The 57,671-nt window shown below is 62.6% G+C and carries 41 protein-coding genes (2 of these 41 only partly in view); 15 read left to right on the top strand and 26 right to left on the bottom strand.

What is annotated here, in order from left to right:
* From AC1RTB_RS21770 to AC1RTB_RS21745, 6 genes are all read right to left on the bottom strand, one after another.
* Positions 1-9,874 carry the 5' portion of a DUF5801 repeats-in-toxin domain-containing protein gene (locus AC1RTB_RS21770; protein ID WP_492879587.1) on the bottom strand. The gene continues 104 nt to the left of window position 1, outside the view, so only the first 9,874 of its 9,978 coding nucleotides appear in the window; its start codon is at positions 9,872-9,874; the stop codon falls past the left edge of the window.
* 288 nt (positions 9,875-10,162) lie between these two features.
* Positions 10,163-10,792, bottom strand: a complete 630-nt coding sequence (locus AC1RTB_RS21765; protein ID WP_492879586.1) for a ribbon-helix-helix domain-containing protein — start codon at positions 10,790-10,792, stop codon at positions 10,163-10,165.
* Positions 10,782-12,071 carry an HlyD family type I secretion periplasmic adaptor subunit gene (locus AC1RTB_RS21760; RefSeq protein ID WP_492879585.1) on the bottom strand — a complete coding sequence of 430 codons (1,290 nt, stop codon included), beginning with the start codon at positions 12,069-12,071 and terminating at the stop codon, positions 10,782-10,784. The genes AC1RTB_RS21765 and AC1RTB_RS21760 overlap by 11 nt, the downstream gene beginning before the upstream one ends.
* A gap of 56 nt (positions 12,072-12,127) precedes the next feature.
* Positions 12,128-14,263, bottom strand: coding sequence for a type I secretion system permease/ATPase (locus AC1RTB_RS21755; RefSeq protein WP_492879584.1), 2,136 nt, complete (start codon positions 14,261-14,263; stop codon positions 12,128-12,130).
* 31 nt (positions 14,264-14,294) lie between these two features.
* Positions 14,295-15,740 (bottom strand): TolC family outer membrane protein, encoded by a 1,446-nt coding sequence (locus AC1RTB_RS21750; RefSeq protein ID WP_492879583.1) that lies wholly within the window; start codon positions 15,738-15,740, stop codon positions 14,295-14,297.
* 335 nt (positions 15,741-16,075) lie between these two features.
* A complete protein-coding gene (locus AC1RTB_RS21745; RefSeq protein ID WP_492879582.1) occupies positions 16,076-16,999 on the bottom strand; it encodes a transglutaminase-like cysteine peptidase in 924 nt (307 codons plus the stop codon).
* 246 nt (positions 17,000-17,245) lie between these two features.
* On the opposite strand from AC1RTB_RS21745, the gene AC1RTB_RS21740 reads away from it, so the two are divergent.
* The 3 genes from AC1RTB_RS21740 to AC1RTB_RS21730 all read left to right on the top strand — a co-directional run bounded on the left by AC1RTB_RS21740 (position 17,246) and on the right by AC1RTB_RS21730 (position 21,264).
* Entirely contained in the window at positions 17,246-17,956 is a 711-nt protein-coding gene (locus AC1RTB_RS21740) for a thermonuclease family protein (RefSeq protein WP_492879581.1), read from the top strand.
* Between the two features lie 157 nt (positions 17,957-18,113).
* Complete coding sequence (locus AC1RTB_RS21735; RefSeq protein WP_492879580.1) at positions 18,114-18,902, top strand: GGDEF domain-containing protein; 789 nt, start codon at positions 18,114-18,116, stop codon at positions 18,900-18,902.
* Positions 18,903-19,068: 166 nt separating this feature from the next.
* Entirely contained in the window at positions 19,069-21,264 is a 2,196-nt protein-coding gene (locus tag AC1RTB_RS21730; protein WP_492879579.1) for an esterase-like activity of phytase family protein, read from the top strand.
* A 71-nt stretch (positions 21,265-21,335) separates the two neighbouring features.
* On the opposite strand, the gene AC1RTB_RS21725 is transcribed toward AC1RTB_RS21730, so the two are convergent.
* From AC1RTB_RS21725 to AC1RTB_RS21660, 14 genes are all read right to left on the bottom strand, one after another.
* Positions 21,336-22,136 carry a maleate cis-trans isomerase family protein gene (locus AC1RTB_RS21725; protein ID WP_492879578.1) on the bottom strand — a complete coding sequence of 267 codons (801 nt, stop codon included), beginning with the start codon at positions 22,134-22,136 and terminating at the stop codon, positions 21,336-21,338.
* A 33-nt stretch (positions 22,137-22,169) separates the two neighbouring features.
* Positions 22,170-22,925, bottom strand: coding sequence for an ABC transporter ATP-binding protein (locus tag AC1RTB_RS21720; protein ID WP_492879577.1), 756 nt, complete (start codon positions 22,923-22,925; stop codon positions 22,170-22,172).
* Positions 22,922-23,683, bottom strand: a complete 762-nt coding sequence (locus AC1RTB_RS21715) for an ABC transporter ATP-binding protein (protein ID WP_492879576.1) — start codon at positions 23,681-23,683, stop codon at positions 22,922-22,924. The genes AC1RTB_RS21720 and AC1RTB_RS21715 overlap by 4 nt, the downstream gene beginning before the upstream one ends.
* The gene (locus AC1RTB_RS21710) at positions 23,676-24,569 is read right to left on the bottom strand and encodes a branched-chain amino acid ABC transporter permease (RefSeq protein WP_492879575.1); all 894 of its coding nucleotides are present in this window, start codon (positions 24,567-24,569) and stop codon (positions 23,676-23,678) included. The genes AC1RTB_RS21715 and AC1RTB_RS21710 overlap by 8 nt, the downstream gene beginning before the upstream one ends.
* Positions 24,562-25,455, bottom strand: coding sequence for a branched-chain amino acid ABC transporter permease (locus tag AC1RTB_RS21705; RefSeq protein WP_492879574.1), 894 nt, complete (start codon positions 25,453-25,455; stop codon positions 24,562-24,564). Before AC1RTB_RS21705 ends, AC1RTB_RS21710 begins: the two co-directional genes overlap by 8 nt.
* Positions 25,456-25,558: 103 nt before the next feature.
* On the bottom strand, positions 25,559-26,650 hold the full coding sequence (locus tag AC1RTB_RS21700) for an ABC transporter substrate-binding protein (protein ID WP_492879573.1): 1,092 nt from the start codon (positions 26,648-26,650) through the stop codon (positions 25,559-25,561).
* A gap of 290 nt (positions 26,651-26,940) precedes the next feature.
* Positions 26,941-30,420: an indolepyruvate ferredoxin oxidoreductase family protein gene (locus AC1RTB_RS21695; RefSeq protein ID WP_492879572.1), complete on the bottom strand. Its 3,480-nt coding sequence runs from the start codon at positions 30,418-30,420 to the stop codon at positions 26,941-26,943.
* A gap of 221 nt (positions 30,421-30,641) precedes the next feature.
* The gene (locus AC1RTB_RS21690; RefSeq protein ID WP_492879571.1) at positions 30,642-31,445 is read right to left on the bottom strand and encodes an amino acid ABC transporter ATP-binding protein; all 804 of its coding nucleotides are present in this window, start codon (positions 31,443-31,445) and stop codon (positions 30,642-30,644) included.
* Positions 31,442-32,365 carry an amino acid ABC transporter permease gene (locus AC1RTB_RS21685; RefSeq protein ID WP_476788851.1) on the bottom strand — a complete coding sequence of 308 codons (924 nt, stop codon included), beginning with the start codon at positions 32,363-32,365 and terminating at the stop codon, positions 31,442-31,444. The genes AC1RTB_RS21690 and AC1RTB_RS21685 overlap by 4 nt, the downstream gene beginning before the upstream one ends.
* Positions 32,366-32,433: 68 nt before the next feature.
* The gene (locus AC1RTB_RS21680) at positions 32,434-33,315 is read right to left on the bottom strand and encodes an ABC transporter substrate-binding protein (protein ID WP_492879602.1); all 882 of its coding nucleotides are present in this window, start codon (positions 33,313-33,315) and stop codon (positions 32,434-32,436) included.
* Positions 33,316-33,547: 232 nt separating this feature from the next.
* Positions 33,548-34,363 carry an ABC transporter permease gene (locus AC1RTB_RS21675; protein WP_492879570.1) on the bottom strand — a complete coding sequence of 272 codons (816 nt, stop codon included), beginning with the start codon at positions 34,361-34,363 and terminating at the stop codon, positions 33,548-33,550.
* Positions 34,360-35,262 carry an ABC transporter permease gene (locus AC1RTB_RS21670; protein ID WP_492879569.1) on the bottom strand — a complete coding sequence of 301 codons (903 nt, stop codon included), beginning with the start codon at positions 35,260-35,262 and terminating at the stop codon, positions 34,360-34,362. The genes AC1RTB_RS21675 and AC1RTB_RS21670 overlap by 4 nt, the downstream gene beginning before the upstream one ends.
* Positions 35,244-36,320, bottom strand: a complete 1,077-nt coding sequence (locus tag AC1RTB_RS21665) for an ABC transporter ATP-binding protein (RefSeq protein ID WP_492879568.1) — start codon at positions 36,318-36,320, stop codon at positions 35,244-35,246. The genes AC1RTB_RS21670 and AC1RTB_RS21665 overlap by 19 nt, the downstream gene beginning before the upstream one ends.
* 84 nt (positions 36,321-36,404) lie before the next feature.
* Complete coding sequence (locus AC1RTB_RS21660; RefSeq protein WP_492879567.1) at positions 36,405-37,439, bottom strand: ABC transporter substrate-binding protein; 1,035 nt, start codon at positions 37,437-37,439, stop codon at positions 36,405-36,407.
* 171 nt (positions 37,440-37,610) lie between these two features.
* On the opposite strand from AC1RTB_RS21660, the gene AC1RTB_RS21655 reads away from it, so the two are divergent.
* Together AC1RTB_RS21655 and AC1RTB_RS21650 are read left to right on the top strand one after the other, a co-directional pair.
* Entirely contained in the window at positions 37,611-38,372 is a 762-nt protein-coding gene (locus AC1RTB_RS21655) for a FadR/GntR family transcriptional regulator (protein WP_492879566.1), read from the top strand.
* The gene (locus AC1RTB_RS21650; RefSeq protein ID WP_492879565.1) at positions 38,369-40,066 is read left to right on the top strand and encodes an AMP-binding protein; all 1,698 of its coding nucleotides are present in this window, start codon (positions 38,369-38,371) and stop codon (positions 40,064-40,066) included. The genes AC1RTB_RS21655 and AC1RTB_RS21650 overlap by 4 nt, the downstream gene beginning before the upstream one ends.
* Before the next feature lie 13 nt (positions 40,067-40,079).
* Here the strand turns inward: AC1RTB_RS21650 and AC1RTB_RS21645 are convergent, their stop codons facing one another.
* Genes AC1RTB_RS21645 through AC1RTB_RS21635 form a run of 3 tightly spaced genes read right to left on the bottom strand, consistent with a single transcriptional unit; the run spans position 40,080 to position 42,687 of the window.
* Positions 40,080-40,889 (bottom strand): enoyl-CoA hydratase/isomerase family protein, encoded by an 810-nt coding sequence (locus tag AC1RTB_RS21645; protein WP_492879564.1) that lies wholly within the window; start codon positions 40,887-40,889, stop codon positions 40,080-40,082.
* A gap of 17 nt (positions 40,890-40,906) precedes the next feature.
* The gene (locus tag AC1RTB_RS21640; protein ID WP_492879563.1) at positions 40,907-41,899 is read right to left on the bottom strand and encodes an MDR family oxidoreductase; all 993 of its coding nucleotides are present in this window, start codon (positions 41,897-41,899) and stop codon (positions 40,907-40,909) included.
* 38 nt (positions 41,900-41,937) lie between these two features.
* Positions 41,938-42,687 (bottom strand): FadR/GntR family transcriptional regulator, encoded by a 750-nt coding sequence (locus tag AC1RTB_RS21635; protein WP_492879562.1) that lies wholly within the window; start codon positions 42,685-42,687, stop codon positions 41,938-41,940.
* Positions 42,688-42,831: 144 nt separating this feature from the next.
* Between AC1RTB_RS21635 and AC1RTB_RS21630 the strand changes: the two genes are divergently transcribed.
* The 8 genes from AC1RTB_RS21630 (at position 42,832) to AC1RTB_RS21595 (ending at position 53,303) form a co-directional block, all read left to right on the top strand.
* Positions 42,832-44,235, top strand: coding sequence for an FAD-binding oxidoreductase (locus AC1RTB_RS21630; protein ID WP_492879561.1), 1,404 nt, complete (start codon positions 42,832-42,834; stop codon positions 44,233-44,235).
* A 9-nt stretch (positions 44,236-44,244) separates the two neighbouring features.
* On the top strand, positions 44,245-47,727 hold the full coding sequence (locus tag AC1RTB_RS21625; protein ID WP_492879560.1) for an indolepyruvate ferredoxin oxidoreductase family protein: 3,483 nt from the start codon (positions 44,245-44,247) through the stop codon (positions 47,725-47,727).
* Positions 47,728-47,979: 252 nt separating this feature from the next.
* Positions 47,980-48,225: a WGR domain-containing protein gene (locus AC1RTB_RS21620; RefSeq protein WP_492879559.1), complete on the top strand. Its 246-nt coding sequence runs from the start codon at positions 47,980-47,982 to the stop codon at positions 48,223-48,225.
* 375 nt (positions 48,226-48,600) lie between these two features.
* The gene (gene repA, locus AC1RTB_RS21615; protein ID WP_492879558.1) at positions 48,601-49,794 is read left to right on the top strand and encodes a plasmid partitioning protein RepA; all 1,194 of its coding nucleotides are present in this window, start codon (positions 48,601-48,603) and stop codon (positions 49,792-49,794) included.
* 11 nt (positions 49,795-49,805) lie between these two features.
* Positions 49,806-50,861, top strand: coding sequence for a plasmid partitioning protein RepB (gene repB, locus AC1RTB_RS21610; protein WP_492879557.1), 1,056 nt, complete (start codon positions 49,806-49,808; stop codon positions 50,859-50,861).
* Positions 50,862-51,119: 258 nt separating this feature from the next.
* Complete coding sequence (gene repC, locus AC1RTB_RS21605) at positions 51,120-52,328, top strand: plasmid replication protein RepC (RefSeq protein ID WP_492879556.1); 1,209 nt, start codon at positions 51,120-51,122, stop codon at positions 52,326-52,328.
* 92 nt (positions 52,329-52,420) lie between these two features.
* The gene (locus AC1RTB_RS21600; protein WP_492879555.1) at positions 52,421-52,792 is read left to right on the top strand and encodes an antitoxin Xre/MbcA/ParS toxin-binding domain-containing protein; all 372 of its coding nucleotides are present in this window, start codon (positions 52,421-52,423) and stop codon (positions 52,790-52,792) included.
* Positions 52,785-53,303 (top strand): RES family NAD+ phosphorylase, encoded by a 519-nt coding sequence (locus AC1RTB_RS21595; protein ID WP_492879554.1) that lies wholly within the window; start codon positions 52,785-52,787, stop codon positions 53,301-53,303. Before AC1RTB_RS21600 ends, AC1RTB_RS21595 begins: the two co-directional genes overlap by 8 nt.
* 21 nt (positions 53,304-53,324) lie before the next feature.
* On the opposite strand, the gene AC1RTB_RS21590 is transcribed toward AC1RTB_RS21595, so the two are convergent.
* The gene (locus AC1RTB_RS21590; protein WP_492879553.1) at positions 53,325-54,506 is read right to left on the bottom strand and encodes a tyrosine-type recombinase/integrase; all 1,182 of its coding nucleotides are present in this window, start codon (positions 54,504-54,506) and stop codon (positions 53,325-53,327) included.
* Between the two features lie 503 nt (positions 54,507-55,009).
* Here AC1RTB_RS21590 and AC1RTB_RS21585 point away from each other — a divergent pair.
* Positions 55,010-55,252: a type II toxin-antitoxin system Phd/YefM family antitoxin gene (locus tag AC1RTB_RS21585; RefSeq protein WP_492879552.1), complete on the top strand. Its 243-nt coding sequence runs from the start codon at positions 55,010-55,012 to the stop codon at positions 55,250-55,252.
* Positions 55,252-55,689: a type II toxin-antitoxin system VapC family toxin gene (locus AC1RTB_RS21580; RefSeq protein ID WP_492879551.1), complete on the top strand. Its 438-nt coding sequence runs from the start codon at positions 55,252-55,254 to the stop codon at positions 55,687-55,689. The genes AC1RTB_RS21585 and AC1RTB_RS21580 overlap by 1 nt, the downstream gene beginning before the upstream one ends.
* A 313-nt stretch (positions 55,690-56,002) precedes the next feature.
* Here the strand turns inward: AC1RTB_RS21580 and AC1RTB_RS21575 are convergent, their stop codons facing one another.
* Together AC1RTB_RS21575 and AC1RTB_RS21570 are read right to left on the bottom strand one after the other, a co-directional pair.
* Positions 56,003-56,602, bottom strand: a complete 600-nt coding sequence (locus AC1RTB_RS21575; protein WP_492879550.1) for a helix-turn-helix domain-containing protein — start codon at positions 56,600-56,602, stop codon at positions 56,003-56,005.
* A 101-nt stretch (positions 56,603-56,703) separates the two neighbouring features.
* Positions 56,704-57,671 carry the 3' portion of a purine-cytosine permease family protein gene (locus AC1RTB_RS21570; RefSeq protein WP_492879549.1) on the bottom strand. It continues 445 nt past the right edge of the window, so only the last 968 of its 1,413 coding nucleotides appear in the window; its start codon lies off the right edge, out of view; its stop codon occupies positions 56,704-56,706.

Here is a 57,671-nt window from a genome sequence, read left to right as displayed (position 1 = left end):
AGCCGTTTCCGCTCACATCGACCTGGACAGTCACGTCAGTGCCATTCGAACTCAACTTAACAAAGCTCGACACATCGCCGCCCGGATTGAAGTTCGCATCGAGCAAAGCGGAAAGGTCGATCTTGTCGCCCTCCATGTAGGAGTAGTCGACGATCTTGTCGACATTTGCAGCACCGGCCGCCGCAAAGAAGAACGTGTCTGCTCCCGCACCACCCGAAAGGATGTCATTGCCGATACCGCCATGCAGCAAGTCGTTGCCGTCGCCGCCAAGCAGCAGGTCGCTGCCACCACCACCCCAAAGCGTGTCGTTGCCGCCGCGGCCCACGAGGATGTCGTTACCGTTGTTGGCAGTATCGTTGTTACCGCCGCCGCCGTTTAGCGTATCTCCCCCGGTCGTGCCGAGCACAGTGTCGCCATTCGTGTCGTTATCAGGGGTATTGTCGAACGTCGGTAAGTCGGCATCGGTTGCCCCGATTGCAGAATAGACAACATGCTGATTGTGCCCAGCGGCAACTGCAAGAACCGCATTCTCGAAATTGGTCGCCTCGGCGTTCCAGCTTGTGCCCCCAAGGTCCAAGTTCGAGTTGATGTTGCCATCAAGGAAGTTATCGAGAGCAGAACCGGCTACCAGCAACTCCTCCAGCTGGGCAGGCGTGAACACCAGCGTGATGGTATCGGTGCCGTCGCCACCATCGTAAACCACGTCATTGGTCGAAGGCCCGTGCGCCCAAGAGGTGATGACCGTGTCGTTCCCACCATCAAAGTCCGGGTCAGCTCTGTTGATGTTCAGGCCGACGTAATTGTGGCTGCTGCCACTATCCGAATTCTGTGCCGAATGAACAACATTAAACGAGGTAGAAGAACTCGCCCCGAGATTGTCGGTGATCGTCACATTGATCTGACGGCTGACAACCTGATTGTTACTGCCCGAAGGATTCCACGACAATCCATTGTTTGCCAAAAACGCATTGATGGCCGCCATCGAACCGGTAAGCGTAAGGCTTGCTCCAGAACCCGACACCGTGACGCCATTGCCATTGGTTGCAATCAGAGTGTCGCCAGCATTGGTTGAGGTGAAAAGCGCTGACACCGTGCTTGTACCTGCATCGCCGTCGAAGAAGCTAACACGATTGACATATGTTTGAGCGTTGTTGCTGTTATCAGTCGTCCAAAAATATGTTGTGTCTGCGAAAATCTGCGGCGCAGCATTCTCCGGCACGTCGTTGACGTTGACCGTCAGCGTATAGGCCGAAGCACTAAACGTCGTTCCGTCGCCGACCTTGAAGCCGATCGTAGCGTAAGCCGTACCGAATTCGTTGGCATCAGGCACAAAGCGCAGACGGCCAGCGTCGATATGGGCGGCGCTGATTTCCTGGCCTGACGTAACCGTAACCCAGGTCGAGCCACCGGTGTTGTATTGCAGCGCTCCGTTGCCGGGAAGCGTTGTAATCTTCACTGCCGCCAGCGCATTGCCGTCAACATCGGCGAACGTACCAAAATCGGTCCGCGTCAGCAGATAGGTAGTGTCCTCATTGATCGTCACGGCGTCGTTCGTCGACGTTGGCGCATCGTTGACCGCCGCAAGGTTGATCGTCAGCGTGTTCGGCGACGTATCGGTGTTTTGGCCGCCATTGGCCGTGCCGCCATTGTCGACCACCTGGAATTTCAGATCGACCGAGCCGTTGGCATTCGCCGCAGGAACATAGGTTAGCTGGCCGGCGGCAATAGCGGTTGCCGAGATCGTCGCTCCCGCAGCTACGGTGATACCGTTGAGCAGCAGCTGCCCGCTCGCCGGCAGTGTTGTGATGATCACCGACTGGAGCGCGTTGTTTTCGTTGTCCGTGAAACTGAAGTTGGCTGTCGTCAGTTGGACTGCCGTATCTTCCGTGCCGTTGATGGCAGCGTCGATGCCGGCGGGCGCCTGGTTGATGTTCTTGACCGTGATGTCCAGGTTGGCAGTTGCCGTATCGCCGTCGCCGTCCCGAACGACATAGGTGAAGTGCTCGACCTGGTCCTGGGCTACGCTGGTTGGCGCCTTGTAGCTCCAGTCGCCGGCGTTCTTTCCGCCGCCGGTTGCAAATTGGAAAGTGAAGGTTCCGCCGTTGGCGGTGTTCACGGTGAACGATGTCCCGGTGATCGTACCTCCGGTGGACTTCTCGATCGCGTTGGCCCCGTTCCAAGTGTAGGTCACGTCGCCGACCTTGATCGACAGAATACGGCCACCATCGGCGCCGAAGCCACCGTCATTGGAGAGCACATTGCCGGTAGTCGAGCCTGGCAGTGTACCCGTCAGGGTTGAGTTGAGTTGCGTCGCATCCGTAATGACGATCGGCGGGAAGTTGGCGTTACCCGGCGTCCAGGCAACTGGCTCGAGCGCGCTGGTGCTTACGCCCGAACCGATGCCGACGGCATAGACATGGTCAATGGCGTCGTTGGTCGCGGCATTGTTGTCGGGGTTGACAAGGAAGCTTTCCCATACTCCGCGCTCCGTCGCATCGAGCCCCGCCGAACTCGGATCGGGATCGCCGTCCGAGAGGAAGTAGACGTTAGTGAGATCGGCAGCCGTCGGCCCAGTACCCCAGCTGGCACGTACCGCCCCTGTCGCGGCATCGTAATCGGTACCGCCGCCGGTGATCCTGCTGTCGATAAATGCTTCGATATCAGCCCTATCAGCTGGATCGCTCCAATTGGCCCATTTGGGGGTGTTCACCTGAGTCTTATCGTAGAACTCAACGACCATCACCTGATTGATGGTAACGCCGCTCGAGTTGAGCAAGTTCAGCGCCGCCGCCTTGGCGAGGTCCAACCGCGACTGTACGCCTGGGGTGTTGGGGTCGCCGTCCTCTGCCATGCTGCCGGACGTGTCGATGACCAGAACGACATTCATGCTCGGCTTGGAGCCTTCGACAACAGCCGCCGCGTCGTCTTGAGCCACAGGCACGTCGTCGATGATGTTCACGGAGACGTTATGGTATGTGAGCGTCTCGCCATCCGCGGAATCTGTGACGGTCAGCTTGCCGGACAGGTCGAGCGCCTTGATACCTTCGACATTGTCGGCGCTAGCGATCGGATGGTGGTCGATATTATCGAGCAAGGTGAACTTGATGGCACCAGTTGCCGAATCCAGCTCCAGCTTGAACACTGGGCGATCGCTGCCTGGGTCGTAGCTGTTGGTGGCGCCACCATTGTTGGCATAGCCCCACATCGTGTTGCCCTGAACGTCCAGCAGGACATTTTGACCTTGCGAGGTCACGTTAGCCCCGCCGACCAGGGTCGCATTTGCCCCATCCGTAACCGAGAAGGCAAAGGTTGCCGTGCCGTCTATGCCGGATACGAGACCGTTCAGATTGCCGCTCGTAACGTCTGTGGTGACGCCGAGATTGCCCGCGACATCGTCGTCGCCGTCTGGCGTAGCCGGGTTGTTGTCACCATCGGGCGCGGACGTAACATCATCGATGCCATGCGCCTGCGCCGAATTGAGGTGCTCTTCTTCGACAATACCGGTGAACCCGGCAGTTTGATCGAGGGGCGTGTTAGCATTCGTCACTGTGATCGGCTGCTTGGCCGTATCGGTATCGCCATCGCGATCTGTGATTTTGTAGTGGAACGTACCGTCCTGGTTCAACAGGCTTGCATTCGAACTCGGATCGAAAGTCCAGCTGCCATCCGCCTTGAACGTATAGGTACCGACGCCGGTTACCGTCGCAGTGTGAACTCCCGAACCTGGAGCCGTCTCCGAAAGATCGGCGAGTGCCACATACGCACCGCCCGGCAACTGCACGTGGGTGAGCACAGCTCCATCCGCACCCTTGGCATCGTTTGTCAGCACGTTGCCGTTAATCGTGTCCGAGGCATTCTCGGCAATTGATCTTGCCGCATCGTCGACTGCCTCAGGCACATCATCGGCCACTTTGACGGCGAACGAACCTGTTGCGACGCTGTTGTCCTTATCCTTGACCGTGAAGCCGATGTTGTTCAGCGTCACGAAGTCCTCGCCCGGGTTGACCGGATGGGTAACAGGCTGCAGCAGCGTTGCGGTATAGCTGTAGGTCACCTGGCCGCCGCCATTCGGTGTCGCCATGGTGATTTCGATCGTCATCACCGGCGTGTTCCCAACCGAACCGGTCAGCGTCCGGCTGTCGTTCGACAGCACCCATGTCACGTCACCGCCCAGCGCATCGAGCTGGCCGTTCAGGCCCGAAGCCGACAGTCCGATCGCCCCGAGAAGGTTAGCCGGCTGGTCGACACCATATTGCACAACGATCGTGCCCGACTGCGTCGCGCTCCCGGTCGACGTCGTCTCCGTAGCAAGGCCGTTGTCGACATTGGCGCCGCCAAGACCATCCTCGTCGACGACAAGCGTGGGTGCCGTTACCGAAATCGTCGGGGCCGTATCACCCAGCGATATGTCGAAAGCGTCGGAAACGGTATCGCCGTCACCGTCCTTGCCGGTGACCTCGAAGTTCAGCTTGTCGATCAGCGCGTCGCCTTGCGTTTGTCCGCCCACGCTATCGAGCTTGAAGTGCGGGTTTTCCTTGGCGACGTCCTTGTCAACCGTGACTTCAAGCCTCACGAACGGTGCGCCGGCAACGATCTTGATAGTGCCATCGCCTTCGAAGCTGGCCGTGCTGCCAGAAGCAACGACACCGCCGTTGGCATCCTTTGCAACCCAGTCGAGATGCATCTTGCCGGTGCCGTTGTGGTTCACTCCAAGCGTCGCTGACGTCATTGCGACATCGTACACGACAGCAAACTTGTCGCCGGCATCCATGTTGTTGTCGCCGACGCCGATGCCAGCACCGGAGCCACTAAGTTTGCCGCTGATGCCTTCGAGGGTGAACCCTTCATAGTCCTTGATCGCGGTCGGCCCGAAGCCGCCGCCGAAATTGACTGCCGGCATGGTGTTGCCGCCGCCCGGCAGCGAATTCACTTGGGTGAACGCGTAAGTGCCGTCGTTGTTCAGATGAAGCGTATAAAGGGTCGGACCATTCTGGCCGATCGTCGCGGTCAAAGTCCTGCCGTCACCGGAGAGTGTGGTCGTCACGCCTTCAAGCTCAGGCCAACCGCTGATGCGGAGCCCGTTCGTGGCATGCTGACCGTCTTCGCCGAAAGCAAGGTTCAGATGGCCGGTGACTGCCGTATTCAGGACGGAGACGGCACCGTTTTCAATGCCACCATTGACGAATTCTGGGCTGTCGTCGTCGACATCGACCTTGATCGTACCGGTTGCCCTGTCGCCGTCGCCATCGGTGATCGTGAAGCCGAAATTGAGCGACAGATTGTCTTCGAAAGACGCTTCCTGTTCGTCCGTCGTGGGATTGTCCGTCAGCGGATGAACCAATGGCTGCAGCACGGTCAGAGTATAATTGCCCGAGGCATCGATGGTCAGCGTGTAGACCGTGACGGTGCCGACGCCCGGCACTTCCATAGTGCCGGTCAGCGTTCCGCCAGCACCATTCTCTGCCCAGGGCCGGGTTTCCACCGCATATTGCCTACCGACGCCGTCCGCGCCGACGTAAATCGCCTTGAGGCCGGCGATGCCCTCCGCAACGATCGACTTGAGACCGTCGGAGCCGGCATCGAAAAGGATCTTGCCCTGGGCAACACTGCCAGAGCCGTCGTCGCCGGGGCCGCCCTGGTTGCCAAGGACCTGGCCGAGCGCATCCTCGTCATCGAGATTGGAGCTGTAGACAGCCTTGAGGCTGACGCTGTCGAGCAGCGCACCAAGCTCGTTTTCGCTGCCAGTGCCAACGAATTTGAGCACCGCGCCGGGGCCGCTTGCAGTCACATTGATGGTGAAGTGCTGCCAGGTGTTGGCAGGATAGGTGTTATTCGCAGGGATCTCATAGATCAGCTTGCCCTCGAACCAGACCTGCATGCCGCTGGAGCCTACGCCCTCGCCGCCACGCGGCGAATAGGCGAAGCTCAGCTGATAGGTCTGGCCAGCCTCGGTGCCTGCAATCGTCTGCTGAATGGTGGCGTTGGTGTGATCAGCATTTGGAATAACACCCTGATTGCCGTTACTATGGGTGTCGCCGTCCAGCTCCACGATGGCGTTGCCGCTGTCGGCGCCACGGCCGCCAGACCCGCCCGTCTGAATCTCGAACGGAACATTGTTCGAACCCATGGTCCAGCCGGAGATGGCGCCGAAAATCTCCCAGGTGGAACCTGTAAGATTGTGGCCCTGCTCGAAGCTGCCATTGGCGATTAGGTCCGGTCCCATCGCAGGCACCGGGGCCTCGACCGAGATGATCTTCGGACCATCGTCCTGGAACTTGACGCTGTTGGTGATGTCGACCCTCTTGGTATCGGTGTCGCCATCGCCATCCTTGACCGTCAGCTGCACCTCGATGCCCTGGCCCTGGCCAAGCGTGAAGCCGACCTCGTCATCGGGGTTGGTCTGGTTGGCGTGCATGAGCGACAGGTACTGCACCAGCGACACATCGCCGTCATCCGTATCGATGCCGATCGCAAACGCCGCCTTGCCGTTGAACGCACCGCCGTCAACACGACCAACGATCAGGCCGCCTTCAAGATAGAGGCGGATCATCTGACCTTCAGTCGTGCGCAGCCCGGAATCCTGGCCGTTGCCGCCCTTCAGCGTCAGCGAAAACACCTTGGAGTCTTGCGCCGCTGCGCCATCCGAACCGAAGACGACATCGGCATTGATCAGGCCGTTCTGCTTGGCAAAGCCGATCGGGCCGCTGCCGGCAACATCCGGGTCATCGCCCTTGTTGGTGATGCCGTTGAACAGCGACAGGGAGCCGGAGATATCGTCCGCGTCGGGCTGTGCGCCCGGCGTCTCGTCGTGCACGAGCAAACGACCCGTTGCCGTCAGTTCGACCTCGGGAACGTCGTCGCGAACAGTGACATTGACCTTGCCCTGACCAAGCGTGACGGAATCGCCGTCGCGGTCGGTCGCTTGGATAACCGAACCAAAATCGATCGAGGGAACTGAGCCGTTTGCAGTCTTGAGTGCGGTATTCTCGTCAGCACCGGACTGCGGCGCCACATGGTCGAGTTGATCGAACTGGCGGAAGGTGAAACTGCCATCCGCTGCGAGCGTCAGCTTGAAGATTGTCCGATCTAAAAGGGCGTTGTAGCTGCCATTTCCATTGTCAGCAAAGGCGACCAACTCACCACCGACGAAGGTATAGCTCAGAGCAACACCCTTGGACATCAGGCCGATATTGGCCATGTCGGTCAACGCGGTCGACGTGAAGCCAAATCCGCCGCCGGGTGCGGCGCCGTCAGCACCAAAATTGACCAGACCTGCTACCGAGCCGCTTGCACTTGCAGCCCAGCCAAAGGGGAGTTCGAAATCGCTGCTCGAGCCATCGCCTGTGCCATCTTTCGGTGATGTGCCGACCGAAAGCCATGTCGCGATGTCATCCTCGTCGACGATGACCGCTGCACCCTCGCCGACAACCGTCGGACCATCGTCCTTGAACACCAGGTTGTCACCGATGTTCAGCGAGGCCGACTGGCTGTCGCCGTCCTTGTCGGTGATCGTCGCCGTCAGCTTGATCAGATCGTCCGCGACACTGCGTGGCTCATCCGGGTTGGCGGCGTCTGGATGCTTGATGGCGCGGAGTTGATCGAGCGTGACGTTGCCCGAACCATCCACCGTTACCGTGAACACGAGCAGGCCGCCGGCCGTCTTGCCCTCAACCACGCCATTGTTCATGCTCAGGATGACTGCCTGGCCGGTGGCTGTGTCGACCAGTCCTGAGTTTCCGGCAACGACACTCAGCGCGTAGCCGATCGAGCCTGCGCCGTCAGCGCCATAGGAACTGGTGAAGTTCGATGCGAAGGATGCGCTGGCGTTGGTGTTGAGGTTGGTCTCATCGACCGTCAGCACAGGTTCCTTGCCGGACGTTTCGATCGTCGGCGTGTCGTCGTCGACGTTGATCTGCAGCGTCCCGTTGGCGGTGTCGCCGTCATTGTCCTTGACCTGATAGGTCAGGTTGAAGACCTGGTTGTTCTCATTGCCGCCGGCCTCGTGCATGATCGGCGCGTTCTGCGTCACCTGGTAGGCGCCAGTCGCGCTGTCCAGCGTGATCGTCAGCACCTTCGTCGCACCCTGGTAAACTTCCAGCGCGCCGCTGTCGTTCACCTTGTATTCGAACCCCTCCGGGGCGCCGCCCATCAACCAGCCGATCGAGCCACCATCAGCGCCGAAGCTGTGACCAAGCGTGCCCGCCAAATTGGCGCCGTCAATGTCGTCGCCAACGGCAGGGGTGCCGGGATTGCCGCCGTTCAGCGCATCATCGTCAAGAAGGACCATGGCATTTTCCGAAACGCTCGGACCGTCGTCTTTGAAGATGATCGCGCCGCCGATCTGGGCACCGCCGGACACGCTGTCATTGTCGAAGTCGGTGACGACGACATGCGCGTTCACAAGGCCAGCGAGGTCCAGCGAGTCGTTGTGCTTCTCGCCGGCACCATCGAGCAGGTGCTCGAGCGGGACGTTCTGCGTGAGCGTCAGCGAACCGTCGGCGTTGATCTTGATCGTGAAGGCTGTCTGCGTGCCTTCATTCTCGAACGTGCCGGTGATGGTGGTCGCGTTGGTCTGGACCAGCGTGATCGGAAAATCGCCAACCGCCGTCATGAGACCGGAGGCGAGCGATGCGGCAGCGCCGGTGAGGGACAACGAATAGGCAATGCCGCCACTGGCAGCAGCACCATCCGCGCCGAATTTCGAAGAGAAGTCGAGGATCGGGCCGGAGCTGTTGACGCTGATCGGGAAGCCGCTTGGCGACCCCGCGGTCGTTTCGTCGAGAATGGCAGTTGCGCCGAGACGGACCCCGGAAATTTCGGGGCTGTCGTCTTCAACCTGCAACGTCACATTGGCCGTGGCCGAGCCGCCGAACGGATCCTTGACCGTCACGGGAATGACAATGCCGAGAACGTCCTCGATGCCCGCCCTGGGGTGATCGACAGGGCCCAGGATCTCGACCTTGTATGCGCCGGTGCTCGGATTGGTGATGGAGAAGCGAACCACGACCACATCGCCCACCCTGCCCTCAAGCAGATTGGGGTTGACCAGGTCCCAGACGATTTCGGCGCCATGGGACTTGATGCCGGCATTGACCACCGGGTCCGGCAGGCCAAGGCTGTAGGTCAGCGGATCACCGTTTGAATCGGTCGCGCCGAAGCTGCCGGTGTAGATGGTCTCGTTGGTGGTGTCGAACGGGTTCGGCCCGTTGTCGGCATTGGCTCCGTTCAGCCCCTCTTCGGACAGGCGGATGGAGAAGCTCAGGAATTCGGGATCGGCATTGCGGCCCGCATCAAGCTCACGTCCGCCATATTGCGGGAACATCAGCGCGGTCGGCGGCAGCAGATCGGAAAGGTCGAACCCGTCGCCGATGCCGCCCGCCTGGATCTCGAAGTTGCCGCCGGAGCCTTGCGGCGAGCCGGCGCCGGCCGCGATGGAACCGTCGGCACCGAAAGCGACATTGATGCCGCCGGCTTCAAGGGCCGCGATCAGGGCAACGCGCGGCACCTCGACATCGCCGAGCAGGAAGGTCGGCACATTGGCGGCGGCGTCCTTGATGATGATGAGGGTGCCGTCGGCCTGTTCGAGAACCAGGTTGTTGCCGTCGACCTTGATATTGTCGATGGAGATGCTGGCGGGCAGGTGAACGACGTTTGAAGCGTCCGCGACAAATTCCGAAGGCATCGCCTGCACGGGTGCCGCAGCCGTGGGCTGCGCTGCCTGTACCGGCTCGCCGGAACCGGCATCGACGGGAACGGGATCGGCCTGGGCCACGATTTGGTCTTCAACCGTAGGCTGGGCTACGGCGCCCTCTGGCAGGGCTGCATTTTCAGCCACGGAAGCAGACAGATTTTCAAAATCAACAGAGGTCGCCATTGCCCATCCCCAAATCGTAATTTAGCGACACTGAAACAATGGCCAGTCGACAAACACAACTGTGACGAGAACCTGAATGCATATCCGGATATGCCGCTCCCTCGAAAAGTTTTCGATTGGTTAATCGGCAGAGAAATCGCGACAAAAATTTGCAAGTAAATTCTGACGAATTCTTAAGGGCAAAAGGTCTGCCTGTGAAAAGTTTCCACATGCGCTGAACTGCCCGCCAGCGGGCCGAAGATCAGGCAAGACGATGGTGAGGCTCAAGCACGTCTGCGCGCGTGTTTATCAGGCGACCACGAACGAAAGCAGCAGCTCCGGTGCCCTGATCGGCGCGCGGACCATGTTGAGCTGGCCGCGGTAACGCCGCTCGCCGGCACCGATGACGAAACCGCTGGCGATCGGCACGCCGCCATTGGCATCGAGCCTGGCGAAGATGTCGGCGACATTGAGATCGAGCGAAAGCCTGAGGTCGCGATTGGTATCGTCGCCGAAGCCGACGGGCAGCTGCCGCTTGACCAGATGCTGGAATGCCGAATTGAGCGACAGGATCTTCTTCGTCGACGACAACGCGAAGGCTGGTGCCGGGCAGGCGCCCAAAATGGCGTTGATGGTGCGCAGCGATGCCAGCTTGCCAAGTGACGCATTCTGGTCGGCTATCCAGCGCAGGCACGCCACGCGGATCGCCGAAGCGAGGTTGCTAGTGTCGCCATTGGCGCGCGCGATCTCTTCGACCATCTCGCCGATGGTCAGGTGGTTGTGTTCGGCCAGTTGCTTCAGCGTCGCCCAGAACAGGCGCTCCAGCCTGATGCCGCGCCGCGAGCCCTGACGGACGACGACGCGGAAATCGGTCGTCAGATCGTCGGCCGAAAAGACGTTGATCCCAAGGCCATCTGGCAAGGCGGCGCTATCGTTCACGAAGCGCCTCGTTGCGCGCTTTGTTGATGGGCTTGAGCAGGTAGGCCAGGATGGTCTTGCGTCCGGTGATGATCTCCACGGTACTGATCATGCCGGGTATGATGGAGTAGGACATGCCGTCCCTTTCCAGCGCCGAACGGTCGGTCGACACGCGGACCTGATAATAGGGTTCGCCGGTGTTCTGGTCGACCAGGGAGTCGGCGGTGATGTTCTGGACCTTGCCGTTGAGGCCGCCGAAAATCGAAAAATCATAGGCCGAAACCTTGATCAGAGCCTTTTGGCCGGGGCGGATGAAGGCAACGTCGCGCGGCGAAACGCGTGCCTCGACCAGCAAGGTCTCGGAGGTCGGCACGATACCTGCGATCACCGCGCCGGGCTGCACAAAGGCGCCCGGCGTGTTGACGTCGAGCGTATTGACGATGCCGTCAACCGGGGAACGGATGTCGGTGCGCGCGACCCGGTCGGTCGCCCCGCGAATGGTCTCGTCGACAACCGAAAGCTCCGACAGCGCCTGGGTCAGTTCGTCCAGCGCTTCCTGCTGGAGCTGGAGGCCGAATTCGTCGACCTGGAGCTTGGCCTCGACGATCGCGCCCTCGGTCCTCTTGATGGTTTCTTCGGCAAGGTTGAGCTGGCCCCTGAGTTCGGTCTGCTCGCGATCGACGCGCATCTGCTCGGTCTGAGCCATCAGCTTGCGCTTGACCATGGAGGTGATGAGTTCGGCCTCCTTGTCGCTGACGGCTCGGCTTTCGGTCAGCCGCTGCACATTGACCTTGGCTTCGTTCAGTTCCTTTTCGCGCTGGTCGAGCCGCGACTTCAGCACATTGAGCTTGGTGTCGAAATTCTGCCGCCGCGCGACCAGCAGCTTCTGTTCGTTCTCGCAGATCTCGGGGGCGATCTGGATCAGGGTCTCGGGGCACGTGAGAGGCTCGCCGATCCTGCCTTCCTGTTCTTGCTTGAGGCGGGCGATGCGGGCGCCAAGCGTACGCGCCTTGGCTTGCTGCTCGCCCAGGCTGGAGGTGCTGACCGTGTTGTCGAGCCGGACGATGAGGTCGTTCTTCTTGACCACCTGGCCGATCTTGACGGCGATCTCCTGGACGACGCCTGCCTCGCTTGCCTGCACGATCTGGGTCTTGGAGGCGGGGATGACCTTGCCTTCGCCGCGTGCGATCTCATCGACCTCGGCAAACGACGCCCACAGGACGAACGCCGCGAACAACGCGGCGATGATCAACACCGCAGCCGACGCAAAAAATGGCGGTCTGTCTTCTCTTGATATCATGAATGCCCCATTATATTGAACGAATCCAATATAATTAATGCCTCAGGCCTCTGCTCTTAGCCGGCCGGCTTCTGCAGTGCCTGAATGACTTTTTCCTTTGGCCCATCCGCAACGATACGCCCCTGTTCGACCACGATGAGGCGGTCGACAATTTCAAGCATACTGTAACGATGGGTCGATATGATCAGTGTGGTCTTGTCGTCAAAAGCTATCTTGAGCTGCTTGATGAGCTGACGCTCGGAGGCCAGGTCCATCGAGCCTGACGGCTCGTCGAGGAACACGATCTTGGGCCTGGTCATCAGCAATCGGGCAATCGCCACCGCTTGCCTTTGCCCGCCCGACAGGTTGGTCCCGCGCTCGCCGACATTCATGTCGTAGCCACGCGGATGGCGCGAGACGAATTCATCGACGCCCGCCGCCTTGGCCGCGGCGATGATCTCCTCGTCGGTCGCCTCCGGCCGCGCCATCAAAAGGTTTTCCTTGATCGTGCCGGAAAACAGGTCGCCTGCCTGGGCGACGATGCCGACGGCGGCGCGAACCTCGGAGGGGTGATACTGGCGCACGTCGATGCCGTCGAGCAGCAGCTCGCCCGTGGTTGGCAAAAACAGCCGTCCGACCAGCCGGCCGAAGGTGGTCTTGCCCGAGCCGATGCGGCCGATGATGCCGACGCGCTCGCCCGGATTGATCGACAGGTTGATAGCAGTCAGCACCTCGGTTTCGGTGCCTGGATAGACAAAGCCGACATTGCGCAGCGTCAGTGCGCCGACGCGAATGGGGCGGTTGACGAAGCCGACGGTGTCCGGACGGTCCTCGGGTTGGTCCATGATGGAGTTGAGGACCCTGAGCGACAACGTCGCCTGGCGGAAGCGCGAAATGGTCATGGCAAGCTGGCCAAGTGGTGCCACTGCACGTCCCGAAAGCATCACGGCGGCGATGATGGCGCCGGTCGAGACCGCGCCGCTGTCGAAGGCATAGGCGCCGGCCACCACCAGCGCGACGGTGACCAGCTGCTGCACGAACTGCGTCATGTTGGCGGCGGCCGACGACAGCTGCTTGATCTTTTCGGAGGTGTTGGCGGCGTTCTTGGAATGCTCGCGCCACTTGCGCAGCAGATAGGCCTCGGCGCGCAGCGACTTGATCGTCTCGACCGTCGAGATCGACTCGACCAACAGCGCCTGACGCTGGGAGGCCTCGTTCATCGACGCCGCCACGCGCTTGCCGATACGGTGCTGTGCCACCAGCCCGATGATGACCGCGGCGATGAAGGCGATGATCGGCACGACGACCAGCCAGCCCGCAATCGCGTAGATCACCAACAGGAAGATGAAGACGAACGCCGTGTCGATGAAGGTGCTGACGGTGTTTGAGGTGAAGAATTCGCGGACGAATTCATATTGCGAGACGCGGTTGGCGTATTCGCCCGTCGATGCGGGTCGCGCGCTGAGCGAGGTGTTCAGCACCTTTTCGAACAGCATGTAGGAGATGCGCAGATCCGCCTTGCGCCCGGCATGGTCGATGAGTGCCGCACGCGCGGTCTTGAGCAGCAGGTCGAACAGGATCGCTGTCGACACACCGATCGCCAGAACCCAAAGCGACGAGATCGACTTGTTGGGCAAGATGCGGTCGTAGACGTTCATCGTGAAGATCGGCGAGGCGATCGCCAGCAGGTTGATGAAGATCGCCGCCAGCGCCACGCGCGAATAGGACCGCCAGAACATGCCCAGCGTGCCGTACAGCCAGTGCGGCCGTTCGATCCTGGCGGCATTGCCGACATTCATGCCCTCGGCGCTATTGGCATAGGTGATCGAGAAGCCGACGCCTCCGGCAATCGGTGTGGCCATCAGTTCGGCACGCGAGATTGACGTGCGCCCGTCTTCCTGGGGTCCGGTCAGAAATTCCGCCCCGTCCGCCTGCTCCGCCAGAATGGCGATGGGCAAGCGGTTGGGACGGAATATGATCGCCGGCAGATCGAAGCGGCCACGGATGAAGTCGCGATGCTCGAACTCGGCTGTTTCCAGGCCGATGCGCTCGGCGAGATGCCTGATTTCCTGCACCTCGATCCGCGTCGCCGAGATCGGCACGCCGGAAAACAGCACGGTTTCAGCGCTCGGACGGCCAAGATAGGCCGCGACCGCTGAAAAGCAGGACTTGAACGCTTCGACTGGCGTCTGGATATGAATCTGCTGGTTCATGACGGGCGGGGGCTGCCGTCAGGCAGACACCCTATTTCTTTCTGACCGGGGCCAGGAGGTCGAACGGCATATTGTTTGCCTGCTCCGAAGGCGTCCGCGCATAGGTGTCGGTGTCGGGCGTCGCGGGCACGTTGAATTCTTGCCGGGCGTAGGCCGTCGACTGCTTGGCCGGCGTCACGCCCATCGTCTTCAACAGCTGGCCGGTTGCGGCCAGCAGGCGATATTCCGCGAACAAGGATGCGAAAGCGGCGGTGTTGGCGAGTGTCTCGGAGTTGAAGCGGGTGTTCTGCGCATCGAGCACGTCGAGCAGCGAGCGCTGGCCGACCTTGAACTGCTCGCGGTAGGACACCACGAGCCGGTCGTTGGCAACCGTCTGCTGGCGCAGCGTCTTGGTCAGGTCCGCCTGGCGGAAACGACGGTCCCAGGAGATGCGCACCGCCTCGTCGATCTCGCGCTGCACCTGGTGAAGGGCAAGTCGCGTCTCGCTGACGCGCCGGATCTGCTCCTGCTCGTTGGCCTTGTCGATGCCGCCGCGATAGAGGTTCCAGCGCAGCACCAGCCGGGCCTGCAGGTCGTTGGTATCTTCGTTGTCGCCGTCGATATCGGTGCCGACGCGGGCGCGGCCCTCCGCGACGACTTCCGGTCCGTATTTGGCCCGCGCCGCATCGACGAGCGAGGCGGCCGCATCGATGTCGCTGCTGACCATGTGGACGCGTGGATTGTTGCGACGGGCAAGACCCAGCGCATCGTCAAGCGAACGAGGCAGCGCCTTCGCCACCGAGCCGGGCTTGGACGGGCTTGTCAGCGGCTTGCCGACCGTCTTGAAGAACCTGATCTTTGCCGCTTCCAGCTCTTCGGATGCTTCCTGCAGGCGGGCCTGTGCGGCATAGAGCCGTTCTTCGGCCTGCTGCCGGTCGGCATCGGTCAGGGCGCCGCCCTGGATGCCTTCGCGGATGTCGCCGAGGATCGACTGATGGAAGCCGAGATTTTTCTTGGCGTCGGCAACGATCTGAGCCTGGAGCAGATATTCGAGATAGTCCTGAACGACAGAAAGCCCGATGAATTCGGAGCGCTCGAGCACGCGGAAGGATGCGCCGTCGACGCGCGAGGCCTGGCGCGTCAGTTCGGCGCGGCGCGAACCGCTGTCGAACAGTTTCTGGGTAACGACGACACCGGCTTCCGACGGATACAGGGAGTCATCTTCAATCGAAAGCGCGCGCCGCGATGAATTGTCGAGCCGGCGCACGCCGGTCGATGCTTCGAAGTCGACGCTGGGAAGGTAAAGTCCCTTCGCCTGCCGCAGCTCGAATTCGATCGCTTCGCGGTTTTCGATGGCCTGGCCGATCTCAGGGTTGGATTCGACGGCCACCGCCATCGCTTCCTTGAGTGTCAGCGCGCTGGCACCATTACCTGACAGCATGGTTGCCGCCAGCAACACGCCAAGCCGCATTGCCAGTTGTCCGAGACGCATCGGCATAAACAATCCCCCATCCATCCGGCGCCCCGCAGCAGCCGAAATCCCAATCCCGCATCCACTTAGGAGCAATTATCCAGTGGCGGTAGAAAATCGACAGCAAATTTAATGCCGCTACTCTGAATCCTGCGATTCGAGCGATTTGGCTAAAGCACTGATGCAAAAATGCTACATTTCTGGCCGCTAAAACTACCGCTGCGTAGTAAACGCATCCGTTTTGCACTGACGATGTCACCGAGCGGATCGAGGCTGCGGGTCAACCTGGAATTGCCGGTGGGGTCGGCATCCGCCGATTCGCCGTTCGTCGTCTGTCGGCGTCAGGCCGCGCCGCAGCAGCCCTATTGCGGCAGCGGGCCCTCGCCGGGCGCGATTGCTGCAAAGCTGCCGGTTGCAGCCGCGATTTGTTCCGAGCCGGGCTTCGCGCCATGGATCCAGGCACGATCGGTGCTGAAGGAATAAAGCGGAACGTAGCTCTTGAGCGCACCGTCGCGCAGGACGCCGTTGCTCAGATTGTCGAGAATGAAGGTTCCACTCTGGGTGGCAACCGAGAGAACGGCATGGAAGACGCCCCGGCTGCTGTCCTGCAGCACGACCAGCGACATGCTTTGCGCCGGCACGCCGGCTTCAATCAGCGCCGCCATCTTGAGAATGGCAAAGTCTTCGCAGTCGCCGGCGCCGCGCGAAAGTATTTCTGCCGGCTTGGCCCAGTAGTCGAGATTGCCGTAGACCGCCTCGTCCTTGCGATAAGCAATCATGGTGTTGACCGCGCGATTTACGGCGACGAGCTTGTCGAGGAACTTGCCGTCACGGCTGCGCACGGCCAGCGCCGAAAGGATCGCGCCGTTCTTGCCGCAAGCGGCCGCCTCGGCGCAGTCGTTGATCTCGCGATAGACCTTGGCCCAGCGTCCCGCGACCGGGAAGTTGCGCATCGGAATGGCAACCGAACCGAACACGCCGGGAATGATGGCCGCCGTTTTCATCTGATCGACGCCAGCGACGGCGTCGTGTTCGGATGCGCTGCGCAAGGCAAGGCCGTAACCGTCGAAATCCCGGTCGAACTGGAAGGGCTTGGCCGCGATCGTGGATGCCTTGGGTTCGGCAAGCATCAGACCGCCGAGAAGCTGCTGTGCGCTGGGCTGGGTAACGCTCGGCGCCTCAAACCGCTCGTTCGCATTGGCGCCGTTTAGCGCCGCAACGAGAAATGCTGCTGCTGCAAAGCTCTTCAATCCGAGTTTGGAAAAGTTGCTCGCTGTTGCTTTCATTTCGCCCACCTATTTTGGTGAAAGCTAGCAACATCGTCTCAAATTATCGGAAACGAACGCAGGTAATCATAGTATAATCTTCGTGATATACTTTTCAGAAAATTTTACATAAATCTTCGACTTTGCCGCCCCATCTCTTCCAAGGTTGGCGCTGCCATGCGATCCATATCGCCTGCCCGAAGCGGGGGATGGAACGCCAGTGCGTCGTTGCGACTTTGTACAGCTTGGGTTGAGAGGAGCGCGGATGTGATCTCGTGGCGTGCGGCTCTGGTTCACATGGCCGCGCTCGTCGCGATTGGCGCGGTTGCTTTGGCGGTCATGGCACAAGGTGATGCTTACGCGCCGCCACAGCCGATTTTCGAAGCCGGTCGACCCGGCGCCTTGTCTTTGGACTCGACGGACAAGCCTCACGCGGCCACTGGAGACTCGGCGGCCGCGCGCGATCCGACACGCGCGATTGCCCCTGAAGTCGTCGTACCGCCTGAAGCTGCCGCCCAGACATTGCAACGCGTCGAGGCAAGGCCGCCGCTCGGTGACCTGGGGCTCGCTGCGCCACCGAAGCCGGTTAGGCCCGACGATTGGGAAGGCACGCTTCTCTATCGTCCTGTCGTGACGTCTTCGGCCTCGTTCGAGTCGATGGGCTATACGATACTCATTGCCGGCACCGAGGCGCTTGGTCCCGACCGGACGTGCGCGTTCGAAGGCGCGGTATGGCGCTGCGGCGAGCGGGCCATGCTTGCCTTTAGATACTGGCTGCGCGGCCGGGCGCCCATGTGCCAGGTGTTTCCGCCTGCCGAACGTCAGCCCGTGGCCGCCGCCTGCAGGCTCGGCAAGCAGGATGTCGGCGCGTGGCTCGTCTCAAATGGCTGGGCGCATGCGCGGCCCGGCGGCGGTTATGAAAAAGCCGAAGAGGTCGCGCGGAAAGCCAAAATGGGCGTGTTCGGGCCACCGGGTTGAGGCGGCGCAGTTGCGGCTCGCCAAAGGCTTTTGGATGTTGAAATGCAAGATAGTCCTCGACTTTCGGCGGTATTCGTCAAACTGTTCGAATTCGCACAAGGAATGTTTCATTCTCCACAGGTAGATCGGTTCGACGAAGAGAGCGGAGGGATCTGGCGTGGATAATTTGGGTACAGGAAATGCAGGGCGTAGCTGGGCACCAGTCGCCCGTTATGCGCTTCTGGGTACGACCGCTTGCGTTGCGGTCGCGGCAGGCGCTGCGGCAATCCTGTTTCAAGGCCAGGCAGACGGCATCTTCTGGCGCGCGGTGGTCGGCGCGGGCGTTGTTGCTGGCATAGTCGCCGCGCCGCTGCTTGCCATTGTCGCCAATGAACGGCGCAAATTCGGCGCGCTGAAATCCGAAATCAGCCGGCTTTCGTCGGTCGATGCGCTGACCTCGGTCCTCAATGGCGGTGTTTTCGCAAGCTTGATCGACGCATTTCGCAGCGGTTCGGCAGGGTCGGGGCGCCGGCAGGGTGCGCTTCTGGTTGTCGACGTCGACGATTTCAGGGCGATCAATGCCAGGTTCGGCCATGCCTGGGGTGACGAGGTGCTGAAGATAGTCGCCAGCGCCATCAAGTCTTCCGTCCGTACCGGCGATCTCGTCGGCCGCATCGGCGGCGAGGAGTTCGGCGTGTTCCTGCCCGGCGCCACCAAGGAAAATGCCGAGCGTGTCGCCGAGCGCATCCGCGGTTCGATCTCCGACACCATCCTCGAGCCGGGCGGGCGCAACTGCCCGCTGACGGTCAGCGTCGGTGCCGTTCTGTTCGAAGATCAGCTCGAATTCGACGAAATGTTCCGCAAGGCCGACGGTCGCCTCTCCGAGGCCAAGGCGCGCGGCCGCAACCGTGTCGAGTTCGCCGAATTTTCCAGCGATGGCGACGAAAGAGCCGGCTTCAACGCCTGAGGCCTTGAGACAGTCTTGAGATATCCGAGTCGCGCGGCCTTGCTGCGCGGCTTTGTTTTTTTCGTTCTGAAGAGACTGTCACGAAACCATCATCCAGCTGTCATCGCGCTGAAATCTCGCTGCCCCAAACGGAACCGGCAATTCCGTTCAGGCAAAGAGGTTTTCCATGTCACGCAAGCTCCTGCTTTTGACGACCGCGCTCGCCGCGTCAGCGGCCTTCCCCGCTTATGCCGGCCAGGCGTTCAACCGCATCGCCACCTTCCCCGTCGCCACCAATCTGCCGGCTGATGTCGATGCGGCGACCCCGACCTCGTCGGAAATCATCGCGGCGACCGAAGACGGCATGACGCTGGTCTATTCCGACAGCCCGCTGGGTGCTGTCGGCTTCATCGACATCACCGACCCCAAGGCGCCGAAGGCCGCCGGCATCGTCAAGATCGACGGCGAGCCGACCTCGGTGATCGTCGCCGGCAACAAGGTGCTGGCGGGCATCAACACCTCCAAAAACAAACAGGAGCCTTCGGGCAACCTGACCGTCATCGACCTCGCCTCCAAGGCGATCGAGGCCTCCTGCGACCTCGGCGGCCAGCCCGACTCGGTGGCGCTGAGCAAGGACGGCAAGTTCCTGGCCGTTGCCATCGAAAACGAGCGCGACGAAGAACTCAACGACGGCGCGATGCCGCAGTTGCCAGTTGGCAACCTCAAGATCGTCGCCCTCAAGGACGGCGCGCCCGACTGCGCCTCGATCAAGACCGTCGACCTGATCGGTATCGCCACCGTGGCACCGGAAGATCCCGAGCCGGAATTCGTTGCCTTCAACGACAAGGGCGAGATCGCGGTTACGCTGCAGGAAAACAACCACATCGCCATTGTCGATGCGGCAAGCGCCAAGATCGTTTCGCATTTTTCCGCCGGCGAGGTGACGCTTGAAAACGTCGACACCAAGAAGGACGGCGCGCTCAATTTCATGGGCACGGTCGAAAACACACCACGCGAACCCGACGCGGTGAAATGGCTCGACAACGACCGCCTCGTTATTGCCAATGAAGGCGACTACAAGGGCGGCGCGCGCGGCTTCACCATCTTCTCCAAGGCTGGCGACGTGCTTTATGAATCCGGCCCATCCTTCGAGTACCAGGCGGCTTCTGCCGGCCACTATCCCGACGCCCGCAACAAGAAGGGCATCGAGCCGGAAGGCCTCGAATTCGCGACCTTCGGCGACCAGAAGCTGATCTTCGTCGCCGCCGAACGCGCCTCACTGATCGGCGTCTACAAGGATACCGGCGGCGCGCCGGAATTCCTCCAGCTGCTGCCTTCGGGCATTGGCCCGGAAGGCCTGGTTGCCATCCCGCAGCGCAACCTTTTGGTCACCGCCAACGAAACCGATCTCGTCGAAGACGGTCTCGCGCGTTCGCATGTCATGGTCTACGAACTTGGCGAAGGCGCAGCCGCCTATCCGCAGATCGCTTCGACCTCTAGGGATGACGGCACGCCGCTCGGCTGGGGCGCGCTTTCGGGCCTTGCCGCCGACCCCAAGGAAGCGGGCAAGCTTTATGCGGTGTCGGACTCGGTCTACCGCTCTGCTCCGGCGATCTTCACCATCGACACGTCAAAGACCCCTGCCCTGATCACGGAAAAGATGATCGTCACCCGTGACGGTCAACCTGCCCAGAAACTCGATCTCGAAGGCATCGTTGCCGACGGCAAGGGCGGTTTCTGGCTGGCGTCGGAAGGCCGTTCCGACAAGCTCGTTCCGCACGCCATCTACAACGTCAACGCCAAGGGCGAGATCAAGGAAGAGATCGCCTTCCCCACCGAGCTTCTGGCGCACGAGACGCGCTACGGTCTCGAAGGCATCACCACGCTTGGCGAAGGCGACGACCTGACGCTGGTCATGGCGATCCAGCGCGAATGGGCCGACGATCCCAAGGGCCAGGTCAAGCTCTTGGCCTACAAGCCCAAGGACAAGGAATGGTCGGCGGTGCGTTATCCGCTCGATGCCGCCGAAAAAGGCTGGGTCGGCCTGTCTGAGATATCAGCCCATGACGGCAAACTGTTTGTCATCGAGCGTGACAATCTGATCGCCCAGGAAGCCAAAAACAAGCGCATCTACGCAGTGGCGCTCGACGGCTTCAAGCCGGCCAAGCTTGGCGGTGAGTTGCCCCTGGTGGAAAAGACGCTGGTTCGCGACCTGCTGCCAGACTTGAAGTCGGCGACCAACGGCTATGTCGTCGACAAGGTCGAGGGTTTTGCCATCGACGCATCGGGCGAGGCTTTTGTCGTCACCGACAATGACGGTGTCGACGACTCTTCCGGTGAAACGCTGTTCCTGCGCCTCGGCAACATCGCCGCCATCAACTGAGCGGCACAGAACTGAAAAAATATGGAGCCGCGGCAGAGATGCCGCGGCTCTTGCTTTTGGAGGTCCGGAGATCAGCCTGCCAGCTCAGTGCGATAGAGCTTGCCGAGGCCTTCGATCGGTCTGTCGTAGCCGCCGAGGCGCAGCATGTGCCAGGCCATGGCATGGTTGCTCGAGGTCACCGGCTTGCCGAGCTTGGCTTCCACCCGCTCGGCGATGCGGGCAACACGCAGGCTGGTGCAGGAGACGAACACCGCCTCGCATTCGTCGGACGAACCGACGTCGAGGATCGCCTTTTCGATCGCCTCGGTGGTGATGCGGGCGACGAGATTGTCGTCCGGCTCGTTGAACGACCCCATGACGGGGATCTCAAGCCCACGCGCCATGAAGGCTTCGCGCAGCGAATGGTTGATGGTGGCGATATAGGGCGTGAGCAGCGCGATCTTCTTGGCGCCCATCGCCTTGAAGGCGGCGAGTGCCGCTGTCACCGGATCGGTGACCTTCACCTCGGGCATGACTTCCCGGACGCGCTTGGCGACCTGGCTCTCGCCGATCACCAGCGCGCCCGAAGTGCAGCCAAAGCCGATGACGTCGAAGCGCACGTCGGGCAAAAGGCCGACGGTGCCGGGGATGTCAGCCTCCATCTTGCGCAGATTGTCGGGCGTGATCTCGACCGGCGAATGCAGCCGCGCCTCATAGAGCGCCACGCCCTCGGGCAAGGCGAAGCGGAACTCGTCCTCGATGGTCTGGTCGGTGCGCAGCACCAGAAGGCCGAGATTGGCCGTCTGGCCGATGCCGTTGTCGGTGTCGAACGGAATGTTTTCGATGTTCGAAACGAGACCGGCCTGGCCGGCCGGCTGTGCAGCGATGGTCATGATCTGCCCTTCTATGTCTGGGGAGGTGCTGCGTCAGCTGACTGCCGCGAGCCGGGGTTTGTCCTCGGCGGCCGGGGGCTCGCCGCCGAGGTAGAGATGGCGCATCGCTGGATCGGCCAGCAGGTCTGCGGCCTTCCCCTCGATCGCCACCTTGCCGAGCGACAGCACATAGGCGCGGTCGGCAACACTGAGTGCTTCGAAAGCGTTCTGCTCGACCATGACGATGCACATGCCGGTGCGGTCGCGGATCTCGGCGATCGCGGCAAACACATCGTGCATCATCAACGGTGACAGGCCCGCCGAGGGCTCGTCGAGCAGCAGCACCTTGGGGTTGGAGATCAGGGCGCGGGCCAGCGACAGGATCTGGCGTTCGCCGCCCGACAGAGCCGAGGCCTTGCGCTCCTGCTTGGAAGCCAGAGAAGGATATTGCGCCATCAGCTCGGCATAACGTTCGTTGCGTTCGGCCACCGGCAGATGGCGCGCGCCGAGCAGGATGTTGTCGGCGACGCTCAGCGTTGAAAACACATTGTCGGTCTGCGGCACGAAGCCCATGCGATGGTGCTTGACCTTGTCGTGCACGGCCACCGCGCTGACATCGCGGCCTTCCATCTCGACCGCCCCGCCGCGCGGCCTGACAAAACCGGCGATGCATTTCAGCAGCGTGGACTTGCCGCAGCCATTGGGGCCGAGGATGGTGACGATCTCGCCGCCGGAAGCCGTAAGGTCGATGCCCTGGAGGATATCGGGGCCGTCGCCATAGCCGGCGCGCACATTGTTGACGCGGATCATGCCGACACCTTCTGCCTGGCCACCGACTTGCCGAGATAGGCCTCGACGACGCGCTCGTTTTCGGTGAGCTCGCGCGGGGCGCAATCGGCGATGATTTCGCCGCGATCGAGCACGATGCAGCGGCCGCACAGCTCGCGGATGAAATGCATGTCGTGTTCGACAACCAGCATGGCGACGCCGCGCTTGTTGAACGCCTTGAGCAGCTCGACCATGCGGCTGCGCAACTGCGGATGCACACCCGCCGTCGGCTCGTCGAGGCAAAGCAGCTTCGGCCTGGTGCGCAAGGCGACAGCGATGGAGAGCAGCTTCTTCTGTCCGCCCGACAGCGAGCTTGCCGGCAGGTGGGCGACGGGCGCAAGCGCGAACTGTTCGATCAACTCGTCCGCCTCGGCGTCGTCGCTGCCCTTGCCGGTGAAGGCGTCGAGCAGCCCTGCCCCATCGCGCGATCCGGCGCGCAGCACCTCGCGCACTGTCATGCGGTGCGGCATCGACGGCAGCTGAAAGGTGCGCACCAGGCCTTGCCGCGCGATCTTGTGCGAAGGCATTCCGGCGACGCTCTTGCCGAGGAAAAGGATCTCGCCGGCATCGGGGCGCGAAAAGCCCGAGACGATGTTGAGCAGGGTCGACTTGCCCGAGCCGTTGGGCCCGAGCAGGCCAACGATCTCGTCGGCGCCAATGCGAAAGCGTACGTCGCTCAGCACTTTGTGGGCGCCGAAAGCCTTGGCGACGCGCTCGGCGGTCAGGACGGCCTCAGCCATTTTGCTTGCCTCCGATACGTTCGGGGATCAGGCCCTGCGTGCGCCACATCAGGAAGGCGAGCAGGCCACCGCCGACGAGCGTCAGGCGCATTGCCGCGACATATTCCGACGGCAGGCCAAGCGCGTCCTTCACGAAGGGAACGAAGGCGAACAGGAACTGCATCAGGATGGCGCCGACAATGGCGCCGAGATGGTTGCCCGAGCCGCCGATGATGACCATCGCCCAGATCAGGAAGGTCTCGGAGCTGACCAGCTGGTCGGGACCAACGAAGGTGATGTAGTGGGCGAAGACGAAGCCCGAGGCAGCAGCCAGGACGGCCGCGACCATCAGCGTCTGCGTCTTGAGCGCTGCGAGATCATAGCCGAGCGAGGCGGCAAGCTGCGGCTCTTCGCGCATCAGCTTGAGCGCAAGCCCGTAGCGGCTGTTGGTCAGGCGCTGGCACAGCCACCAGGCGGCGAGCAGCAGGAGAACACACAGGCCAAGCGTCATCAGCGGGCCCATGGGGCGCGGCATGTCGCCGAACAGCAGTGGGATGCCGCTCACGCCTTGCGCGCCGCCGGTCAGCCAGGCCTCATTGTTGGCGAGGATGCGCAGCACTTCGGCGACCGCAAGCGTGGCGATGCCCCAATAGTCGGCGCCGAGATTGCGGCCCAAGCGCGCGAAGGCAGCGGCGACCACGAGGGCGAAGACGATGCCAAGCGCGATGCCGGCGACCGGGCCGAGCTGGTGCGAGAAAGCGATGGCCGCGCCATAGGTGCCGCAGCCAAACAGGATCACCTGGCCGAAATTGACCAGCCCGGCAAAGCCGACCTGCAGATTGAGGCTGAGCGACAACAGCCCATAGAGGCAGGCCATGATCGCGACATGGATGAGGAACTCAAACACGCTTCACCTCCGAAACGAACAGGCCGTAGGGCTTGACCAGAAGCACGACGACAAGCAGCAGGAAGGACGCTGCGGTGGCATATGCGGCGGGAATGAACAGCACGGATTCGCCGAACAGCGGCCCGAAATTGACATTGGTGACCATGGTTTCGGCCGCGGCGATGACGACGGCGCCGACGGCGGCACCAAGCGCATTGCCGAGGCCGCCCAGGATGGCGGCGGCAAACACCGGCAGCAGCATGTCGAGGCCTAGCTGGGCGCTCATCTCGCCCTTCACCGACAGGCCGATGCCGCCAAGGGCTGCCATCACGCCAGAGAGGAAGACGACCGTGTTGGTGACCTTGCGCGTGTCGATGCCGGTGGCACTGGCGAGCACGGAATTGGTAGCGGTGGCGCGCATGCAGCGGCCGAGGTCGGTGCGGAAGAGGATGAGCGCGAAGACAATGATGGCGAGCGCGCTGATGCCGACTGACATCAGCTGATGCTCGGTCAGCCGTGCACCTAAGAAACGCAGCGGCGGGTTGATCTCCAGTTCGAAGCGCTTGGGCCTGGGGCCGGCGGTGACCAGGAAGATCGCCGAAAACACCATGGACAGCGCCAGCGAACCGATCATGGCAATGGCCGAGCCGGCGCGCAGCAGGCGCTCGAACACGACGACGTTGAGCACCACGGCGATGATGCCGACAAGGGCGCAAGCGGCGATGGCCGCAACCACCAGCGGCAGGCCAGCCATCTGAAGGCCAAGCGCCAAAAGCGCACCTGTCGTCGCATATTGCACAAGCGCTACATTGGGAAAGCGGATCAGCGAATAGACGCTGCTCAACCCGATGGCGATCAGCGCCAGGTCGACCGCGCGGATCAGGACGTCGACGACAAACTGGACCATGCTCTTTTCTCGTAAGGGGACTTCATCACACAGCGGCTGCGCTGGTGCGGAAAGGCAGGCCGGACGCCAGTTCCGGCCTGCCGTAAGGACGAGGGTTAGAACCCTAGCGCTGCTGGACGCCGTCCTCGATCTTGAGCTTGAGATAGGGCTGCTTGGAACGCTGGCGGTCGGCATCGAAGGTAATGTCGCCGGTGGCGCCCTTGTAGCCGTTGCCGATTTCCTTCAGCGCGGCACTGATCGCCTTGGGCTCGGCCGAGCCGGCCTTTTCGATGGCGGCAGCGGCCATCATGACAGCGTCGTAGCCATAGCCGTTGAAGCTGGTCTTGAAGGGCTCGTTGTACTTGGCCTTGTAGGCAGCTTCATAAGCCGCGCCATCGGGGCCGATGTAGTTGAGGTCGAGACCATACTGGCCCTGGACGAATTTCGGGTCGGCGTCGGAGGTGCACATCGACAGATAGATGGCGTACCAGGGCGTCGCGTTGATGCCGAGCTCGAAGGACTCGCGGTTGATGGTCGCGGCTTCCTTGCCATAGGCAGAGTAGACATAGACGTCGGGCTCGCTGCGCTCCATCTGCTGCAGCTCGCGGCGATAGGTGGTCTGGCCCTCGGTGTACATCACGGTGGTGACGACTTCGCCGCCAAGTGCTGCAAAAGCCTTCTGGAACTGTTCGGCGACGCCCTGGCCGTAGGCGTTGTTCGGCACGATCACCGCCGCCTTCTTCCACTTGTTGTCGACCACGTCCTGGGCGGCGAAGCCGGAGGATACGTTGTCGAGGCCGATCAGCGAGAACGAGCCGTCGCCGAGGCCGCGGATCTTGCCGCTCGACGAGCCGATATTGAGATGCACGCGGCCTTCCTGGACCAGGTACTGGCCGACCGGAATGGTGATGCCGGAGGAGTATTCGCCGATTACCACCGGCACGTTGTCGACGGTGACGAGTTTCTTGGCGGCGTCGAGCGCGGACGGCGCGCGGCCACCGGAATCCTCGACGATGACGCGCAGCTTCTTGCCGCCGAGCACGCCGCCCTTCTCGTTGATCTGGTCGACGGCAAGCTCGATGCCGCGGCGCTGGTCGTCGCCGAGCGTAGCGCTCGCGCCGGACAGCGGCACCACGGCGCCAAGAACGACTTCCTGGGCCAATGCAGGCAGGCTGCTCAGCGCAAGACAAGCGGCAGCCAATAGGGCTTTGTGCATTTTCATCTCCATTTGTTTCGTTGTCGGCCGGGCCGCTACGTGGCGCCCGGTCCCCTCTTTATTGAAAACATGTAGACACAGAATTTTTCAGAAGTGAATACACATAATGATGCACTTGCCATTTTATCTGCAAGATAGCTGAAAAGCCCGGTTTTGCGGGCTTCTCGCGTGGCTTTTGTGCTGCAGCGCACAAGCGCGCGAAGCATTTCCGCGCCGTTGTTTCGGGCGCGGAATGGCGCGTGCGTGGAGGCAAAAAATCCCGGCCCGTTGCAATCGGGCCGGCACCGAAACTATTCGGCGGCGATGGGCAACGGGCGCTGCTCGAGGGCCTGTTCAAGCGATGCCCATTTGACGCGTGCCAGCTTGAGGTTGCGCTCCTTGACGTGGCCGTAGCCGCGAATTTCTTCGGGCACCTCGGCAATCGAGACGGCGGTCGCCAGTCTGTCGGGCGTCAGGCTTGCGAGCACCCGCTCGATGCGGGCGCGGTATTCCACGATCAGCGCGCGTTCGGTGCGCCGTTCGACGCTGTAGCCGAACGGGTCGAGTGCGGTGCCGCGCAGGCGCTTGAACTTCGCCAGCACCCCAAAGGCGCCCAGCATCCACGGGCCAAAGGTCATCTTGGCCGGTTCGCCGGTGTTGGGATCCTTCTTGGCCAAAAGCGGCGGCGACAGGTGGAAGGTCAGCTTGCCCTTGCCGTCGAAGGTCTCGGCCAGCTGCTTGCGGAAGGTGCCATCCGAATATAGCCGCGCCACCTCATATTCGTCCTTGTAGGCCATGAGCTTGAACAGATAGCGGGCGACGGCATCGGCGAGCTTGCCTTCGGCACCCGTTACCGACTTTTCGCGGGCACGCACCTTGTCGACGAAGGCCCGGTATTCGTTTGCATAAGCAGCGTTTTGATAAGCGGTGAGGAACGCCACGCGGCGTGTCACGGCCTCGTCGAGCGACTGCGAGGCGACACGATGGCCAAGCGGCGAGTTGGCCTGCGTCCTGGGAAGCAAGGCATCGACAGCCGCACGGTCTGCCGCGGCAAGCCGGCCGAGGCGGAAGGCGGTGCGGTTCATCTCGACCGCCGCACCGTTGAGCTCAAGCGCCTTGTCGATGCTTGCCGAGGCCAGCGGGATCAGCCCGCGCTGCCAGGCATAACCGACCATGAACAGATTGGTGCCGATGGAGTCGCCCAGCAGTTGCGTGGCGATCTGGGTGGCGGCGATGGTTTCGACCTGGTCCGTACCGGCGATATCCTTGACGACGCCCGCAAGCCCTAGTCCCTGGACGCGGAAATTGGGGTCGCGGATGAAGGCGCCGGTGATCGTCTCCTCCGAGTTCAGCACGACGCGCGTCCTGCCGTTGGCGATGGCGCTAAGCGCCTCCTTGCCGGCGGCAACGACGAGGTCGCAGCCGAGCACGACGTCGGCCGAACGCGATGAAATGCGCACCGCATGCAGGTCGTCAGGCGTCGGTGCAAAGCGCAGATGCGTCGTCACCGGCCCGCCCTTCTGCGCCATGCCGGCCATGTCGAGCGTCGAGCAGCCCTTGCCTTCGAGATGGGCGGCCATGGCAAGGATCGCGCCGATGGTGATGACGCCGGTGCCGCCGACGCCGGTGACCAGCACGTTCCAGGGGGCTGTGAGTTCAAACGGCGCCGGCTCCGCGATCGGCCGTGCTGCAATCGTCTTCGGATCGACATTCTTGGGCCGGCGCGGCTTCACGCCCTCGACAGTGACAAAGGACGGGCAAAAACCCTTCACGCAGGAAAAGTCCTCGTTGCAGGACGACTGGTCGATGCGGCGCTTGCGCCCGAACTCGGTGTCGACTGGTGTCACCGACAGGCAGTTCGACTTCTTCGAGCAGTCGCCGCAGCCTTCGCAGACCAGTTCATTGATGATGACGCGGCGTTCGACGCGCGGCTTGGGATCGCGTTTGCGGCGGCGGCGTTTCTCGGCGGCACAGGTCTGGTCGTAGACGATGCCCGACACGCCTTCGATCTCTCGCAGTTCACGCTGCACGGCGTCGAGTTCGTCGCGATGGTGGATAGAGACATTGGCCGCGAACGGCTCCTGGCCGTGGTATTTTTCGATGTCGTCGGAAACGACCGCAATGCGTTCGACGCCCTCGGATCGCAGCTGATGGGTGATGCGCTGCGGGTTGAGCGTGCCGTCATGGCGCTGGCCGCCGGTCATCGCCGTCGCGTCGTTGAACAGGATCTTGTAGGTGATGTTGACCTTGGCTGCGACCGCAGCCCGGATGGCGAGCAGGCCCGAATGGAAATAGGTGCCGTCGCCGAGGTTCTGGAAAATATGGCGCGTCGGCACGAACGGCGCCTGGCCGATCCAGTTGGCCCCCTCCCCGCCCATATGTGTATAGGTCGCGGTGTTGCGGTCCATCGCCTGCGACATCCAGTGGCAGCCGATGCCAGCCAGCGCGCGGCTGCCTTCGGGCACGCGCGTCGAGGTGTTGTGCGGGCAGCCCGAGCAGAAATAGGGCGTGCGCTGGACGGGCGCGAGGCTGGCGAGCTTGGCGCCGTCGATATCGGACAGCTTGCCGATGCGCTCTACCAGTTCCTTGTCTTCGATGAAGGGCAGGATGCGCGCGGCAATCGCCCGGGCGATCTGGATCGCGGTAAGGTCGTCATGCGCCGGCAAGACGATGCGGTTTTCGCCATCACGCTTGCCGAAGATGCGCGGCCGCCGCTCGGCCGGCATGTTGTAGAGAATGTCCTTGACCTGGCCTTCGATCAGCGGGCGCTTTTCCTCGACGATCAAAAGCTCTTCCAGCCCTGAAGCAAAGGCAACGATGCCCTCGGGCTCCAGCGGCCAGACCATGCCGACCTTGTATATCGACAGGCCAAGCTCGATGGCGCGCTTTTCGGAGATGCCGAGTTCATCGAGCGCCTGGCGCACGTCGAGATAAGACTTGCCGGTCGTGACGATGCCAAGCCGGCGGCGCGGGCCGCCGAGCGCGACGCGGTCGAAGCGGTTGGCACGCGCAAAGGCAAGGGCTGCCGGCAGCTTGAGGTTATGCAGGCGGCGCTCCTGCTCCTGCGGGCTGTCGGGCCAGCGAATGCCGAGCCCACCGGCCGGCATCTCGAAATCGCCAGGTGTGTTGAAAGCGATGCGGTCGCTGGCAACGACGATCGAGGCGGAGGAATCGACGGTCTCGGCGATCAACTTGAGCGCTGTCCAGCAGCCGGAATAACGCGACAGCGCCCAGCCATAGAGGCCGAAGTCCAAGATCTCCTGTACGCCTGCCGGATTGAGCACAGGGATCATCGCGTCCATCAGCGCATATTCGCTCTGGTGCGAAGTGGTCGAGGACTTGCAGGTGTGGTCGTCGCCAGCGAGCAGCAGCACGCCGCCATGCGGGGCCGAACCGGCGAGATTGCCATGGCGGAAGGCATCGCCCGAGCGGTCTACGCCGGGGCCCTTGCCATACCACATCGAAAAGACACCCTGCTTGTTGGCCTTTTCCATCAGATTGATCTGCTGGGTGCCGAGGATGGCGGTCGCGGCGATGTCCTCGTTGAGCCCGGTCTGGAAACGGATCTCGTTGGCCTCGGCAAATTTTCGTGCCTGGCCGAATGCCTGGTCGATGCCGCCCAGCGGCGAGCCACGATAGCCGGTGACAAAACCCGCCGTATCGAGGCCGGTGACACGGTCAATCCGACGCTGCACCATCGGCAGGCGCACAAGCGCCTGGGTGCCGGTCACGAAGATGCGCCCGTCGTCCAGCAGGTACTTGTCGTCGAGCGAAACTGCCGCATTGGCCATCTAGATCTCCTGGACCCCGCCCGGGCACGGCCAGAACGGAACTGACATGCGAGAGCAAGTCTGCTCTCTTGTCTATCCATTACTGTATACACATTGGCCAGTCAATCGACGTCGAGCAGGCAACCGTAATGCGACGGCACTCTTTTGATGCACGCGAGCCTACAAAAAGGGCCCGGCATATGCCGAGCCCTTTTCCGTTTTCCAGCAGTTGACGCTGCCGCTCACAGCACGTGGGACAAAAATTCCCGTGTGCGCGGCGATTGCGGGTTGGCGATCATTTCCCTGGGTTCGCCGCGCTCTTCGACGACGCCGCGATCCATGAAGATCAGCTGGTCGCCGACTTCGCGGGCAAAGCCGATCTCATGGGTGACCACAACCATCGTCATGCCGCTCTCGGCGAGATCGCGCATCACCACCAGCACTTCGCCGACAAGCTCGGGATCGAGTGCCGAGGTCGGCTCATCGAACAACAGCACCTTCGGGTTCATCGCCAGCGCCCGGGCGATCGCCACGCGCTGCTGTTGTCCGCCGGAGAGCTGGCGCGGATAGGCGTCGGCCTTGGCAGACAGCCCGACACGCTCGAGCAGTGCGTAGGCCTTGTCCTTGGCTTCCGCCTTGGACAGGCCCTTCACCATCATCGGCGCCTCGATCAGGTTTTCGAGCGCCGTCATGTGGGAGAACAGGTTGAACGACTGGAACACCATGCCGATGTCGGCGCGGCGCTGGCACAGGAGCTTGTTGTTGACCTCGTAGAGCTTGCCGTGGCGCAAATCGTAGCCGACGAATTCGCCGTCGACCAGAAGCACGCCGCCGCTGACCTCTTCGAGATGGTTGATGCAGCGCAAGAACGTGCTCTTGCCCGATCCCGACGGGCCGATGACGCAGGCGACCGAACCGGTTGGGACGTTGAGGTCGATGCCTTTCAGCACTTCGACAGCGCCAAAGGATTTGCGCACGCCGCGCGCGAACACCATGGAGTTTTCGGGAACGCCGAAGCGGGCCTGGTTTTCTGCTTTCGATGTCATGCTGGCTGTGCCACCCGTCCGAACCTGAAGGCGCGTTTCAGCATGCCACCCATCGACACGCCCTGCTGCTGGTCGCTCTTGCCGTAATATTGCTCGATGTAGTGCTGGCCGATCGACAGGATGGTGACGACGAACAGGTACCAGAACGCCACCACGATCAGCAGCGGAATGGTCTCGAAGGTTCGGGCATAGATGCTCTGCGCGGCATAGAGCAGGTCGTTGACGGCGATGATGGTCACCAGCGACGTGGTCTTCAAAAGATTGATCGTTTCGTTGCCGGTCGGCGGCACGATGAAACGCATCGCCTGGGGCAACGTGATGCGGCGCAGGATCAGCCGGTGGTTCATGCCGAGGCTGCCGGCGGCTTCGGTCTGTCCTGATGCCACTGAATTGATGCCAGCGCGCACGATCTCGGCCATGTAGCCGGCTTCATGTAGCGACAGAGCGATGACGGCCGCAACGAAGGGCGTCATGACGTCGTTGGTCTTGACCGAAAACAACGTGCCGACAAATGGCAGCGTCAGCGAAAACTCGCGCACGATCAGCGACAGGTTGAACCAGAAGATCAGCTGGATCAGTGCGGGTGCGCCACGGAAGAACCAGATATAGGCGCTGGCAAAGGCGTTGAGGATGCGGCTCGGCGACAGCCGCATGATGGCGACGATGGTGCCGATGATGACGGCAAGCACCATGATGGTGACCGTCAAAAGCAGCGTCTGGCCAAGACCGCGCATGATCGAGGGATGAAACAGATATTTGCCGACGGTCGGCCAGTCGAAGGCCGGGTTGGTGGCGAGCGCCTTCAGCACCAGGCCCAGGATGACCAGCGTGACAGCCGTGCCGACCCACAGTCCATAATGGCGCAGCGGAACGACGACCAGCGCCTCCGGTGGCGGTGTTTGCGTTTCGGCCCGGTTCATTCAGCCGCCCTCTTGAAAAAGTTAGGTGACCGGCGAGAGGCGCAAGACCCCTCGCCGGGTCAGATCAATTATTTGCGGATCTTGTCGGCCGCATCGACGACGTAGGCTTCCTCGATCATCGCGCTGGTCATGCCATACTTGGCCATGATCGTCTTGTAGGTGCCGTTCTTGATCATCTCGTTGAGCGCGGCACTCAGCATTTCGGCGGTTTCCTTGTCGCCCTTGGGGATGGCGATGCCGAGTGGTGCGACGTCATAGAGGCCGGGCACGACCACCAGTTGGCCCTTGCTGGTCACCTCGAAATAGCCCGAGGCGGTGGCGTCGTCGAGACGCGCGTCGAGACGGTCAGAGAGCACGGCCTGGATGATGTCCTTGCCCTCGGGGAAGATGCTCTTGGCGAGTTCCGGCTTACCCTTGGCCTTGCATTCTTCATTCAGGCGGTCGGCGATGAAGTCGGAAACCGCGCCGCCGATGACACCGACGCGCTTGCCGCAGAGATTGTTTTCGCCCTCAAACGAGGCTTTCTTGTCAGGCGTGGTCGAAGCGACGATGCCCGACTTGATGAACATCACGAAGTCGACCTGCTTCAGGCGGTCGTCGGTCGCAGCGAAGGTTTCCCAGGCGACCTTGAAACGGCCTGCCGCCAGGCCCGGCACCATCGAGGGGAACGGGATACGGGTGACCTCAAGCTCGGCGCCGAGCAGCTTGGCGGCTTCCTGGGCAAGCTCGATATTGATGCCGACCTGCTTGCCGTCTTCGGCGATGAACTCGAACGGCGCGTATTCGAGCGTATTGGCCATGATCAGCTTGCCGGTGTCCTTGACCTCCGGCGACTTCGGCAGTTCGGCGGCAGCAAGCGTGCCGGCGCCAACGACCAGGGCCGTTGCGGCGATTGCGGCAAGTTTTGCGCCGCGCAGAAGCGAAAGATGATGCACTTTAACCCTCCTCATTGTGCTGAGATGACCGGCGGCTGCTGCCCCTGGCTTCGTCCTCATGGCGACCTTCCCCTTGAACGGCGCGGAGCGCTCTTCTTGTTTGGCGGGCGTCACGTCAGAACCAAATTCTGATATTGAAATGTATTTTTACGGCTGATGAATTGTCAAGCGAGCGCCCCTGCCCGGACACATAAATCGCGCCGGAAATGGCAGTTTTCCCGCATGCAGCGGCAATGGCGCAGCCTTCTCAGAAGCGCAACGATCTGAGCCCGACCGTTCGGTCGATGATCAGGATCGCGGCGAAGGTCATGAAGATACTGAGCGAGGCAATTGCGGCTGCGGTCGGATCGAAATTGAAACGCAGATAATCGAACAATTCCAGCGGCAGCGTGTTCTTGCCGATCGACTTGAGCAGCAGCGAGATGTTGAAGATGTCGAAGGAGATGACGAAGGCAAACAGGCAGCCGGTGATGATGCCGGGCTTGATCGCCGGCAGCGTCACGCGCCGGAACGTCATCCAGCCGCCCGCGCCCAGGCTGCGCGCCGCCTCTTCCTGCGAGCGGTCGAAGTTGAACAGCGCGGAGGACACATTGAGGAAGACATAAGGGAAGGTGACGACGATGTGGCCGATCTGGATGCCGATGGAATAGTCGGTGCCGAGCCGGATTTCGTAGAAGTAAAACAGCAGCGCGATCGCCGTCAGGATCTCGGGCACCAAAAGCGGCGCCGTCATGATCAGGCGAATGTAGTCGCGCGCCACCGTCGCATGTCGGGCGACATAGATCGCCGCCAGCGTGCCGATCACGCCATTGACGATTGTCGACACCGCGGCGATCTGGATCGAATAGAGCGTGGCGTCGAGGAAACGCTTGTTTGAAAACAGCGCCTCGAACCAGCGCAGCGAAAAGCCCTCGAGCGGAAAGGCCAGGAACTCGCCCGAATTGAACGACAGCAAGACCACCAGCACGATGGGGAACATCAGGAAGATGTAGATCGCGGCGACCAGGGCCGTGAACAGCCGGTCCCAGATCGTCTTTTCGACGCCGCTCGATGCGCGTGTCATGGCAGCCTCCGCATCGCGCGTGCCGTAAGCCTGAGATAGAGCCCGACGAAGATGATCGCCACGGCCGCCATGATGATGGCGAGTGCGGCACCTGCCGGCCAGCGGAAATTGTCGACGAGATATTGCACCACCAGCACCGACATGGTGCGCCCGCCGGTGCCGCCGAGCATGGCGGGCGTGACATAGGCGCTGATCGAAAGCACGAACACCAAAATGGTGCCGGCCTGGATGCCCGGCATGCTGAGCGGCAAGGTGACCTTTAAGAAGGTCCGCATGCGCGAGGCGCCAAGCGAGCGCGACGCCATGGCGAGATCAGGGCTTATCGCCTGCAGATTGCCGAGCAGCGGCAGGATGATGAAGGGCAAGAACACATGCGTCAGCGCGATCGTCACGCCGAGCGAGTTGTTCATCAGCTGGAGCGGGAAGCTGATCAGGCCGACGGCCTTGAGCGCCTGGTTGGCAACGCCGTTGTTGGACAGGATGATCATCCAGGCGAAGGTGCGCACCACCAGCCCGACAAGCAGCGGCGACAGCACGAAGATGTAGAGCAGGCTGGTCCAGCGCGAGCGCGACATGGCGAGGTGATAGGCGACGGGGTAGCCGAGCAGCAGCGAAAGCACGGTGACTGTTGCGCCGATCAGCAAGGTGCGGCCGAGAATGCCCCAGATGTAGAAGTCGCCGAGTGCTGTCGTGTAGTGCGCCAGCGTGAAGCCTTCGCCATAGACGGCGCGGGTCGAAGCCTCGCGCAGGCTCATGGTGATGATGGTCAGGTATGGCAGGGCAAAAAAGCCGATCAGCAGCACAAGTGCCGGCACGATCATCCAGGTGGCGCTGCCGCGACTGCCGCGGCTTTCAAGGCGCGGCGCTGCTTCGACCGCACTCATGATGCCAAAAGCCATGTGTCGCGCGCGGCAAAGCCCAGCGCGACCTGTTCGCCGACATCGAGCGGATTGCGGCCATTGACGTCGACGATGACACGGTCGCCGCTGGCGAGCTTGACGGCAAGCTGGTTGGCGCTGCCCTGGTAGACCGAGTTGACGACAGCGCCGGAAAGCACGTTTTCATCCCTGCCCGCCTCCCCGGCCCCTTGCTTGCGGGTGCGGATATTCTCCGGCCGGATCATGACCTGCACGGACGCTCCCTTGGCCAGGCCCGCCGGGCCGGTGGTGCCGATGCTGCCGCTGGCGGTCTCGACCTTGTAGCTGTCGCCGCCCAATGCTTCGGCGACCTTACCGCCGATGGTGTTGGAGCGGCCGATGAAGCCGGCTACCGATTGCGAGGCCGGGCGTTCGTAGATCTCGCGCGGTGAGCCGAACTGCGAGATCATGCCGGCGTTCATCACCACGATCTTGTCCGACATGACCATTGCCTCGGCCTGGTCGTGGGTGACGTAGATGCTGGTGATGCCGACGCGCTGCTGCAGGTCGCGGATGAAGAAACGCATCTCGTCGCGCAAGGTGGCGTCGAGATTGGCCAGCGGCTCGTCGAGCAGGAGCACGGACGGCTCGATGACCAGCGCACGCGCCAGCGCCACGCGCTGCTGCTGGCCACCGGAGAGCTCGCGCGGATAGCGTTTGTCGTAGCCTTCAAGGCGCACCATGGCCAGCACATCGGCGATGCGCCGCTGGCGATCGGGCATCGAGACCTTGCGCACTTCGAGGCCAAAACTCAGGTTTTCGGCCACCGTCATGTGCGGAAACAGCGCGTAGGACTGGAACACCATGCCAATGTCGCGCTGCTCGGGCAGAGCGTGTGTGACGTCGCGCTCGCCAAACAGGATGCGGCCGCTGTCGGGCCGCTCGAAACCTGCGATGCAGCGCAAGGTCGTTGTCTTGCCGCAGCCGCTCGGCCCCAACAGCGAGACGAACTCGCCCTGGCCGATCGGGATCGAAATGTCCTTGAGGATGTGCAGATTGCCATACCGCTTGTTGATACGGTCGATGGTCAGTGCGGTCATCCGATATCCTCGCGCAGTTTCCCTGCCGGGAGGTGGGGGCACCTCCCGGCCATGCGGTTACGTCGTTGCCAGTCGCGGTGCGGCTCAGGCCATTTCCCGGTTCCAGCGGTCGGCGATCTCGGCCGCCTTGTCGACGTAGCTGTCCCAGTCGTAACTCTTGATCTCGGCCATGCGTGGCCCGACGATCGGCGTGCGCGCCGACATCGCCGCGTCGACGACAGACTCGTTGTTGCTGGGCGAGGTGTAGAAGGCCTTGGCCATGTCCTGCTGAACCTTGGCGTCGAGCACGTAGTTCAGATAGGCGTGCGCGGCATCCTTTTCGGTGCCGGTGGCGACCAGGTTGAACGACTGCTCGAAGGCGAGCACGCCTTCCTTGGGCGCTATGATCGCAACCGGTGCGCCCTTGTCCTGCAGCGTCATGATCTCGGTCCAGTCGACCGGGGCGATGATCGCGTCGCCGCGGATCAGCGCCGTTGCCACCTCACCGCTCCACGATGCCTGGGTGAAGGGCAGCAGCTCCTTGATTTTGGCAAAGGCGGTGTCGAAATCGTCGGGCCCGCTGCCGAACAGCTCGGCCACCAGGCGCAGGAACAAAACCGCGCCGGTGTTGCCGATCTGGTAGAGCCCGGTCTTGCCCTTGAATTCCGGGTTCTCCCAGAGATCGTGCCAGGAAGTGGGCGCGGTTTTCACCAGATCGGTGCGGTAGGCCAGGCCGATCGGCGAAACAATGGCGCGGATGCCCTTGGCGTCCTTGTTGATGAATTGCGGGAAGGTCTTTTGGGCGTTGGGCAGCTTGGCGAGGTCGAAGGGCTCGAAGAAGCCTTCGGCGCGCAGCACGGCGGCAATGTTTTCGTTGCCCATGAAGATGCTGTAGGGCGAGCGATCGCCGCCGGCGCGGATCTTGGCGACGAAGTCCTTGCCGAGCCCCACATCGAGCTGCGGCTGGATGCCGGTGGCCGAACTCAGGCCGGGCAAAAGATGCTCTTCCCAGAATTTCGCCCAGAGCCCGCCATAGGTCGGGACAACCAAGGACGATTGCGCCGATGCAAGTCGCGGCAGGGTCATCGAGGCAATAGCCGTCGTCATACCGACGGCGAATTCACGCCTGGTCAGCTTCATCGGAAATTATCTCCCATGTTCCCGCTGAAGTTCTTATTGTGGCTTGCGTCGCGGGTCGAAAGCGCAGCCCTGTTGGATCGAAGGCTTGCATTTTCTGATCAGGCGGTCAACAATTTAGATATTGTAATATTGAAATAATAAGAAGCGGCCAACGAGGGAGAGAATACGCGCATGGAGGACGCCAAGCAGGCAGTCCAGGCGACCAAAAGCCTGGCACATCAGATCGCGACGGCGCTCCAGCAGGAGATCGTGCAAGGCACGCTCAGCGTCGAGGCGCGACTGCCGTCCGAAGCCGAGATCGCGCAGCGTTTCAGCGTCTCGCAGCCAACGGTGCGCGAGGCGCTCAAGATCCTGGCGGCGAAGAAGCTGGTGCGCTCCAAGCGCGGGCCCAATGGCGGCGTCTTCGTCAATGCGCCCTCGCTCACCGCAGCCAGCCAGATGCTGCAGGAAATGACGACCTGGTTCGTCGGCCTTGGTGTTTTTGGTCTCAACGAAATCGTCGAGGCGCGGCTTTTGCTCGGACGCACCTGTGTTCAGCTCGCCGCCGAGCGCGCCACCAGCGAGGACCTTGAATCGATCGAGGCGACGCTGGAGGCCTTCGAGCGCGACGACATTTCCGACGAGGAATTTTGCCGGCTCGATGTCGCCTTCCACCATGCCATCGCCCAGGCAACGGGCAATAACGAACTGCGTTTCATCATGCTGGTGGTCAACGACTCGCTGATCCCGGCAACCAACATGATCTCGTTCCGCTTCCGCGAGCGTGGCCGGGTGGTATCGCTGCACGCCGATATCCTGGAAGCCTTGCGCGCCCGCAATGCGGCCGCTGCTACCGCCGCTTTCGAAGAACTCATCGCCTACCAGTCGAGCGTCTATGAAAAGGCGCTGTCGGCGCGGCAGGCCGATGCTGCCGAGAGGCAAGAAGCCCGATGAGTGTTCTGGTGGCCCCGGGCCAGGAGCTGGTTGAAGAGCAGCTCCCGGATGGGCGCCGCCTTTATCGCAGTTCGACCCCTCTGCCCGGCGACCTGCCGGACATTCTTGCGCGGCTGACCAAATGGGCGGCCGAGCAGCCCGACAGGGTGCTCCTGTCCGAGCCCGGCGAAGGCACGAGGCGCTCGATCGGCTATGGCGACGCACTTTCCCGCGCTCGCGCCATGCGGCAGCTGCTGGCGGGTCTCTACGGCCTCGCCAAGGGCGATTGCGTGGCAACGCTGGCGCCGGCGGGCATCGACGCGCTGGTGTTCAAGCTTGCTTGCCTTTCCGGCGGTTTCGTCCATGCGGCGCTACCGCCCTTCCCTTTCCGCGACGGCGTCGAAAGTGAAGCGACAAGGCCTTTTCTTGCCGCCGCCAAACCCAGGCTGATTGTCGCGCCGGCGGGCCATCCGGCCATCGAAGGCATGAATGCGGTTTCCCTTGCCGATCTGGCGCGCGAAAGCATGGGCGAAGCAGCACTCGATGCCGACGAACAAACCGCGCCCGATGATTGGGCGGCGATCTTCTTCACCTCTGGCAGCACCGGCGCACCCAAGGGCGTGCCGATTACGCGCGGCATGATCTCGTCCAACCAGGGCGCCATCGCGGCGATGTGGCCATTTGTGGTCGAAACTCCGCCGGTGCTCGTCGACTGGCTGCCCTGGCATCATGTCTTCGGCGGCCTCGACAACATCTTCAAGGTGATCTGGAATGGTGGCGCGATGCATGTCGATGCCGCGCCCAGCCCCTCGACAATCGCAGCGAGCGTGCGGATCATGGCGGAGGTTTCGCCGACCATGCATGTCGCCGTGCCGCTCGGTCTGAAGCTGCTGCTCGACCGGTTGGAGAATGACGAGGCCGCTGCGCGCGCCTTCACCAGCAAGCTGCGCGCCATTTTCTTCGCGGGGGCCGGCATCGATGCCGAACTGTGGCGCAGGCTTGCCAATTTCCGCGACAGGCATGGCGATTTCCAGATCCTGTCAGGCTACGGCGCAACCGAGGCCGCCTCGACCATCACGCTGTCGCCTGTGCCGCTGGAGCGGCCGGGCGAACTTGGCCACCCCCTCCCCGGTCATCGCATCGCGCTGGTCGATGTCGACGGCCGCAGCGAATTGCGTGTTTCAGGTCCCAACATAGCACCTTGCTACCTCATCGAGGGCCGCAGGGTCGAATTGCCCATGGATGAGTTCGGCTTTTACCGCACCGGCGACGCCGCGGTTATTCGCGCGCGGTCGGACGGCATTCCGGTTTTCGGCTTCGATGGCCGTCTTGCCGAGGACTTCAAGCTGTCGAGCGGGGTCAAGGTGCGCACCGGCCCGCTGCGCGCCGGCCTGATGGCGCAATGCGCGCCGCTTGCCGACGACATCGTGATTTCAGGCGAGAACCGCGACCGGTTGGTGGCGCTGATTTTCCCCTCGGCGGTGGGCAGGAATCGCGTCGATGAACTCAGCGCGCGCATCGCTGGCTGGAACGCGGCCAATCCCGGCGGCTCCGCAACGATTGCCCGCTTCGATCTGGCGACGACACCGGCAGACCGAAGCAAGGGTGAACTGTCGGACAAGGGGCAGATCGTGCAGTCGCGCTATCTGCGCAACAACGCCGAACTGTTCGAAGCGCTGCAGCAAGGTGGAGGTCAGGCGCCCAAAGGCGCCTGACGCATCTGCGGACTTAGTCGAGATCGCGGAACGGCTTTTCGCGGATGTCGAGGAATTCCTTCAGCGAATGCTCCTTGAGCAGCCGCATCCAGTGGCGTCCCTCTTCCGAGCCATGCAGGATGGCAGTGGTTTCGCGATTGTAGGTCCACGAGCTTTCCAGGCCTGCGGTCTGCTGCTGGTGGTTGAGCGCTGCCTTGGCGAACTTGATCGAAGCGCCGGGCATGCGGGCACATTTGCGCGCCAGCTTTTCGGCTTCCGCCTTCAACTGGTCGCGCGGTACCGCCTTGTTGACGAGATGGATACGCGCAGCCTCGCGCCCGTCGATCAGATCGCCAGTGTACATCAGGTGGCGCGCGTGGATCATCGGCACCGTCCAGGGCAGCATCAGCGTCGGTGGTGCCGAGACGTGACGCACTTCCGGCTCGCCGAGCATGGCGTCTTCGGCGGCGATCGTCATGTCGCAGCACATCATCAGCTCCAGCCCTCCGGCCAGCGCATAGCCATTGACGGCGGCGATGATCGGGATCGGCGCTTCGCGGATGAACTTCATGCGGCGCATATTAGCGCCGATGTCCTCGCGCCAGGCCTCGGTGTCCATCTCGAAATCTTCGCCGCCGAGATCAAAGCCCGCGGTGAACGCCCGGCCAGCACCGGTGATGATCACCGCGCGGATCTCAGGATCCTTGACCGCGCGGTCGATCGCCGCCTCAAGCGCGTCGCCGAGCTCCTGGTTCATGGCGTTCATCTTGTCGGGACGGTTGAGCGTCAAGGTGACGAACGCGTCCTCGGCGTCCTTTTCCCAGATTACGACTTCACTGCTCATGGTCTCTCCCCTCCCCTTTACGCGATTTCGATGACGACGCGGCCGCGCACGGCACCCGCCAGGATGCGGTTGGCGAGTTCGGGCAGTTCCGACATCTTGTGAACCTCGGTCATCGCCGAAAGCTTGGCGCGGTCGAGATGATCGGCCAGCGTCTGCCAGGCCTTCTGGCGCTTGGGCAGCGGTGCGTAAACGGAATCGACGCCGATCAGCGTCACGCTGCGCAAGATGTGCGGCATCACGGTTCCGGGCAGGTTGTGGCCGCCGGCAAGCCCGCAGGCAGCGACCGCGCCGCCATAGACGGTCTGGGCCAGCGCATTGGCAAGCGTCGTCGAACCGACCGAGTCCACGGCCCCGCTCCAGCGCTCCTTCTGCAGCGGCTTGACCTCGCCGGCGAGCTCGGCGCGGTCGAGAAAGGAGGTGGCGCCCAGCGAACGCAGGTAATCATGCGTCTCGGCGCGGCCGGTCGAGGCAACGACGGTGTAGCCCTTGGAGGAAAGCAGGCTGACAGCGGTGGAACCAACGCCGCCGGCAGCACCCGTCACCAGCACTTCGCCCTTGCCGGGCTGGATCGAGCCCCAGCTCTCAAGCGCGTCGACGCAAAGGGCTGCGGTGTAGCCTGCCGTGCCGATCGCCATCGCCTGTTCCATCGAAAACGCGTCGGGCAGGCAGATCAGCCATTCCGGCTTCAGCCGCTGGAAGCGCGTGTAGCCGCCCCATTCGGTTTCCGACATGCCCCAGCCATTGGCAACGACGCGGTCGCCGACCTTCCATGCCGGCGAGCGCGACTCGACCACGGTGCCGGCGATGTCGATGCCGGCGACCATCGGCAGGCGGCGCGCGATGCGGCCCTTGCCCGATACGGCGAGGCCGTCCTTGTAGTTGAGGCTCGAATAGGCGACCTCGACCAGCACGTCATGGTCCGGCAGGTCGGCCTTGGTGATCTCGCGGAAGCCGGCGCGCGGCTTGCCGTCGACATCTTCCAGCATCAAAGCTGTGAAAGTCTCGCTCATGATAGTCTCCAGGAAATCATAGGGGTAAATCTCGTGCGTCAGCCTGATATGGCTTCGCGTTCGGCGCGCCGCGCCAGGCTGATCGCATAGCTGTCGCGAACATAGGTCAGCAGCTCGAAAAGCACAGAGGTCGCGGTTTTGGCGTCGCGCGCTTCCAGGGCCGATACCAGCCGTTCGTGGAAGTCGGCGACGGTGCTGCGCTCGCGCACATGCGACACGATCATGTTGGTGATCGGCATGAAGGCCTCGACCACCGTGTACATCATCAGGGAAAGCGGGCCGTTGCCGGCTGCCTTGACGACCGCGCGGTGGAAACGAACGTCGGAGGCGCAGAAATCCTCGTCGCTGAGCGATTTTGAGCGCTGCAGCGCAACCTCGGTGCGCATCGCGGCAAGATCGGCGTCGCTGCGGCGTTCGCAGGCCAGCCGGCTGCAGATCGCCTCGGTCTCGAGCCGCGCGCTGATGATCTCGTCGATATCGAAGGCACCGACGCCGACCAGAAGCGTTGCAGCCCCTGTTATCGCCGACGACAGGCCTTCCGGATCTGGGCGGCTGACGAAGGTGCCCCCGGTCGGGCCGCGTTGCGAGCGGATGAGATTCTGGGCCGCGAGCCGCTTCAACGCTTCGCGCACCGTGGGACGGGAGATGCCAAAGCTCTTGGCCAGGTCCTCTTCGGTCGGCAGGCGCTCGTCGATCTGCAGGCGGCCGTCGAGGATGGCAGCGCGGATCTTGTCGGCGACCTGCCGGGCAACGCCCGTGCGCACCACGTCCTGATATTCGATCGGCATTCGACCTCCGTCGGCGCGACCTTCAAAGGCCGCCTCCCGTCTCGTCATGTGAATAAACAATATAGGTTTGACAAATATTGCAAGCGAAATAAGCTGACCCGAGACAGCGCCCGGAAATGGCTTCCTCCGGGCCATCCAGGCATCATGGCGCGACCGACCGATCAGGTTCTTTCCACCCTCCAGACGCGGCTCGACAAGGCTGCGATCCTGGCCGGCGATGCCATCGACCCGCGCTACAGCGACGACCTTTCCGGCATATCAGGCGCCCGACCCGAACTGGTGTTGCGCCCGCGCAATACGTCCGAAGTTGCCGAAATCCTCAACGCCTGCAACGCCGCGCGTCTGCCGCTGGTCGTCCAGGGTGGCCGTACCGGCCTGTCAGGCGGGGCGAGGGTGCTTGCCGGCGAGGCGGTGCTGTCGCTCGAACGCATGACCGCCCTGCAGGATGTCGAGCCGACGGCCGGCACCATCATCGCCGAGGCCGGCGTGCCCTTGCAGGTCGTGCAGGAAAAGGCCGATGCGGCGGGGCTGGTCTTTGGCGTCGACATCGGCGCGCGTGGCACCGCCACCATCGGCGGCAACATCGCCACCAATGCCGGTGGCATCCGCGTGCTGCGCTATGGCAATTTCCGCGCCCAGGTGCTGGGGCTGGAGGCCGTGCTTGCCGATGGCACCGTGCTGTCCTCGCTCAAGGGGCTCGCCAAGGACAATTCCGGCTACGATCTGAGCCAGCTTTTCATCGGCAGCGAAGGCACGCTTGGCGTCGTCACCCGCGCCTGCCTCAGGCTGCATCCCAAGCCGGTCACCCAGTCGGCCGCCTTCTGTTCGCTGCCTTCGCTGGACGCTGCCTTTGGCCTGCTCAAATTCCTGCGCGGCCGCCTCGGCAACCTGCTTTCCGGTTTCGAGGTTATCCTTGAGCCGCTGATGGGCGACATGGTCGCGGCGCTCGGGCTCACCGCTCCGGTCGCGCTGTCATCGCCGGTCTATGTGCTGACCGACATCCAGGGCATGACGCCAGGCGCCGACGAAGAAGCCTTCACCGAGGCGCTGTCGCAGGCGATCGAGGACGGGCTGGTCGAAGATGTCGTGCTGTCGCAGTCGGAGCGCGAGTTCCAGGCGCTGTGGACGCTGCGCGACGACTGCAACCGTTTCCTCTTCGCCGAAGGCGTGATGCTCAGCCTCGATGTCAGCCTGCCGTTGCCGCGCATAAGCGAGTTCCTCGATCTGGCCAAGGCTGCACAAAGCCGTGCCGATCCGGTGGCGCAAGACTACGTCTTCGGCCATCTCGGCGACGGCAATCTGCATTATGTCGTTCGCACCGACAGGCCCAACGAGGTCGCCAAGGCGGTGTTCGACTGCGTCGCCAAGACAGGCGGATCGATCTCGGCCGAACATGGCATCGGGCTCGACAAGAAGGCCTATCTGCACCTGACGCGCGACCCGGCCGAACTGGCTGCGATGCGACGTCTCAAGGCAGCGCTCGACCCCCGCAACATCCTCAATCCGGGCCGCATCTTCGATATGCCGCCTGCCCCGCTCAACGTCTGAGAATCCACCATGACTGCAGTGAAGTCCCCTGAAAATGGCGCCCAAAAGGTCGACATGCCCTCAGCGCTTGATGAGCGCTACACGCTTGAGCGCGGCCGCATCCTGGTGTCGGGCACGCAGGCCCTGGTGCGCCTGCCGATGGTCCAGCGCCAGCGCGACCTCGCGGCCGGCCTCAACACGGCGGGTTATGTCTCGGGCTATCGCGGCTCACCCTTAGCCGGCTTCGACCGGGAGATGGGCAGCGCCAAGAAATACCTCAAGGCCAGCCACATCGTCTTCCAGCCCGGCCTCAACGAGGACATGGCGGCGACCGCCGTGTGGGGCACGCAACAAACCGGCATGTTCCCCGGCGCGCGTTACGACGGCGTCTTTTCGATGTGGTATGGCAAGGGCCCCGGCGTCGACCGGACCATGGACGTCATCCGCCACGCCAATGCTGTTGGCACCAGCAAGCATGGCGGCGTGCTGCTGCTCGTCGGCGACGACCACGGCGCGGTGTCGTCCACCCTGCCCCACCAGAGCGAGCACAATCTGATTTCGGCCATGGTGCCGCTGCTGTCGCCGGCAGGTGTTGGTGAATACATTGACTATGGCCTGCTTGGCTGGGCGATGAGCCGCTATTCCGGCGCCTGGGTCGGCTTCAAGTGCCAGACTGAAACAGTCGAATGCTCGGCGACCGTCGACCTCGATCCAACCCGACTTGAGATCGTCACGCCCGACCTGTCGCTTCCCGCCGACGGCCTGTCGATGCGTTGGCCCGACGGACAGCAGGCGATGGAGCGCAGGCTCGAGACCAAGCTTGCGGCAGTGCTGGCCTTCGCCCGGGCAAACCATCTCGACCGGCAGGTCTGGCCCTCCTCCAAGGCCAGGCTTGGCATTGTCTCCACCGGCAAATCCTGGCTCGACCTCAAGGGCGCACTATCGCTGCTCGGCATCGACGAAGCCCGCGCGGCCGAGCTTGGCATCCGCCTCTACAAGGTCGGCATGGTCTGGCCGCTGGAGCCGGAAGGCTTGCGCGAATTCGCCGACGGGCTGGAGCAAATCCTCGTTGTCGAGGAAAAGCGCCCCGTCATCGAAGAGCAGATCAAGTCGCAGCTGTTCAACTTGCCTGGCGGCCGCCGGCCGCAGGTGTTCGGCAAGACCGGTCCGGATGGGTCCCCGCTCCTGCCCTCGATCGGCGAGATCGGCGCGCTGTCGGTGGCGCGCGCCATCCTGTCCTGGCTCGGCACGAAAGATGCCGGCCTCGCCGCGCGCGCTGTACAGCTGTCAACTGTCGGACTCTCCTCCCCTGCCGAACCGGGCCTGCTCAACCGCGAGCCTTATTTCTGCTCGGGCTGCCCGCATTCCACCTCGACCGTCGTGCCCAAGGGCAGCCGCGCCTCCACCGGCATCGGCTGCCACATGATGGTGATCGGCATGGAGCGCGACACCTCGACCTTTACCCAGATGGGCGGCGAGGGTGGCTCGTGGATCGGGCTTTCGCCCTTCACCGACGAGAAGCACATCTTCGTCAACATGGGCGACGGCACCTATTTCCATTCCGGCCTGCTCGCCATCCGCGCCGGCATCGCCGCCAAGGTCAACGCCACCTACAAGATCCTCTACAACGACGCCGTCGCCATGACCGGCGGCCAGCGCCATGATGGCGAGTTGTCGGTGGCCTCGATCGTAGGCCAGGTCCTGGCTGAAGGCGCCAAGCAAGTGGTCGTCGTCTCCGAGCGCCCTCAACTGCTGGCCGGCCAGCTGCCGCGTTCGGTGAATGTGCGTCATCGCGACGAACTCGACCAGGTCCAGCGCGAGCTGCGCGAGGTCGAGGGCGTCACCGTGCTCGTCTACGACCAGGTCTGCGCCGCCGAAAAGCGCCGTCGGCGCAAGCGCGGAACCTATCCCGTCTCGCCCAAGCGCGCCTTCATCAACGAACTGGTCTGCGAAGGTTGCGGCGACTGCTCGGCCGTGTCGAACTGCATTTCCATCGAACCGCGCGAGACCGAGTTCGGCCGCAAGCGCGCCATCAACCAGTCGAGTTGCAACACCGACCTGTCTTGCATCAAGGGTTTTTGTCCGAGCTTCGTTACCATCGAAGGCGGACGCCTGCGCAAGCCGCGCGCCAAGGCTGCCGGTGGCGTCGATGCCGGCCTTGCCGAGCCCAATCGCCCTGGACTGGGCAACGAGCCTTATAGCGTGCTGCTCACCGGCATCGGCGGCACAGGCGTCATTACGGTCAGCGCGATCCTCTCGCAAGCCGCCCATCTCGACGGGCTGTCGCTGGTGACACTCGACCAGACCGGCCTTGCGCAGAAAAACGGTGCGGTGGTCTCGCATATCAGGCTTGCCCGGCAACCCGAAATGCTGAATGCGGCGCGTATCGGGCCCGGCGAGGCCGACCTGGTGCTTGGCTTTGACCTTGTGGTCGCCGCGTCCCCAAACGCCATCGCCACCTTTGGCAAGGGGCGGACCAGGGCCGTGGTCGACGACCACTTCGCCCCGACGGCCTCCTTCGTCAAGGACACCACCATCGACTTCCGCGAAGGCGCCACTTTGCGTCGGCTGCGCAATGCCGGCGGCGACGACGCACTCACGACCCTTCCCGCCATGAAGCTTGCGACGGCACTCTTCGGCGACGCGATTGCCGCCAACATGTTCCTGCTCGGCCATGCCTGGCAAAAGGGGCTTGTGCCGATCAGCCGCGAGGCGATCGAAAAGGCCATCGACCTCAATGGTGCTGGTGTCGCCATGAACCGCGCCGCCTTCGCCTGGGGCCGGCGTTCGGCTGAGGATATGGACTTCGTCAGCCGCCAGGCGGGCGTTGTGTCTGCCCCCGCACCGGAGGCGACGCTGGACGAGATCGTCGCGCGCCGCGTGGCCTTCCTCACCGGCTACCAGAACGCCGCTTATGCCGAGCGCTATCGTGCGCTGGTCGAAAAAGTGCGGCGTGCCGAGACGGCGATTGCAGTGCCAGGGCAGGAAGCCTTCGCCCATGCGGTCGCCAAGTCCGCCTTCAAGCTGATGGCCTACAAGGACGAATATGAGGTAGCGCGGCTGCATCGCGATCCGGTGTTCCGCCAAAAGCTCGCCGAGCAGTTCGAAGGCGATTTCAAGCTGCAGTACAATCTGGCGCCACCGATGCTGACCCGCACCGACCCGCGCACCGGCCATCCGGCCAAGATCGCCATTGGCCGCTGGATTGAGCCCGCCTTCGCCGTGCTCGCCCGTCTCAAGGGCCTGCGCGGCACGCGCTTCGATCCGTTTGGCCGCACCGCCGAGCGCAAGATGGAGCGGCGCCTGATCGCCGACTATTTTGCGCTGGTCGAAGACCTGACTGCCCGGCTTTCGCCCGACAATCTCGCAGCCGCCACCGAACTCGCGCGCTTGCCGGACGAGGTTCGCGGCTACGGTCATGTGAAGCTTGCATCAGTCGAGCATTTCGAAAAGCGCAAGGCCGAGCTGCTGAAGGCCTTCGATCAGGCAACTTCGCTCGGCAAGGCGGCATAGCGCTTTTCCCTTGCGACAAACCGGGCGCCGCCGGCCGTAAACGCGGCAAGGGGCGCGTTGCTGTCGCGGCGTGTCCCTTCTCCCCGTCTCTATACGGGGAGAAGGTGCCGGCAGGCGGATGAGGGGCAGCGCAAGCGACTCATCACCTCTTCGTCATTCGTGGTTTTCCCATCATTGCTTTGAATCAATCGCCCCTGATCGATTCAGCACTTTCATTGGACGGTGGAGCAGCCGCGCGCGATTCTGGCCGACATGGAACAACCGGCCTCCCCACTCCATCTTCAGCGTCGAGACCCGAGCCGGAACATGGCGCGGTTCTATTGCCTGTCGGTCGAGCACTCGCTGTTTGGCGATGCGGCGCTGGTGCGCGAATGGGGACGTATCGGCACGTCGGGCCGACGACGCCTCGATCTCTTCGCCGATGTCGCCCAGGCTAAGGAGGCTTTGCGCCGTCTGGCCGCGTCCAAGGTCAAGCGCGGCTACAGTTCTGTCGGTTGACAGCTGTCAACGACCTGATGACAGGGCCGAAACGACCGCTGTCATCAGCCGTTTCGCGTCCGTCACAATGGTTAATTTCCGTTAACTATAAATAAGTTGACTCGACTCGACCTCTCCAGCACCCTTGTTACGGTAAATCGTCGTAATTCGATGCGTCCGGCGTAACCGCTTCAGCAAACCGTTATCCACGCTCCGCCACGTTAAAATGTGCGAAGGCGTAACCCGGATTCGGATTCTGCAGCGAATCGGCGCATAAATCTTAACGAAGCCTGACGGCGCGCCGCGAGTGTGGCTGCCGGAGGGCGAGAGGGGACTAAAGACTTGGTAGGGGCAGTTCAAGCACGGGCGGAAAACGCGAGCGAAGAGGCCGAGGTCATGGCGACCGACCGCGCCATTGCGCGCGACGCCGAGATGTTGTCGGCGCAGTTGCAGGCGATGCGCGACCGGCTGTTTTCGCCGACCTCGAAGAAGGCGTTGCGCAAGTTTTCAAGCGGCGAGGCGGCACGCCTGATCGGCGTCACCGACGGTTATCTGCGCCAGCTCTCCATTGCCGGTGAAGGCCCGCAGCCCGAGACCGGGGCAGGGGGGCGCCGCTACTACGCGCTCGACGACATCAACGGGCTGCGCCGCCATCTCGCCGAGCAGAACCCGACCAAGGCGCGCCACTATCTGCCGCGCCGCGATGCCGCGCGCGGCGAGCATATGCAGGTCATCGCCGTCACCAACTTCAAGGGCGGTTCGGGCAAGACCACGACAAGCACCCATCTCGCCCAGCATCTGGCGCTCGCCGGCTATCGCGTGCTTGCCATCGATCTCGATCCGCAGGCCTCGATGTCGGCGCTGTTCGGCTACCAGCCCGAACTCGACCTCAACGGCAATGACACGCTCTACGGTGCGATCCGCTATGACGAGGAGCGCCGTCCGCTCTCCGAAATCATCCGCCGCACCTATTTCGACGGGCTCGATTTCGTGCCCGGAAATCTCGAACTGCAGGAGTTCGAGCACACCACGCCGCAGATGCTGGCGGCGCGCCAGGCTGGCGACAGCAAGGCGATGTTTTTTGCCCGCGTGCAGGAAGCGCTGCAAACTGTCGCCGACGACTACGATGTCGTCGTCATGGACTGCCCGCCGCAGCTTGGATTCCTGACGCTCTCGGCACTGTGTGCTGCGACCTCCGTGCTGGTGACCATTCACCCGCAGATGCTCGACGTCGCCTCGATGAGCCAGTTCCTGTTCATGACCGCCGATCTGCTGTCGGTGGTGCGCGAGGCCGGCGGCGAGCTCAATTTCGATTTCATGCGTTATCTGATCACGCGCTACGAGCCCAATGACGGCCCGCAGACGCAGATCGTCGGCTTCCTGCGCTCGCTGTTTGGCGATCGCGTGCTGACCGCGCCTTTGGTTAAGTCGACCGCCTTTTCCGACGCTGGCCTGACCAAGCAGACGCTCTACGAAGTGGCGCGCGAGAATTTCAGCCGCGTCACCTACGACCGCGCGATGGAATCGTTGACAGCTGTCAACGGCGAAGTCGAAGCCCTGATGCTTAAAGCCTGGAACCGGGCGGGCTGAGGGAGGCTGAGATGGCACAAAACCGCAAGGACCAGCTCAAGGCGCTTTTCGGCACGGCGGACTCCGCAGCCATGCCTGCAATGCCGGTCGAGAAAGCACCGGAAACGAAATCGGCCGAGACAGAAACGGCGCGGCCGCGCAGCGCCTCGGGTGCCGTCAAGGCGATGGGGCTTTCGCTCGGTGGCCTCTCCCGGGAGATCGAAGAGGCACGCCAGATCAAGGCAAGCCTCGACACCGCCGAGCGCGTGATCCAGATCGACACCACGCTGATCGAGGCCTCCTTTGTTGCCGACCGGCTTGACCATGGCGCGCAGGACGATGACTTCGAAGCACTCGTCGCCAGCATCGAGGCTTCCGGCCAGCAGGTGCCGGTGCTGCTGAGGCCGCACCCTGACAAGCCCGGCCGCTATCAGACCGCCTACGGCCATCGTCGTGTGCGCGCGGCAAGCAGGCTCGGTGTTCCCGCCCTGGCGATCGTGCGGACGCTCTCCGATGTCGAGCTGGTGCTGGCCCAGGGCAAGGAAAACTCCGAGCGGCGCGATCTGTCTTTCATTGAGCGCGCGCTGTTTGCCCACGAACTGATCGGCCGCGGCTTCGAGCGCGGGCTCGTCCAGGACGCGTTGTCGCTGCACAAGGCCGAGATGACGCGCTTCCTGCAGGTGGCCGACGCCGTGCCCGAACACATCGTGCGCGCCATCGGCGCGGCACCGAAGGTCGGCAGGCCGCGCTGGATGGCGCTTGCCGAGCTGCTCAAGAGCGAGGCGTCACGCGTCAAGGCCGACGACGAGGTCACCAGCAGAAGGTTCCGCGAGGCGACCAGCGACGAACGTTTCAACCTGTTGTTCACGCGGCTGCAGCGCAGGGGCCAACCAGTTGTCGGCGGCGCGCGCGAAATCCGTGACAGCGAGGGCAGGGCGGTGGCGCATCTCAGTGTTGCCAAGGGCAAGGCGCGGGTCGATTTCGTGGAAAAGATTGCCGACGGTTTTGAGGATTTTCTCGGCGAGGAACTGCCCAAGCTGTTGGAAAGGTTCGAAGAGGCGCGTGGCCAGTCGGCCGGGCAAAACTAAATTTATCCACGTCCCCGCGAATCGGGCGCATGCTTCAACGCAGCACCCCGCGGAAGTGGAGCGTAGGGCGTCAGTGCCAAATGCGTAGAGGACTGGAAATAGAAGGATACTAGGCAAGAAAAAGGCCCCCGAAACGTCGCCATTCCGGAAGCCCTCATCAATGTAGCAATTGTGAGAGAATCATTTCCGGGCTGACTTGTCAACCACTGGACGCGTTCCGGAACGCCTTTGGCTTGCCTCCAAGTGAGGTGAACGAGGATGATCGAGCATATTTCGACGACGCCCTTTGGGCGGCGGTCGCTGTCGCTTGCCATGGTGGCGGGGCAGATGTCGGCCGACAATTGCGCGGCCGGCGCCAGTGCCAACAAATGGCAGGTGTTTCGCGCCGTCTGCGAGGCCAAGGGACTGCTGGGGGCGAGCGATCGCGCGCTGGCGGTGCTCAACGCCCTGCTGAGCTTCCATCCCGACACGGATCTGATGGAAGGGGAGGGGCTAGTGGTGTTTCCCTCCAACACGCAGCTGGCGCTCAGGGCGCATGGCATGGCGCCGGCAACGCTCAGGCGGCATCTTTCGGTGCTTGTCGACTGCGGCCTTGTGGTGCGCCGCGACAGCCCCAATGGCAAGCGCTACGCCCGCAAGGGCTTTGACGGCGCGATCGAGCAGGCTTTTGGTTTCGACCTTTCACCGCTTCTGGCCCGTGCCGAAGAGTTCGAGCACATGGCCGAGGCTGTCAGGGCCGAGCGAAGGGCATTGCTGCTCGTACGCGAGCGCATCACCATCCTGCGCCGCGACATCGCCAAGATGATCGCATTCGGCATGGAGGAGGGCATCAAGGCCGATTGGCAGCGCCTGCATCTTCAATATCGCGAGATCGCAGCCGCCATTCCGCGCACGGCGAGCCGCCTTGAGCTCGAACCGATTGCCGCTGAGCTCTCGTTGCTTGCCCAGGAGGTGCGCAAGACGCTGGAAAGTCACGTTAAAACTGAAGAAACAAGCGCCAATGAGTCTCATTTCGAGCGCCACATACAGAATTCAAATACACGACCTCATGAATTTGAACCCGGCTTCAGAGAAGACCAGGGGGCGACCGCTGCGGTGAAACTGGAGACCAAGAGCCAGCCACCAACGGGATATCCGCTTGGCATGGTGCTGCGTGCCTGCCCTGACATAACCGATTACGCACGCAACGGCATTTCGGGCTGGGCCGATCTGGTGGAAACGGCGAATTTGGTGCGCGGCGCCCTTGGCGTCAGCCCGGATGCGTGGAACCAGGCCTGCGAGGCGATGGGGGCTGTCGATGCCGCGATCATGGTGGCGGCGATGCTGCAGCGGGGTGAGGCGATTGCAAGCCCCGGCGGTTACCTGCGCAGCCTGACAGCCAAGGCCAATGCCGGCGCGTTCTCCATCGGGCCGGTGCTGATGGCGCTGCTGCGCGGCAGGGGAGGGGCCCAGGCCAAGGCAGGATGAAACAGTTGCGAGCCCGCCGCCTTGAGCTTGAATTGAGCGCGAAATGAGCACATATTGACCGTATGGATATCAAACCACGACAGGAGCAGATCATGACGGCTCAGAGTTTGGGGATTTCGGCGGCGCATTTCGGTGAAGCCCGTTCACCTTTCCTGTCGGCGCGGCGCGTGTCGGAACTGTTGGGCGTGACCCAGTCCGAACTGGCCCGGCTTGTCGGTGTTGCCCGCAACACCCTGACGGCGCGATCGGGTGCGCGCAAGGTCGATCAGGCGCTGAGCCCGGTCGTGCGCATTCTGGCGATGGCGGCAGAAATGGGCGGCGACGAAAACCGCGCGGTGATCTGGTTCAAGCATCAGCCGATCCCGGGCTGGGCCGGCAAGACGGCCTATGATCTGGTCGGCGAGGGCAAGGCCGACAAGGTTCTCGCCTATCTGGAGGCGGTGCGCTCGGGCGTTTATGCTTGACGCCTCCACGCCTGAAATCCGGACCTTGTGGCGGGCCTTCGTGCCACGATGGGCGCACATGCCGCTGTCGGGCGAGGGTGCGGCGCGCTTTGGCGGACGCTGGAATCCGATCGGCGCGCCAGCGCTTTATGCCGCTTGCGAGCTTTCCACCGCCTGGGCTGAGTACAATCAGGGCTTTGTCCAGCATCCAGCGCTGATCGCCCAGCTTGAGCTGTCCGACGCGAGGCTGGCCGATCTGACTGAAACCACGGTGCTGGAGGGGCTCAACGTCGATGCGGCCATTCATAGATGCGAGTGGCGTGCCGATCTCGACGAGGGCAGGACGCCTGAAACCCATCTGCTGCGGCAACGGCTGTTGTCGGAGGGTTTTGACGGTGTCGTCTACCCCTCCTTCATGTCGCCAGGCGGTAGCTGCGTTGCCCTGTGGCGCTGGAACGGGGCCGGCAAGCCTTCGCTGAGGGTTATCGACCCTGACCAGCGGCTGCCCAAGACGCCCGCCTCCTGGCTGTGAGTGGCGCTGGACCGTCACCCTTCACACGATCAAGCGTGCGGCCTTGCCGAGCTTGCGTTCGGCATCGTTGTAATAGGCCGAGGCCTGGTTGAACGAGCGGTGCTGCGACTGCTGCATGGCGTCGAGCAGCGGGATGCCACGGCGGCCGGCCTCGGTGAGATAGCCCGAACGCAGGCCATGCGCGGAGAACTCCTGAGGGTCGAGCCCGGCTGCGGCGATGCGGCGTTTCAGGATCAGACTGACGGTCTGCGGGGTCAGGGCGCGGCGCTGGAGATGGCCCCAGCGGTCGATGGCGCGGAACACCGCGCCTTCGGTGAGATTGGCCCGGGCGATCCAGTCCTTCAGTGCTGTGACCGGGCGGCCGATCAGCAGCACCTCGTTGCGGCTGTCGGCATCGCTGGTCTTGGTCCGGCCGAGCTGAATCGCCAGGCACGGCAGCGTCTCGCCGCCAGCGGCCTGCGGATCGGCCGGCACCGGCTCCTGCTCCACCAGTTGGTCGAGGCGAAGGGACGCAATCTCGCTGCGTCGGCGCCCGCCCGAGGCAAAGGCGGTCAGCAGCAGGGCGTGATCGCGGCTTTCGACAAGGCTGTCGCCAGCACAGGTCTTGAGCACCGCCGCCAGAATGTCCGATGTGACCGCCTTTGGGCTCTTGCGCTGACGCGGCCGATCCGTGGCGCGCACGGCGAGTTTGACAGCGCTTTTGAGGCTAGGGGCGTTGAAATCGCCGACCAGGCCGCGCCATCTGGTCAGCGTCGACCAGCTTGACAGTTTGCGCCGTACGGTCGCCGGCGCATGCGGCCTTTCTGTCACCTTGAGCAGGCCCTGGGCGACAAGGGCTGTTGCCACTTCGTTGGGCATGCCGTGGGCATCATCGCTGATGCGGCGGACAGGATCCCAAAGGTGATGGGCGACGAATTTCAGCAGCAGCGCTTCCGACGCCGGCCACGGCAACGCCACGCCTGTTGCCGCAAGTGCCCAGGCCTCGAGGTAGAAGAGATCGGACGTGAGCGCCCGCAGCGAGTTTGGGCCAAGGCCCTGGCTGGCGAGATGGCGCAAGGTGGCGACATCCGCGTCGGTCAGGAATCCGGCCAGCTGCGTGCGGCGCTCGAACGGCAACACCGCATCAAGGGCATCGAGCGCCTCGGCCCGGCGGGCGACAGCTTCGGCAAGCCGGGCGTCTGCAGCTGTCGGCAGTTTGGCCACAAGACGTCCTTTCCGCTGATTTCCGACGCCGCAGGCGGCCATGTCCGGCATGGATTTGAGCCATTTCGACTCTGAAATCAATCATTATCGATAAGAAGAGATTATCACTAGTGAAAAAGCCAATTTGGATAGCCCGTTCTGGCTAAAGAGAAGTGGTACTTAGCTTTGTTTTTCTGAAATGTATTAAGGTTAATCAATGCCTTACATCGTGCGGTCGTTTGAGTCGCGCGTCGTCTAGAAGCTAAACAACTTGTCCGTCCAGTGACCAGGCGGCGGGTGGGCTTGCGGAAGTGCGAGTGTCGTCCCTGTGGTCAACGAGCGCGCTGATTTTGAGTGTCGCGGGCCATTTGGAGGGCCTGCGAGGCGGTCGTTCGGTCAGATCTCCAATCATAGAGAGAACAAGGATAAACGAACGGACGACATCGTTGCTGAGGCTCCAGGCTCCTTGCTTCAGCGGGCCTAGGCAGCTATATGACTACAGTAGTCATCATTGAGTGGGCAAAATGAGAGAGATTCAGCTCAAGGACGCCAAGGCAACGTTGTCTGCCGTTGTCGATCAGGCAGTTCGCGGCAATCCGGCGATCATCACCAGGCACGGCAGGAAGGAAGCAGTTGTGCTTTCGTTCGATGAATACGAAAAGCTTTCGCAAGTCCCAAGCTTCGGGCGCTTGCTGGCGTCCTTTCCGGGTGATGAGGCAGATATCCCTGCACGAAGCGGGAAACCGAGCCGAGCTATCGATCTCTGATGTTCCTGGTCGATACCAATGTGATTTCGGCACTTGCGCCGTCGAAACGGGGTGGGCAGGGTCGGCTGATCGATTGGCTTGATCAAGCCAGTCCGTATTTGTTCCTGTCCGTCATATCTGCAACTGAGGTGGTATCCGGCATTGCGAAGGCTGAGCGGGAAGGCGCAATCACCAAGGTGAAGACACTGAACGAATGGTGGCAGAGCATCGAGTATCTCTATGCGCAGAAACTGCTACCATTCGATTTGAGGTGCGCTCATGCTGCCGGTCAGATTCTTGATCGTGCACGCGCTCACCAACCGGGTTTCGAGGACATCGCGATCGCTGCCACTGCCCAGGTGCACGGCCTCACGGTACTTACCAGGAATATGCGGCATTTCGAGCCCTTGGGTATTCCCGCGCTTGATCCCTTTCTAGCTCTGCCGCCTTTGCCTTGATCTGGGGGAGGGGTCGTTTCCTAGAGCCCTGCGGCCTTTGTCAGATTGACGCGAAAACGGTCGCGCGGACTCTGACTTTCGAGTCATTTCGGAGGAGGCGTGTCCCCGTCGACGGGCTCGACAACAGCTTTCCCCCGCCTGGGGCGGCCACCTCGGTAAGCCCGGCTCACTGGGGGCTTTTAGCGCTCCGAGACGGGGGCGAACCGAACACCGTCTTAGCTCAGGCTTTTCCAGTGGTCTGCCTGGCAATAGGCCTGCAAAGGATGGTCAAGCTCACCAGTTTCCAAACGTGTCGGATTTGCTGGCAGTCGAGTTATCTGGCCTGACGACAGGACGTGATCGACAAGCAGCGGATGGGCAGCTCGGACAGTTCGTCAGGACCATGTTGGGTCGCTGCGTCAAAAAGCAGGCTGTCCCCCGGCGTCATCCGGTGGAGGCTGCAGCCATGGCGGTAGACGATTTCGCCTTGCAGCATATAGAGGAAAACCATGCCTTGATGGCTGGCTGGCGGAAAAACGTCTGTCTCACGCGTAAGGGTGATCATATGCCGCTCGACGACAAGTCCATCGGCGTTGATGTCTGCGTGGCCGCGGGGCTTGTGCGGCCGGCTGGCCGAAGCGCTGTTTGGAGCGGTATCGCAATGTGCCCCCGCTTTGACGAAGACGGCAGTACGTTCGGCTTCGAAGCGGCTCACCAGCCAGGTGATTGGCACGGCCAGGCCACGCGATATGGCCTGCAAGGTGGTGAGCGAGGGTGAAATGCCCCCGTTTTCGATCTTTGACAGCATTCCAACCGAAAGGTTTGTAGCTGCGGCCAGGTCACTCACTTTCATGCCGTGTCGCGTTCGAAAGGCGCGAACTTCGCGACCAATTGCATTGTGCAGCAATGGTTCTCTGGCTTTTTTCACGGTCATCGGAGTCTGATGGCGTTGAGGGATCAGGTGCGGTGCGGCCGCGCCAGGTTCGAACAAATTCGGGTGATCCGTGGCCTTGAACGGATCACCCGGAACAGAGATCAATATCCGCCGAGCCTTGCCGGCATCACAAAGGACCTCGTCAAAATGTAGTGCAGCAGCGCTGCCACCAGGCAGGCGGGAACGGACGCGCCGACCCAGATGAATGGCCCATGCGCGGCAAGCGATTGAGGATCGAACAAGGCGTAATAGACGGCGCCACCACCTGCCAGCGCCAGGAACGAGGCCGGATTGATGCCGCGCCAGAACGCATAGTCGGAATCGGCACCGTCGTTGAAGACGTCGCACTGCTTGATCCGGCCTCGGCGCAGGATCAGATAGTCCACTGCGGTTACGCCGGAAAGCGGAGCAAAACCAAGTGCTGTCCAGGCGAGGAACTTGAAGAAGTTGTCATAGATCTGGCCGGGGAAGAAGGCGATGACGATGACCGGAACAAACAGCGCGCCGGTGAGTATTCCCCATGGGAGCGCCTCGAAGTAGCGCCCGCCGGCCTGCCGCATCGCCAGGCACATGCCGTAGAAGATGCTGACAATGGCGGTGATGTTTGCCAGTCCGACAAACAGCAGTGCCGTCACGCCGGCGACCGCCCCACCAAGCGGGATCATCCAGGCGGTCGGGTCATGCGACCCAAGGCTCAGCGCGGCAAACAAGCCGACAAGTTCGCCGAGCACGGCAGCGGCGAAGATGCCGATCAGGTTGGGCCAAAGTGCAGCACGGGGCGTGCGCGTGAAGCGCGAAATGTTGCCCAGCACCGGCCACCAGCCAAAACCGGCTGCCAGGTTGAATTCGACCGCGATCATGAAGTTGAGCCGGTGGTCGTCAAACGGTGCGAGAGGTGCGGCACTGCTGATGTCGCTCCAGCTCTTGTGGCTGAAGATCAGGAACAAGATGCTGAAGCATAAGATGAGCTTGCCGGGGCCGACAAAACGGTTGAGCCATTTGACGGCGGTCGGGCCCTTCCACAGCAGCAGCCACGAGATTGCAATCGCCAGGATAGCAAAGAGTGTAA

The sequence above is a fragment of the Aminobacter sp. GW821-FHT11F06 genome (assembly GCF_058808215.1).
The sequence above is the reverse complement of the archived record's forward strand: the minus strand, read 5'-3'. Positions and strand labels throughout refer to the sequence as shown.

Bases quoted from the DNA above. Each gene is read 5' to 3' on its own strand.
- AC1RTB_RS21575 (WP_492879550.1), bottom strand. From the start codon at position 56,602: ATGACCGTGAAAAAAGCCAGAGAACCATTGCTGCACAATGCAATTGGT.
- AC1RTB_RS21685 (WP_476788851.1), bottom strand. From the start codon at position 32,365: ATGAACCGGGCCGAAACGCAAACACCGCCACCGGAGGCGCTGGTCGTC.
- AC1RTB_RS21725 (WP_492879578.1), bottom strand. From the start codon at position 22,136: ATGACCATCGCTGCACAGCCGGCCGGCCAGGCCGGTCTCGTTTCGAAC.
- AC1RTB_RS21700 (WP_492879573.1), bottom strand. From the start codon at position 26,650: ATGCACAAAGCCCTATTGGCTGCCGCTTGTCTTGCGCTGAGCAGCCTG.
- AC1RTB_RS21695 (WP_492879572.1), bottom strand. From the start codon at position 30,420: ATGGCCAATGCGGCAGTTTCGCTCGACGACAAGTACCTGCTGGACGAC.
- AC1RTB_RS21625 (WP_492879560.1), top strand. From the start codon at position 44,245: ATGACTGCAGTGAAGTCCCCTGAAAATGGCGCCCAAAAGGTCGACATG.
- AC1RTB_RS21675 (WP_492879570.1), bottom strand. From the start codon at position 34,363: ATGACACGCGCATCGAGCGGCGTCGAAAAGACGATCTGGGACCGGCTG.
- AC1RTB_RS21580 (WP_492879551.1), top strand. From the start codon at position 55,252: ATGTTCCTGGTCGATACCAATGTGATTTCGGCACTTGCGCCGTCGAAA.
- AC1RTB_RS21650 (WP_492879565.1), top strand. From the start codon at position 38,369: ATGAGTGTTCTGGTGGCCCCGGGCCAGGAGCTGGTTGAAGAGCAGCTC.
- AC1RTB_RS21690 (WP_492879571.1), bottom strand. From the start codon at position 31,445: ATGACATCGAAAGCAGAAAACCAGGCCCGCTTCGGCGTTCCCGAAAAC.
- repB (WP_492879557.1), top strand. From the start codon at position 49,806: ATGGCACAAAACCGCAAGGACCAGCTCAAGGCGCTTTTCGGCACGGCG.
- AC1RTB_RS21585 (WP_492879552.1), top strand. From the start codon at position 55,010: ATGAGAGAGATTCAGCTCAAGGACGCCAAGGCAACGTTGTCTGCCGTT.
- AC1RTB_RS21680 (WP_492879602.1), bottom strand. From the start codon at position 33,315: ATGAGGAGGGTTAAAGTGCATCATCTTTCGCTTCTGCGCGGCGCAAAA.
- AC1RTB_RS21670 (WP_492879569.1), bottom strand. From the start codon at position 35,262: ATGGCTTTTGGCATCATGAGTGCGGTCGAAGCAGCGCCGCGCCTTGAA.
- repC (WP_492879556.1), top strand. From the start codon at position 51,120: ATGATCGAGCATATTTCGACGACGCCCTTTGGGCGGCGGTCGCTGTCG.
- AC1RTB_RS21745 (WP_492879582.1), bottom strand. From the start codon at position 16,999: ATGAAAGCAACAGCGAGCAACTTTTCCAAACTCGGATTGAAGAGCTTT.
- AC1RTB_RS21620 (WP_492879559.1), top strand. From the start codon at position 47,980: ATGGAACAACCGGCCTCCCCACTCCATCTTCAGCGTCGAGACCCGAGC.
- AC1RTB_RS21600 (WP_492879555.1), top strand. From the start codon at position 52,421: ATGACGGCTCAGAGTTTGGGGATTTCGGCGGCGCATTTCGGTGAAGCC.
- AC1RTB_RS21660 (WP_492879567.1), bottom strand. From the start codon at position 37,439: ATGAAGCTGACCAGGCGTGAATTCGCCGTCGGTATGACGACGGCTATT.
- AC1RTB_RS21645 (WP_492879564.1), bottom strand. From the start codon at position 40,889: ATGAGCAGTGAAGTCGTAATCTGGGAAAAGGACGCCGAGGACGCGTTC.
- AC1RTB_RS21755 (WP_492879584.1), bottom strand. From the start codon at position 14,263: ATGAACCAGCAGATTCATATCCAGACGCCAGTCGAAGCGTTCAAGTCC.
- repA (WP_492879558.1), top strand. From the start codon at position 48,601: ATGGCGACCGACCGCGCCATTGCGCGCGACGCCGAGATGTTGTCGGCG.
- AC1RTB_RS21750 (WP_492879583.1), bottom strand. From the start codon at position 15,740: ATGCCGATGCGTCTCGGACAACTGGCAATGCGGCTTGGCGTGTTGCTG.
- AC1RTB_RS21705 (WP_492879574.1), bottom strand. From the start codon at position 25,455: ATGGTCCAGTTTGTCGTCGACGTCCTGATCCGCGCGGTCGACCTGGCG.
- AC1RTB_RS21715 (WP_492879576.1), bottom strand. From the start codon at position 23,683: ATGGCTGAGGCCGTCCTGACCGCCGAGCGCGTCGCCAAGGCTTTCGGC.
- AC1RTB_RS21640 (WP_492879563.1), bottom strand. From the start codon at position 41,899: ATGAGCGAGACTTTCACAGCTTTGATGCTGGAAGATGTCGACGGCAAG.
- AC1RTB_RS21630 (WP_492879561.1), top strand. From the start codon at position 42,832: ATGGCGCGACCGACCGATCAGGTTCTTTCCACCCTCCAGACGCGGCTC.
- AC1RTB_RS21635 (WP_492879562.1), bottom strand. From the start codon at position 42,687: ATGCCGATCGAATATCAGGACGTGGTGCGCACGGGCGTTGCCCGGCAG.
- AC1RTB_RS21655 (WP_492879566.1), top strand. From the start codon at position 37,611: ATGGAGGACGCCAAGCAGGCAGTCCAGGCGACCAAAAGCCTGGCACAT.
- AC1RTB_RS21760 (WP_492879585.1), bottom strand. From the start codon at position 12,071: ATGATATCAAGAGAAGACAGACCGCCATTTTTTGCGTCGGCTGCGGTG.
- AC1RTB_RS21720 (WP_492879577.1), bottom strand. From the start codon at position 22,925: ATGATCCGCGTCAACAATGTGCGCGCCGGCTATGGCGACGGCCCCGAT.
- AC1RTB_RS21665 (WP_492879568.1), bottom strand. From the start codon at position 36,320: ATGACCGCACTGACCATCGACCGTATCAACAAGCGGTATGGCAATCTG.
- AC1RTB_RS21730 (WP_492879579.1), top strand. From the start codon at position 19,069: ATGTCACGCAAGCTCCTGCTTTTGACGACCGCGCTCGCCGCGTCAGCG.
- AC1RTB_RS21595 (WP_492879554.1), top strand. From the start codon at position 52,785: ATGCTTGACGCCTCCACGCCTGAAATCCGGACCTTGTGGCGGGCCTTC.